The organism is Sphingopyxis sp. FD7, assembly GCF_003609835.1.
GTDB lineage: Bacteria > Pseudomonadota > Alphaproteobacteria > Sphingomonadales > Sphingomonadaceae > Sphingopyxis.
Map to the genome: position 1 here is coordinate 622,715 of NZ_AP017898.1, position 56,683 is coordinate 679,397.

Genomic DNA, 56,683 nt, shown 5'->3' on the forward strand with positions numbered 1-56,683 from the left:
GAACTGGTCGGCTTCCTGAAAGCTCATCCCGAAAAACTTGCCCGCGACCCCGTCCCAGAAGGGCGAACCGCCCGCCTCGTCGATCACCCCGCGCAGCTCGGCCAGGATACGGTCGGCGAAGCGCGCCCGGTGGCGGGCGATGAAAAGATAGCGCGAGCGCGCGAGCAGCAGCCCCAGCCCGCCGGCGCGCGCCGCCGGGTGCAGGAATAATCCGCCGACTTCGCTGGCGCCGTTCAAATCGTTGCTCAGCATCAGCACCTGCGCGTGAAAGGTGCGGCCCAGCTGTTCGCTGTGCTTGCTGTCGGTGCCGATGCGATAGGAATAAAAGGGCCAGCGCTGGCCGACCTGGCCGAAAATCTGGCAGGTGCCGCGCACCTCGCCGCTGTCGAGATCCTCGAGCACCATCAGATACAGTTCGTCGGCGGGATATTCCTTTTCCGACGCAAAGCTCGCCTCGGCGCGTTCGAGCTTGGCGCGCAGCGCTTTCTTGTCGGGGGGCAGGTTGGTGAAACCGCCACCCGTCAGTTTCGCCATTTCGTAAATGCTTTGCAGATCGCCCGGCTTGGCCGCCCGGATCACATAATTCACACAGTCCCCCGTTCCGCTATTCGCAACATGGTCAGCGCCGACAGCCGCGCGCGTTCGGCAAGGCTGCCCGTGATCAGAAATTCGTCCGATGAATGAATCGCGCCGCCGCGCGGGCCCATGGTGTCGACCACGGGGATGCCGCAGGCGGCGATGTTGTTGCCATCGCACACGCCGCCCGTCGCTTTCCAGGCAATGTCGATGCCCAGCGCGGCGCCGCATGACCGAACCAGCTCGAACAGTCGCGTCGCGGCGGGGTCGAGCGGCTTCGGCGGGCGATTGAAACCGCCGTGAATGTGGCAATGCACGTCATGTTCGCGCGATACCGCTGCGACCGCGGCGCGCAGCGCGCTTTCGGCTTCGGCCATCGCTTCGGGGGTGGAGGGGCGCATATTGACGCGCAGGATCGCGCTGTCGGGGACGACATTGTTCGGGCCGCCGCCGTCGATTTTCGCGGGATTGACCTTGAGCGACGGCGATTTGAGCTTCGCGAGCCGCAGCGCCAGATCGGCCGCCGCCAACAGGGCGTTGCGGCCGTCGTCGGGATTGCGCCCGGCGTGCGCCGACAGGCCATGGACGATCACCGAAAAATTGCCGCTGCCCGGCCGCGCGCCGGCCAGCGTGCCGTCGGGCAGCGCGGGTTCGTAGGTGAGCGCAGCGGTCTTGCCGCGCGCCAGCTCGGCGATCAGCGCCGCCGAGGCGTGACTGCCGGTCTCTTCGTCGCTGTTGATCAGCACGTCATAACCGACGCGGCTTGCCAGCGGCGCGCTTTCGAGCGCGGTCAGCGCGGCGAGGATCACCGCGATCCCGCCCTTCATGTCGGCGGTGCCGGGGCCGTTCAGCACCCCATCCTCGAGCCATTTCAGCGTCTGGAACGGATGGTCGGCGGCGAACACCGTGTCCATATGGCCGGTCAGCAGCAATTGCACCGGCGCCTCCGGGCGCACGCGAAGGTGCAGATGGTCGCCGCGCTGGACGATATTCACTTGCCCTGCGGCATCGACGCTCTCGACCGGATCGGGGGCGACGAGCCGGACCTCGCCGGGCAAGGCGGCAAAGGCGTCGGCGAGCTGACCCGCGACCGCCTTCAGCCCCGCCAGATTTCCCGTGCCGCTGTTCACCGCCGCCCAGCGTTCGACCTGCGCCAGCATCGGCGCATCGGCGGCGCGTTCGAGCGTCGCCTCTTCGGTTGTCGTCACGGATGCCATGGCGCGGCTATAGCGAGCGGCGCGCCGCTTTGGCACCCCCGCCTGCGATTTTCTCGCCGTCATGCCCCGCGTGGCTGGTTTCGGATGCGGGATCGGTTATGGCGCCCCGGAATATCGCGAATCGCAAGGCGTTAACCGAACCTTGGGGACCGGGGCCTAGGCTGGCTGCAAACTGATGAGTGAGCCGATGTCCGTCGCCTTTGTCCTTGGCATCAACATGTCCGTCGCCGGCCTGATCGCCGCGGCGTTCGCCGTGGTTGCGGCGACGAACCGGACGGCGCGCGGCGCGTGGTGGCTGGCGGCGGGGAGCGCGCTGGGCATCGTCAACGTCGGGCTTGAGTTCCTGTTGACGCGCCAGGTCGATCCGATCCCCATCGGCATCAGCATTTTCCTGGTCTTTCTGATGGCGCAGAGTTTCGCACTGATCGGCGTCGCGTCGCATTACCGCGTCGCGCCGCCATGGGTCGCGATCGCGGCGATCTGGGTGCTGACGATCCTGGCGGTGCCGGTGATATTCAGCCTGCCCTATGGATCGTCGCCGCGACTGACGCTGTATCAGCTGCCCTATTTCGCGATGCAATCGCTCTTCGCCATCGTCATCCTGCGGTCGGGGCGACGGCAGGCGCTCGACCTGTTGCTGATCGCGCTTCAGATCGTTGCGGCGCTCATCTATCTGGCGAAGCCGCTGATCGCGGCGGTTGTCGGCACCGCGAGTTCGCCGCAAGGCTATATCGCGTCGACCTATGCGGCGATTTCGCAAAGCGGCAGCGTCGTTGCACTGATGGCGATCGCGCTCGTCCTGTTGCTGGTGATGATGCGCGATACGACCGCCGAAATCGTCGCGCGATCCGAAACCGATCCGCTGTCGAGCGTGCTCAACCGGCGCGGATTCGAGCAGCACGCCGGGATGGCGCTGCTGCGCGGCGGCGAGACGGCGGTGCTGATCGCGGCCGACCTCGACGATTTCAAGACGATCAACGATAGCTTCGGCCATGCCGCGGGCGACGGCGTGATCGCGCATTTTGCCGCGATGCTGGTCGACGCCGCCCCCGCCGACGCCATCGTCGGCCGCATAGGCGGCGAGGAGTTTGCCGTGCTGCTGCCCGATGCGATGCTGTCGGACGGGCGCATCTATGCCGAAAAGGTGCGCACCGCCTTTGCCGCGGCGCGGCTGCCGGTGCTGGGAGTCGACCGCGGCTTTACCGCCTCGTTCGGCGTCGCGCAGCGCGGGGCCGAGGATTCGCTGTTCGACCTGCTGCGCCGTGCCGATACCGCGCTTTATCGTGCCAAGGCAGGCGGGCGGAACCAGGTTCGCGTCGCGCTGGGCGAGATGGTGCCGACGTCGGCGGTGGGGGTCGGGGCGGCGTGACCGCGAAATCGGGCGGATCGCTGACTCATATTTTCTTCGTCATCCCGGCGAAGGCCGGGATCTCGCCGGTGCGCAAATACGAGAGGGCGAGATCCCGGCCGTTGCCGGGATGACGGGGTAGAGAGGGATGTTCGGCGCAACCGCCCACGCCTCAGAGCATCGTGCGTTAGAACAGCGCGCGTTTAATCTGAGCCATCTTTCCGCTCGACACGAACGGAATTGAAGCGTTGCCGATTTAGCGCACGACGCTCTAAATCCGCATCATCCCCAAATCCGTTCGTGCTGAGCTTGTCGAAGCACCGTCCTTCTTCTTGCGGTGCAAAAAAGAAAGAACGGCCCTTCGACAAGCTCAGGGCAAACGGTTCATATTTAAGGCTCGCCGCTCTAAACCCCCAACAGCGGGATATCCTCCTCCCGCGGCGGGGCGGCGTCGAAGCCGGGCAGGGGAGCAAAGTCTTCGTCGCTGAGCACGACCGCCGCGAGTCCGCCAAGTTTGAAATGGCCGAGCCGTGGTTCCTCGTCCGCCCGCCAATTCTTGCCCAGGTTGAGCGCGCTGACGAAAAGGTCGCCGTGCCGTTCGAACAACAGATGCGGCGCAAGCGTCAGCGACTGGCCGTTATATTGCGCCGTCACCAGTTTTTTGCGCGCGATGGCTTCCATCAATTTCAGTCGTGTGTCGTCCATGAGTCCGGTCGTTTGGGGAGATGTCTTTTTCGTTGTGCAGTGCAACCTAACCTACGCCGTCGGGCTTGAAAAGCGCCCATTGCCAATCGAAACCAATCGCGGCATAGGGCGGCTGCCCTTTCCTCCCCGGGTCCACGGGCGCAGCCGCGCCGACCAGAGGGTGATAGCATGACCGAATATCTCGACCGCTCCGGCCTGTCCGTCGATTCGCGGCTGGCCGATTTCATCGAGCAGCGCGCGCTGCCGGGAACGGGGCTGGACGCTGCGCGCTTCTGGGCCGACTTCGCGGCCTTGCTCGGCAGATTCGCGCCAGAAAATGTGGCGCTGCTGGCGAAGCGCGAGGATTTGCAGACGCGGATCGACGCCTGGCATCAAGCGCGAGAAGGCCAGCCGCACGATCCCGCCGCCTATCAGGCCTTCCTCACCGAAATCGGCTATCTCGTTCCCGAACCCGCGCCGTTCCAGATCGGCACGGCGAACGTCGATCCCGAAATCGCGACGATGGCCGGGCCGCAACTGGTCGTGCCCGCATTGAACGCACGCTTTGCGCTCAACGCCGCCAATGCGCGCTGGGGCAGCTTGTACGATGCGCTTTACGGCACCGATGCGCTTGACGCGCCGCCCGCGAAGCCCGGTGGCTATGATGCGGAGCGCGGCGCGGCGGTGATCGCGCGCGCCAAGGCGTTCCTCGACGAAGCGGCGCCGCTGGCGTCGGGCAGCTGGGCCGACTGGCAGGGCGGCCAGCTGGCGCTCGCCGACCCGGCGCAATGGGTCGGCAGCAAGCCCGGCGGCATCCTGCTCCGCCACAACGGCCTGCATATCGAACTGGTGATCGACCCCGACAGCCCCATTGGAAGGGCCGACCCGGCGGGAATCGCCGATGTCGTGCTGGAAGCGGCGCTGACGACGATCATCGACCTGGAAGACAGCGTCGCGGCGGTCGATGGCGAGGACAAGGCGCTCGGCTATGCGAACTGGCTGGGGCTGATGCGCGGCGACCTCGCCGAAAGCTTCGAGAAGGGAGGCAGGACCGTCACGCGCGCGATGGCCGCCGACCGCCAATGGACCTCTCCGTCGGGCGAGCCGTTCACCCTCCACGGGCGCAGCGTGATGTTCGTGCGCAACGTCGGCCATCTGATGACGACGCCGATGATCCGGCTGCCCGGTGGCGCCGAAGCGCCCGAGGGGCTGTGCGACGCGGTCATCACCAGCCTCTGTTCGCTCCACGACCTCAAAGGACTTGGAACCCTGACGAACAGTCGCGCGGGCAGCATCTATATCGTCAAGCCCAAGCAGCATGGGCCCGAGGAATGCGGTTTCACCAACCGGCTGTTCGACGCGGTCGAGGATATGCTGGGGCTGGCGCGTCACACGATCAAGGTCGGGGTGATGGACGAGGAGCGCCGCACCAGCGCCAATCTTGCGGCGTGCATCCATGCGGTGAAGGACCGGATCGTTTTCATCAACACCGGCTTTCTCGATCGCACCGGTGACGAGATCCACACGTCGATGCGCGCGGGGCCGATGATCCCCAAGGGCGAGATGAAGGCGAGCGACTGGATCGCCGCCTATGAGGACCGCAACGTCCGCATCGGGCTGGCCTGCGGCCTGTCGGGCAAGGCGCAGATCGGCAAGGGCATGTGGGCGATGCCCGACCTGATGCGCGCGATGCTGGAGGCAAAGATCGGCCATCCCAAATCGGGCGCGAACACCGCCTGGGTGCCCTCGCCCACCGCCGCGACGCTGCACGCGCTGCATTATCATATGGTCGACGTGTTCGCGCGGCAGCGCGAGATTGCGGGCGAAGCGGTGCCGTCGCTGGACCGGCTGCTGGCCATTCCCGTTGCGGCGGGGCGCAACTGGAGCGAGGCGGAGATTGCCCGCGAGCTCGACAATAATTGCCAGGGCATATTGGGTTATGTCGTGCGCTGGATCGACCAGGGGGTCGGCTGTTCCAAGGTGCCCGACATCGACGATGTGGGGTTGATGGAGGATCGCGCGACGCTGCGGATCAGCAGCCAGGCGCTCGCCAACTGGCTGCTCCACGGCGTTTGCACGCCCGCGCAGGTCGATGCCGCGCTGGCGCGGATGGCGGCGAAGGTCGATGCGCAGAATGCGGGCGACCCGCTATACGAGAAGCTGACGCCGGATGGCGTCGCGTGGCAGGCGGCGCGGGCGCTGATCTTTGAAGGCGTGACGCAGCCGTCGGGCTATACCGAGCCGTTGCTGCACAAATATAGGCAGATGAAAAAGGCGGGGTGAGCGGCGGGTTGCGAAGCTCGCCTGCATCGTCATCCCGGCGAAGGCCGGGATCTCGCCCTCTCGGTTTTACGCTCCGGCGAGATCCCGGCCTTCGCCGGGATGACGGCTGAAATGATGGGGAATCCACCCCACAACAGGCACAGCGAGCGGCGTTCCTAAACCCGCGCCATAACATCCAACACGCGCGCCGCGAGCCAGTCGGCGTCGTCGCCTGCAAAGCTGTGCGACGCACTCGCCAGGCGTTCGACGGGCAAGCGCGTCAGCATCGCCGGGCAGTCGGCGGCGAAGGCCTGCGCGGTGCGGTCGCCGGTCGCGAGCAGGATCGTCGCGGGGATGGCAAGACGCCGGGCCGCCGCATCGAGGCGCGCGGCGAGGCTGTCCGGCGCGGCGGCGGGCTTCGGGCGGCGCAGCGCCGCAAGGCCGCGGCGCAGCTTGGCGAAATCGACCTCGCCACGCAGCAGGCGCAGCAGGCTTTCGGGATCGGCAAGCCGCGACAGGTAGCGCGCGCGGATCGCCGCGGCGGGGGGTAGCGCGGGTTCGTCGGCGGTCTCCGCCGCGGCCTCATAGGTCCAGGGATTGGCGAGGATCAGCGCGTCGAGCGGCAGCGGCTGGTGGAGGAGCAGCGCGCTCGCCGCGTCGCAATTGCCGAAGGCGGCGACCCGCTCGACATGCGGTGCGGCGTCGCGGAAGGCGGCGATCGCGGCGGCGATGTCGGACGCGCTGCTTTCAAAGCCGCCGTTCACCCCCTCGCTGTCGCCGATGCCGCGACGGTCGAAGCGGAACACCGGATAGCCTGCATCGGCGATGCGCGCCGCAAGCATCGCCATGCCGCGATGCGCGCCGCTGCGGATTTCATTGCCGCCCGAAACGATGAGCAGCCCGGTGGTTCCCGGCGCCTCGTCGAGCGTGGCGGCGAGCGCGGCGCCTTCGCAGGTGAAACTCAGCTGATGCCGCATGACCGGCTCCATGCCGCAATGTCGGCGGCGATCGCGTTGGCCATGGCGGCGTCCTCACCAGGCTCGGCGCGCAGCCACAGCGGCGTGCCCGCGATCCCGCCTTCGCCAAGCGGAATGCTGCGCAGCGGTTCGACGGGTTGCGCTTCGACCGCGCCAAGCTGCGAGATCATCGCGGGCGAGAGTGCATTTCCGGCGAGGAGCAGCGGCGCGGTGGCGGCTTCCGTTTGCAAGCTTTCGAGCGATGAGGTCAGTCCAGCCTCGCGGTCGGCGCTGACGCGCGCGCGCATCAGGGTGCGGAGCAGGGACGCGCCGCCGACGGGGGCGAGGCGCCACCAGGCGGTGGCTTTCGCATGGTGGTCGATGAGCGCGCCGCCACGGACCGACGCGACGATGACGGGCCCGTCGATCTCCGCGACAACGGCGGCAAGTGCGTCCTGCCACTGGTCAAGATCGACATTGGCGAGCGGGACAAGGCTCTCATTCTGGCCGGGCAGGTCGGGTAGCAGCGCCGCGAAACCGTCCGCGGCAAGCGCGCGCATCGCGAGCACCAGCGTGCGGCGGGTGCGGTTGGCTTCCTCGAACAGCGGCGGGACGAAGATGATCGTGGCGCGCGGCTGGTCGGCCGGGTCGATGCGGAGCTGATGTTCGGGGGCGTGCCCGGTCATCCACCTCACTCCGATCATCATCCCGGCGAAGGCCGGGATCTCGCCATAGCCGAAAACGCGACGGCGAGATCCCGGCCTTCGCCGGGATGACGGTGGAGGGTGGTATCGGTGTCTGTCAACCGGTCACCTTGCGCGTCACGAAGGCGAGCAAATTACCATAGGTTTCAAAGATTTCGCCGTCGATCTCGTCATCGTCGATGAGGATAGCGAGGCGGTCCTCCATCTCGGTGAGCACCGTCGCGACCGCCATCGAGTCGAACTCGGGCAGCGCGCCGAACAGCCCGCTGTCGTCGGCGAGCGCGGCCGCGCGGTCGGCGCCGAGACCGAGCACGTCGGCGAGCAGCGCGCGGAGGGCGGCATCGACGCCCGATGTTTCGGAGACGGAATCGGTCACTTGTCTTTCCTCAGCAGCGAACGGGCAAAGGCCTTCAACGCCGGTCCCCATGCCGCGACGCGCGACGGATTGAAAGCCTCGATGTGCCACAGGGGATCGTGGCGGTTCATCCAGTCGCGCTTATAGGCATCGTTGCCGGTGCCGAAATCGACCCGGCGGACGCCGTCGACTTCGATCACATGGCGGAACAGCGCGGCCGAGAGCAGGGTGCCGGGCGAGGCTTTCAGACTGTCCTCGACATGCGCGAGCTTGTGGATGAAGGCGGTGCCGCCCTCGACGGTCCAGAACTGCGCCGCGACGGGCACATGGTCGATGCGCGCGATCCCCATGCGCAAGGTGCCGCGCGCGCCCTCCATTTCGGCAAAGGCGCGGAGCAGGGCGGGGTGTCCTTCTTCGGGTTTCCAGCTCGCGGCGTAGATCTGTTCATAGGCGGCCCAGCTCCCGGGATCGAACTCGGTCAGCAGCTGAATATCGACGATGCCCTTTTTCGCCTTGCGCTGGACGGTGCTGCGCAGCGCGCCGGGGCGGCTCGCCCACCAGGCGGCATGGTCCATCTCGCCGAGGTCGAGCCAGTGGCGATCGCCCGCGGGGGTGGCTTGCACCCACCAACCGGCGGCGCGCAGCGCCGCGGCGATCCGGTCATGTTCGCCTTCGAGCACGGGATGGAGCGACAGGCGGGCGGCCTCCGCGCGCAGGCGCCTGAACAGGTCGGCGAGCGCCGCTGGCCGACCCTCGGTCCCGCTGAACAACGGTCGGATCGCGAAGCTGTACCAGTTGGTGAGGCCAGCGAGATGGCCACCCTTTTCGCGCCGTAGCGGCAGCAGCGCCGTGGCGGCGGCGCTCGAACCCCTGGCATCGACGCGGCCCTTGCCCGCAAAACCATAGGCTTCGAGCAGGTCGAACCATTCGGCGCGGTCGAAAGGCGAGGCGAAGTCTGCGGCGCGCGCCGCATCGTCATTAGCCTGATCTTCACCGTTCCCTTGCATGGTGCGCCCCTCTATCATCCCACCCCTAACAGCCGATGACCAAGCCCCAAAATCCCGTGTCGCGTCCAATTGACCATCTCGCCCGCTGCGGCGCGGCGGACGCGACTGCGCTGCTGACCGGCGAGCGGAGCACGACCTACGCCGAACTCGATGCAGGCGTGGGACGGCTTGCCGCGTGGCTGCGCGAACAGGTCGGCGATCCGGGCGAACGCGTCGCGAGCTGGAGCGCCAAGACGCGGCTCGCGTGCCTGATGCCGCTCGCCGCGGCGCGCGCGGGGCTGATCCACGTGCCGATCAACCCCTTGCTCAAAGGGCCACAGGCGCAGCATATCCTGGCCGACAGCGGGGCGAAGCTGCTCGTCACCAACGCGGCGCGCGCCGAGGCGCTGGGCGATGGGCTGTCCGCCGGCTGCGCGCTGCATGATCTGAAGGCGGCCGAGCAAGCCATTGATTCGGGGGCGGAGGCTTTGCCGCCGTCGAAGGCCGACCCCGATGACCTTGCCGCCATTCTCTATACCAGCGGTTCGACCGGGCGCCCCAAGGGGGTGATGCTGAGCCACGCGAATCTGTGGCTCGGCGCCGAAAGCGTCGCCACCTATCTGAAGCTGGCGCCAGCCGACCGCGTGCTCGGCGTGCTGCCCTTGAGCTTCGATTATGGGCAGAATCAGCTGTTGTCGAGCTGGTATGCGGGCGCCGCCGTGGCGCCGCTCGACTATCTGACCGCGCGCGACGTCGTGAAGGCGGTGGCGCGGCACGGCGTTACGACGCTCGCGGGCGTACCGCCGCTGTGGGTGCAGCTGGTCGAGGGCGACTGGCCTGCCGACACAGCCGCGTCGCTCAAGCGCCTGACCAACAGCGGCGGCGCGCTGACGCCGTCGCTGATCGACGCAATGCGCCGCACTTTCCCCGCCGCCGACATCTATCCGATGTACGGGCTGACCGAGGCCTTTCGATCGACCTGGCTGGAGCCCAAGTTCGTCGCCGACCATCCGACATCGATGGGGCGCGCGATCCCGCACGCCGAAATCCTTGTCTGCCGCGACGACGGCACGATCACCGCCGACGAGGAGCCGGGCGAGCTGGTGCATTGCGGCCCGCTCGTCGCGCATGGCTATTGGCGCGACGCCGCACGCACGGCCGAGCGGTTCCGCCCCGCGCCTGCGGCATCGCATTATGGCGGCACGGCGGTCTGGTCGGGCGATACGGTGCGGCGCGATGCGAACGGCCTCCTCTATTTCGTCGGCCGCGACGATGCGATGATCAAGACCGTCGGCAACCGCGTCAGCCCGACCGAGATCGAGGACGCCGCGATCGCATCAGGGCTGGTTTACGAAGCGGTCGCGTTCGGCATTCCCGATGCGCGGCTGGGCGCGGCGATCATATTGATCGTGCGCGGTAAGGGCGGACGCGCGGACGAGGACGGGCTTGCCGCCCATCTTCGCCAGACCCTGCCCAATTTCATGCAGCCGCAGACGATCGAATGGCGCGACGCGCTGCCGCGCAATCCCAACGGCAAGCTCGACCGTGTGGCGATCGCCGCCGATTGGGCGAAGGCGGTGGCGGCATGAAGCCGCACGGGCCGATCCCGCCCGGTTTCCGGGCCGATCCCGACGGGATGCTGCTGATCGGCGGCGACCGCGCCGAATCGCTCGCCGACGCGGCGGGCGACACGCCACTGTTCGTCTATGACAGCGCGATGCTGAGCGCGCGCGTCGCCGAATGGCGCGCGGCGATGCCCGCCGCCGTGCAGCTTCATTATGCGATGAAGGCCAATCCCTATCCGCCGCTGCTCGCCTTCATGGGCGGGCTGGTCGACGGGTTCGATGTCGCGTCGGGCGGCGAGCTCAAGGCCGCGCTGGCGAGCGGGATGGCGGCCGAGCACATCAGCTTCGCCGGGCCGGGCAAGCGCGACCGCGAGCTGGAAGCGGCGATGGTCGCGGGCGCGACGATCAATCTCGAATCGGCGGGCGAGGCGGAGCGCGCGCTGGCGATCGCCGACCACCTCGGCGCGACGCCGCGGCTTGCGGTGCGCGTCAATCCCGACTTCGACCTCAAGGGATCGGGGATGAAGATGGGCGGCGGCGCCAAGCCCTTCGGGGTCGACACAGCCGCGGTTCCGGCGCTCGTCCGCCGCCTGATCGACGCGGGCGCCGACTGGCAGGGCTTTCATATTTTCGCGGGATCGCAGGCGCTTGACGCCGCCGCCATCGCCGAAACACAGGCGCAGACGGTCGCGCTCGCGGCGCGGCTCGCCGACGCGATCGGCGCCGCGCCGCCGCTCGTCAACCTGGGCGGCGGGATGGGCGTGCCCTATTTCCCCGGCGATACGGCGGTCGATGCCGCAGCGGTGGGAGAGGCGCTCGGCGCGACGCTCGCCGCGCGCGGCGCCGTGCTGGCGGAGAGCCGCTTCGCGATGGAATTGGGGCGTTGGCTCGTGGCGGAGGCGGGCGTCTATCTGACGCGCATCGTCGACCGGAAGGTCAGCCACGGCGAAACCTTCCTCGTCACCGACGGCGGGCTGCACCACCAGCTTGCCGCGAGCGGCAATTTCGGCACCGTCATCCGTCGCAACTATCCGATCGCGGTGGCCGGCGCGTTCGGCCGCGAAGCCGTCGAGACCGTCTCGGTCGTCGGTTGCCTCTGCACCCCGCTCGACCGGCTGGGCGACCAGGTCGCGCTGCCGCGCGCCGGGGTCGGCGACCTCATCGCGATCTTTCAGGCGGGGGCCTATGGCGCCAGCGCCAGCCCGGCGGCGTTTCTGGGGCAGGGACCGGCGCGCGAGATGCTCGTATAGCCGCGAAGATGTCCCTGATCGGGACATATTTGCAAGCGTGTGAGCCAAACATATGCCAATACTAACATTATGTTCACCCTTTTCGCGCAATGGCGGAGGCTGACTCAATGGCTGTCGCCGCCGGTTTCGGACCGCGGTTCCCCCTGACGGCGTGAAAGGTTGATGATTATGGCTTCGTTCCCCTCGCTCCGCCTCCCGCGCGCCGCGCTCGTGTCGGGCATCGCCGCGACGATGCTGACCGCGTGCATGGGCGCGGGCGGCAGCGCGCCACAGCTTCCCAGCGCGAACTTCGTCGCGAACCAGGAAGGGCCGGGCGAGGAATATATCATCGGCCCGCTTGACGAATTGCAGATCTTCGTGTGGCGCAACCCCGAACTTGGGGGCAAGGTCCAGGTGCGGCCCGACGGACGCATCACCACCCCGCTGATCACCGACATGCCTGCCGTCGGCAAGACGCCGACGATGCTGCAACAGGACATCAAGCTCCAGCTCAGCCAATATATCACCGACCCGATCGTCAGCGTCATCGTCACCAGCTTCAACAGCACCTTTTCGCAGCAGGTGCGGATCGTCGGCGCGACCGAGAAGCCGGCCTCGATCCCTTTTCGCGCGAACATGACGGTGCTCGACGCGATGATTGCGGTCGGTGGGCTGGGCGAATATGCGGCCGGCAACAAGGCGCGACTCGTCCGCTTCGACAAGGGGACGGGCAAGCAGCAGGAGTTCGCGCTGCGCTTGAACGACCTCATCAAGCGCGGCGACATCAAGGCGAATGTGCGATTGCAGCCGGGCGACGTCATCATCATCCCCGAAAGCATGTTCTGACGCCGAGGCGCGCAGCCCCCAAACCATCCCAAGGATCGACTGACCGCGATGAACAGCCTTTACGACGAACTCCGGGTGGCGCTGCACAGCGTCTGGACGCGCCGGTGGCTCGTGCTGGCGGTCGCATGGGGCATCTGTATCCTCGGTTGGCTGGCGATCGCGTCGATCCCCAACCGCTATGACAGCCGCGCGCGCCTGCTCGTCGACGTCAACGAAATCCTGCCCGACGAAGCGCAGGTCGGCGGCGGCCGGGCGCAGATCGACCAGATCCGCGAGACGCTGACCAGCGCGCGCAACATGGAAAAGGTCGCGGCGACGACGGGCCTGCTGCCCGCGGGAGCGAGCGAGCGCGACGCGGCGAACGCGGTCGCGATGCTGCAAAAGAATATCAAGGTCGTGCCGCAGCAGGACAATATCTTTGAAATCACCTCCAGCATCGCCGTCGGCAGCCTGTCCGACGCCGACAATGCCAAGCTGGCGTCGGGCGTGCTCGACAGCCTGATCACCGTGTTCCGCGACGATCAGCTGCGCGGCGGGCGGATCAATGCGCGCGAGGGGCTGAAGTTCCTCGACGCCCAGATTGCCGACCGCGAAAAGGCGCTGCGCGAGGTCGAGGCGCGTCGCGCGGCGTTCGAGGCGCAGAATATCGGGCTGGTCCCCGGCGGCGCCGGATCGCCCGCGCAGCGCGTCGAGGCGGCGCGCGCCGAACTCGGCCAGATCGATTCGCAGCTGGTCGCCGCGCAGGCGCAGCTTGCGGCGGCGAACGGCCAGCTCGCTTCGACCCCCGCGACCATCCCCGGCGTCGGCGGGGTCGGCGGCGGCGTCGCGCGGCAGCAGCTGGCCGGCGCGCAGAACGAGCTGTCGGCGATGCGTTCGCGCGGGCTGACCGATGCGCATCCCGACGTCATCGCGCTCAAAAGTCAGATTGCATCGCTGAAAGCACAAGCCGACCGCGAGGGAACGGGCGGCAGCGGCGGGGTACAGAACCCGGCTTACGCCTCACTCGCGGCCATGCGCGCCGAGCGACAGGCGACGGTCAGCGCGCTCACCGCGCGCAAGAGTCAGCTCATGAACGACATCGCGCGGATCACCGCGCAGCAGATCCAGAACCCCGGCATCGCCGCCGAATATGACCGGATTAACGGCGAATATACCGCGCTCAAGGCGCAATATGACAAGCTGCTCGCGCAGCGCGAACAGGTGCGGTTGCGCGGTGAGGTGCAGACCGAAACCGACGCGATCCGCATCGAATTGCTCGATCCGCCGTCGAAACCGACGAGCCCCGCGGCGCCCAACCGGCCTTTGTTCCTGACGCTCGTGCTGCTCGCGGGCATCGGCGGCGGTGTCGGGGTTGCGTTCGGCCTGTCGCAGGTGCGCACCAGCTATGCGACCGCGGCCCGGCTCGAACGCGCGAGCGGGCTGCCGGTGATCGGATCGATCACCGAAGTCTTGACGCCCGAACGCCAGGTCGATCGCCGCAAGAAGCTCGTCTGGCTCGCCGGGGGAGGGGGCGCGCTCGTCGGCCTCTATGCGCTGCTGCTTGTCGCCGAGTTCATCCAGCGCGGCATGGTTGCGTGACGGGGGGCGATGACATGAACGACCAGCGCAAAGTCAAGCGTCCACCCTCGTTGCTCGAACGCGCCGCCGATATGTTCGGGCTCGACGCCGTCGGCAACGCGCCGACGATCGACGTATCGAGCCTGCCGCCGGAGCCGGAAAAGAAGGCGAAGACGGTCAAGGCGGAGCCCGTCGCGGAGGCACCGGTCGCCGAGGCCGCCGAACCCGTCGTCGAAACCGCACCGTCGCCGCGACCTTCGCCGCGCAAGGAGGTCGCCAGGGCGGCGCCCGCGATCGTGCCGACGCGGCAGGGGACGATCGACCGGGATCGGCTCGCGGCGCAGGGCATGATCGTGCCGGGCACGCCGGTCACGGGCATTTCCGAAGAATATCGCATCGTGAAGCGCGAGCTGATCCGGGGCATCGGTGGCACGGGCAATCGCCCGATTCTGCCGCGCGGGCACCGCGTGCTGATCGCGTCGGCGAACCCCGGCGAGGGCAAGACCTTCTCCGCGGTCAATCTGGCATTGAGCCTGGCGGTCGAGGCCGATCATGACGTGCTGCTCATCGACGCCGACATTGCCAAGCCGAGCGTGCTCGAAACACTGGGGCTGGAAAATGGTCCGGGGCTGATGGACGCGCTTGCCGATCCGCATCTGGCGGTCGGCGACTGCCTGATCCAGACCGACATTCCGGGGCTGAAGGTCATGCCCGCGGGCGCGCATCATATGCACGACACCGAATTGCTTGCCTCGGCGCGGACCGAGGCGCTGCTTGCACAGCTCGAAGCGGGGGCGCCGGGGCGCATCCTGATCCTCGATTCACCGCCGGTGCTGGCGGCGTCGCCCGCCGCGGTGCTCGCCGGGCATGTCGGGCAGACGATCATGGTCGTGCGCGCCGATACGACGCTGGAAAGCGCGCTGCGCGACGCGATCGGGCTGATGGGCGCCTGCCCGCAGATCCAGCTGCTCCTGAACGGCACCAAATTCTCGCCCGGCGGGCGCCGCTTCGGCACTTATTACGGGCAGGGGGGCGCCTGATGAACACGCGCCTTTCCTTGCGCGGCGCGGGGGCGCTGGCGGCGCTGCTGCTCGCGGGAACCGCGAGCGGCGCGCAGGCGCAATTTTCGGGCGATCCCGGCGCCAGCGACGCGCCGCCGAGTGCGCCGCAAGCCGAATCGGGCCGCGCAGCATCGCGCGCCGAGGGCCGCCGGACGCAGAAGACCGTCGACGTCAGCCCCTATCTCGAAATCGGGCAGGTGCTCACCGCCGACCTGAAAAACGGCGGCGACGTGCTCACCTACACCACCGTCGCCGCGGGAATCGATGCCGCGATCGTCACGCGCCGCGCCGAAGTCGCGGCGACGCTGCGCTATGAACATCGCTTCGGCTGGAACGGCGACCTGGGCGATTCGGGCACGATCAGTGGTTTGGCGCGCGGGCGGATCGAGGCGGCGCGCGGGCTGAACCTCGAGGCCGGGGCGCTCGCGACGCGCACGCGCGCCGACGGGCAGGGCGCCGACAGCGGGTTGTTCATCGGCGATGCCAGCAATGTCGCGGACCTTTATTCGATCTATGCCGGACCGACGTTCGCGCGGCGGATCGCCGGGCTCGACCTCGGCGCGGGCTATCGCTTCGGCTATACCAAGGTCGATGTCGACACCCCTGCGATCCTGTCGCCGGGCAGCCAGCCGCAGGATATTTTCGACAGCTCGACCAGCCATGTCGCCTGGGCGAGCGTCGGCGCGCGGCCGGGCGACCTGCCCTTTGGCTGGCAGCTGTCGGGCGGTTATGAACGCGAGGATGCGAGCCAGCTCGACCAACGGTTCGAGGGCAAATATGCGCGCGCCGACGTGACCGTGCCGGTCGGCCCGACCGTCGCCTTGCTGGGCGGTGTCGGTTACGAGGACATCGAAATCGGTCAGCGCGACCCCGTACTCGATACGAATGGCGTGCCGGTGCGCGATGCGAATGGCCGTTTCGTCACCGACAAATCGACCCCGCGCCGCCTGTCGTTCGACACCGACGGGCTGATCTGGGACGCCGGGGTGATGTGGCGACCGAGCCGTCGCACCTCGCTCACCGCCCGCGTCGGGCGGCGCTATGGCGACACCATCTATACGGGCAGCTTCGCCTATCGCGCCGATCATGCGACGACGGTGCAGGTCGGCGTCTATGACGGGCTGTCGAGCCTCGGCCGCGGGTTGTCGGGCGGGCTGGCGGCGCTGCCGACGCAGTTCGACCCGACGCGCAATCCGATCGACGGCGACATCAATCCCTGTGTGTTCGGCGGGCAGGGCGGCGGCTGTTTGAACAACCAGCTCGGCAACGCCACCGCGGCGCAATATCGCAGTCGCGGGGTGCAGGCGACGATGGCGTCGCGCTATGGCCGCTGGGCCTATGGCGTCGGCATCGGTTACGACCGGCGCAGGCTCCTCGTGCCGCAGCTGTCGCCGATCGCCGACCTCGACGGGATCACCGACGAAAGCTGGTATCTGTTCGTCTCGGCGGGGCGCCAGCTCGACGCCGATTCCGATCTCAGCCTGTCGGGCTATGTCAATTATTTCGACAATGGCGCGCCGGGCGCGAGCGACGTCCAGTCGGCGGGGCTGTCGGCGGCCTATTCGCGGCGTTTCTGGCGCGGTCTGACGGGGACCGCGGCGGCCAGCCTCAACGCCTTCGATCAGGACGGCTTCAACAGCCAGCTCATAGGTTCGGCTTTGGTGGGACTGCGTTACAACTTCTGACGGGTTTGATCCCGCTTGGGCAACAGGATTACAAGCGATGTACGATCAGTTCTATGGTTTCACCGGCCGTCCGTTCCAGCTGACGCCCGATCCGCATTTCTACTTTGAAAGCGGGACGCACCGCAAGGCGATGTCCTATCTGGGTTATGGCCTCGCGCAGGGTGAAGGCTTCATCGTCATCACCGGCGACGTGGGCGCGGGCAAGACGACGCTCGTCGGCCATCTGATGAACACGATCGACCCCAATCGGCTGACCGCGGTCAAGCTGGTGTCGACGCAGGTCGAGGGCGACGATCTGCTCCGCCTGGTCGCCGAACAATTCGGGATCGAATGGGAAGGCGAGAGCAAGGCCGAGCTGCTGCGGTCGATGGAGCAATATCTGCGCGAACAGGCGCGCGCGGGCCGCCGCACTCTTCTGATCGTCGACGAGGGGCAGAATCTTGCCATCTCGGCGCTCGAAGAATTGCGGATGCTGTCGAACTTCCAGCTTGGCGGCCATTCGCTCCTGCAAATCTTCCTGCTCGGCCAGCCCGAGTTCCGCCAGACCTTGTTCCATTCGCCGACGCTCGAACAGCTACGCCAGCGGGTGATCGCGACGCACCACCTCGACCCGATGGAACCCGAGGAGGTCGAACCCTATATCCTCCACCGGCTCGGCAAGGTCGGCTGGACGGGCAACCCCAGCTTCAGCCCCGACGCTTTCGAGGCAATCTTCGATTACAGCGAGGGCGTGCCGCGCAAGCTCAATGTGCTGGTCAGCCGCCTGCTGCTCTATGGCGCGGTCGAGCAGATGAACCGCATTACAGCGCAGAATGTCCGATCGGTCGTTGCAGAGATCGAGGCCGATCGCGGCATCGACGCCGCCACGCTCGCGCCGCTGCCGGTCGAGGAGGTCGTCGCGGCCGCCGCCACCGCTGCGGCGCCGACCCCGGCGCCCTTCGCGCCGCGCGCGGCCAACGAAGCCGCTCCCGAATGGCCGCGCCGTTCGGACGAACCTGCTGCGGAGACGCCCGCGCCTTTCGCCGCGCCTGCCGAACCGGCGCGCGTCGTGGCGCTGGCGCCGCAGGCGGCGAGCGCGGCCGATGAAGCGGCGAGCGCACCTGCGGCTCCGGCGGTCGATCCCGACCATCTCGCGGCGCTGGAAAAGCAGATCGCCTCGCTCGAGGCGCGGCTCGTCGAACAGGACGAAGCGCTGCGCCGCGTGCTGGACCTGCTCATCGAATGGGTTGAGCGCGATCCCGAAAACGCACCCAATCCGGCGAAGTCACAGACCTGGGCGGCGTGATGGCCCTCGGGAGGGCGGGATTATGTCGTGTATCCCCGCGAAGGCGGATATCCATCGCCCGGCAGCGCGAGATCGCGCCAGTCGGTGATGGGCCCCCGCCTTCGCGGGGGAACATATCTTTTTGCTCGCAGGGAATCCGGCCTTAAGGCGTCGGCGAAGGTGAGGAAAAATGCAAAACGGCCTGTCGGTCGATGTCGAGGACTGGTTTCAGGTCGGCGCCTTTGAGCGCACGATCGACCGCGCCGACTGGCCGACGCTCGAATGCCGGGTCGAGGCGAATTGCGACGCGGTGCTGGAGATTTTCGCCGAGGCGGGCGCGAAAGCCACCTTCTTCACCCTCGGCTGGGTCGCCGAACGCTATCCCGCGCTGATCCGGCGGATCGTCGCGGCGGGGCACGAGCTGGCCAGCCACGGCTATGACCACAAGCGCGTATTCAACATGACCGCCGACGAATTTGCCGCCGACCTTCTGAAAACGCGCGCGATCCTCGAAGATGTCGGCGGTGTGGCCGTGCGCGGCTATCGCGCGCCGAGCTTTTCGGTCGACGCGCGCACCCCTTGGGCGCACAGGATGCTCGCCGAACAGGGCTATGCCTATTCGTCGAGCGTGGCGCCGGTGGTCCACGATCATTATGGCTGGCCGCAAAGCCCGCGCCATGCGTGGCGGCCGGTGGCGGGCAGCGAGCTGGTCGAATGGCCGGTGACGACCGCGCGCTTCGCCGGGCGCACGCTGGCGGCGGGCGGCGGCGGTTTCATGCGCCTTCTGCCCTATGGCTTCACGCGCTGGGCGATCGCGCGGATGAATGCGGAGGGGCATCCGGCGATCCTCTATTTCCACCCGTGGGAGATCGACCCCGGCCAGCCGCGCGTCGCCGATGCGTCGATCCGGTCGAAAATCCGTCATTACAGCGGCTTGTCGGCGATGGCCGGGAAGCTGAAGAAGCTGCTCGCCGATTTCGACTGGACGCGCGCCGATACCCTGCTGCCTGCGCAGCAAGCGCGCGCAGAACCGTGGCGAGCTGCGGCGTGAATGCGCCCGCTGATCCGACGATGAAGGCGTTTGCGGGCGCGCCGCTGTCCGACGCGGCCGAATGGGACGCCTATGTCGCGGCGCACGATGGTGCGACACCCTTTCACAGCCGCGCCTGGTGCGAAGCGATCGCCCGCGCGACGGGGCACCGCTGCCATCTCGTCACCGCGCGCGATGCGGGCGGCGTGCTCACCGGCCTGTTGCCGCTCCACCATATCCGCTCGCCGCTGTTCGGGCAGGCGCTGGTCGGCAGCGGCTTTGCCGTCGGCGGCGGCATATTGGCCGACGATCCGGCGGTTGCCGCCGCGCTGGCAGAAGGCGCGTCGAACATGGCGCGGGCGCTCGGCGTGCCGTCGGTCGAACTGCGCGGCGGCCCGCTGCCCGAAGGCGAGGGCTGGGCGCGCGAGCAGGGCGTGTACGCGGGCTTCGCGCGCGATCTCGCCGGTGACGATGACGCCGAACTGCTCGCCATCCCGCGCAAACAGCGCGCCGAGGTGCGCAAGGCGCTGGGCAGCGAACTGACGGTAACCACGGGGCGCGACACCGCCGAACGGCGCGATCATTACCGCATCTATGCGACGAGCGTGCGCAATCTCGGCACGCCGGTCTTTCCGAAAAGCCTGTTCGACGCGGTGCTCGATGCCTTTGGCGAGGCTGCCGATATTTTGACCGTGCGCGACGGCGTTCGGCCGGTGGCAAGCGTGCTCAGCCTTTACTGGCGGGGCACGGTGATGCCTTATTGGGGCGGCGGGCTGGCCGAGGCGCGGCGGTTGCGCGCGAACGAGCTTATGTATTTCGCGCTGATGCGCCACGCGCGAACGCGCGGCTGCACGCGCTTCGACTTCGGCCGGTCGAAGCTTGGCACGGGACCGTTCGCCTACAAGAAAAACTGGGGTTTCGAGCCGCAGCCGCTCGTCTATGCGCGCTGGCTCGCGCCGGGGCAGCGTGCGCGCGACACCAATCCCGGCAGCGCGAGATACCGGTTGCAGGTCGATCTGTGGAAGCGGCTGCCGCTGTGGGCGGCGAACCGCATCGGGCCGCTGATCGCGCGCGGATTGGGGTGATCCGGATGGTTTCAGACCCATCGTCATTGCGAGCGAAGCGAAGCAATCTCCAGAGGGCGGCCTTGCGCAAGGCTGAGGGCTGGAGATTGCTTCGCCTGCGGCTCGCAATGACAGGGTAGCGGTTCCATGCCCGAAATCCTGTTCCTCGTTCACCGCGCGCCGTGGCCGCCCGATCGCGGCGATCGCATCCGCAGCTGGCATATGTTCGAGGCGCTGGCGAAGCTGGCGCCGGTGCATGTCGCGGCGCTGGCTGACAATGCCGACGACGCGGACGTCGCGCGGAGGAAGCTGGCGCCGCTTTGCAAAAGCCTGGCGATCGAAGGGCGCAATGTGGCGCGTCCGATCGCATTGGCAAAGGCGGTGCTGCGCGGCGAGCCGGTGTCGAACCACCTGTTCCGCAACGCCGCGCTGGCGCGCCATGTCGACGCGCTGATCGGGCAGGGCCAGGTCAGCCATATCGTCGCCTTTTCGGGGCAGATGGCGCAATATCTGCCCGCCCGGTTCGACGGGCCGGTGCTGATGGATTTCGTCGATGTCGATTCGGCGAAATTCGCCGCCTATGCCGAGCAGGACCGGCGCCAGCCGCTCCATTGGGTGCACCGGCGCGAAGCGCGCGTGCTCGGCGCCTATGAAGCGGCAGTCGCGGCGCGCGTCTCCGCCAGCCTGTTTGTCAGCGAGGCCGAGGCGGCGCTGTTCCGGCAACGGAGCGGGCTGGGTGAAGACAAGGTGCTCGCGGTCGAAAACGGCATCGACACCGATCGTTTCGACCCGGCACTGCCGTTCGATCCGGTGGGTCGTGGCGAGGGGCCGCTGGCGGTGTTCACGGGGCAAATGGACTATCGCCCCAATATCGACGCGGTGCGCTGGTTCGCCGCCGACATCCTGCCGCTGGTTCGGCGGCGGCATCCGGCGGCGCGCTTTGCGGTCGTCGGGCGCGCGCCGACCGACGAGGTGAGGGCGCTTGCACAGTTGCCGGGCGTGACGGTGACGGGGGAGGTGCCCGACGTGCGGCCGTGGCTCGCCGCCGCCGACGCGGTGGTCGCGCCGCTGCTGCTCGCGCGCGGGGTGCAGAACAAGCTGCTCGAAGCGATGGCGATGGCGCGGCCGGTCGTCGCCAGCGCGGCGGCGGCGGCGGGGATCGACGCCACGCCGGGCGAACATCTGCTGGTTGCCGACGATGCCGAGGCGATGGCTCAGGCGGTCGGCGCCCTGTTCGACGACCGCGCCGCGGCGGCCGCCATGGGCCGGGCGGCGCGCGCGCGGATGACCGCACGCTATGGCTGGGACGCGCGCATGGCGTCGCTCGGCGCATTGCTGGGGCTTTCCGCATGACGCGCTGGCAGCGCCATCTGGCTGCGCTGGCGCTGTTGTCGGCGGCGATCGTCGCGCTCTTCTGGCGCGATGCGGCCGACATGGCGGGCATCTGGTGGAACAGTTCGACCTTTACCCATTGCCTGCTGATGCTGCCGATGATCGGCTGGCTGGTGTCGCAGCGCAGCCAATTGTTGCGGCCGCTGACTCCGGCCTATTGGTGGCCGGCGCTCGTCTGGATGGCGGGCGCAGGGTGCGTCTGGATCGTCGGCGAAGCGGCGGGGGTGGCGCTGTTCCGCCAGCTCGGCCTCGTGCTGATGCTGCAAGGCGCGGTGGGCGTCGCGCTCGGCGAAAAGCTGGTGCGCGGGCTGCTCTTTCCGCTCGCCTATGCGCTGCTGCTCGTGCCGTTCGGTGAGGAACTGGTGCCGCTGCTCCAGACCTTTACCGCGCATATCAGCGTCGCGCTGCTTCGCCTGTCGGGCTTCGCCGCCGAGATGCAGGGCGTGTTCATCACCACGCGCGCGGGCTTTTTCGAGGTGGCCGAGGAATGTTCGGGGGTCAATTTCCTGATCGCGATGCTCGCCTATGCGGTGTTCGCGGCGCATCTTTGCTTTAAAAGCTGGGCGCGGCGGATCGTGTTTGTCGTGGCGGCGCTCGCGGCGACGGTCCTCGCCAACGCGCTGCGCGCTTATGGGACGATGCTCGCGGCCGACATCTGGGGGATCGAGGCGGCGGGGGGGATCGACCATATATTCTATGGCTGGATCTTCTTCGGGCTCGTCATCCTGATCGTGATGCTGGTGGCGCGGCGCTGGTTCGACCGGCCCGCGAACGACGTGGCGGTCGATGTGTCGGGGCTGAATGGTCCGAGCCGTTTTGCCGGGGCGGGCCGCGCGGTGCTGCCCGTCGCCATGCTCTTGCCGCTGCTGTTCGCCGGATGGGGGCTGCTCGTCGCCGGGCGCAGCGCGCCGCTGCCGCCGACGATGGCGGTCGAGGCGCCGCCGGGCTGGCGCGACGTGCGCGTGGACGGAACGCCCTGGACGCCGCGCTTCGACGGCGCCGACCAGCGGCTTTTGCGGCACTTTGCGAACGAGCGGGGGCAGGTCGTCACCGTCGCGATCGGCGGTTATGAACGCCAGGCCGAGGGGCGCGAGGTCGTCGCCTTCGGGCAAGGCGCGGTCGATCCCGACAGCCGATGGGCGTGGAGCGCCGCGCTTCCCGCCGTCGATGGCGGCAAGACCGAACGGTTGCTGCACCCCGGCCCGGTGCTGCGCGACGCCGCGACCTGGTATGTCGTCGGCGGTGCGGTGACGGGCAGCGCGCGGACGGCCAAACTCGCGGAACTGCAAGCGCGCCTTACCGGCGGCGACCCGCGCGCGCTCTCGCTGATCGTCTCAAGCGAGGAGCAGCGGGGCGGCCGCGATGCGATCAGCGCCTTCGTTTCCGCGTCGGGTGGAGCCAGGGCGATGGCTGACCGCGCGCTCAAAACCCGCTAAGCGACAAAGTCATGTGCGGCATTGCGGGCATCTATCATCTGGAAACCGCGAAGCCGGTCGACCCTGCGCGGCTGCGCGCGATGCTCCACCCGATGCAGCATCGCGGCCCCGACGGATCGGGCGTGTGGACCGCGCCGGGCGTCGGGCTGGGGCACCTGCGCCTGTCGATCATCGACATTGCGGGCAGCCCGCAGCCGATGGCGAGCGACGACGAGGCGGTGACGCTCACCTATAACGGTGAAATCTATAATTTCCGCGAGCTGCGCGCCGAGCTGGAGGAGCGCGGGCACCGTTTCCGCACCAGCGGCGATACCGAGGTCATCATCGCGGCGTGGCGGCAATGGGGGCCCGAATGCCTGTCGCGGCTCAATGGCATGTTCGCCTTTGCGATCCACGACCATGCGCGCGGCTGCCTGTTCCTCGCGCGCGACCGGCTGGGGGTGAAGCCACTTCACTATGTCCGCCTGGCCGACGGATCGGTGGCGTTCGCGTCGGAACTGAAGGGGCTGCTGCGCCACCCGCTGCTGCGGCAGGAGGCGAATTTCACCGCGGTCGAGGATTTCCTCGCGCTCGGCTATGTCCCCGACGACAATTGCATCGTCGCGGGGGCCCGGAAGCTGCCCGCCGGCCATTATCTGTTGCTCGAACGCGGCAAGGGCGTGCCCGCCCCGACCTGTTGGTGGGCGCCCGATTTTTCGCGGCGGATCAAGGCGAGCGAGGGCGAGGCGGCCGAGCATCTGGTCCATCTGATGCGCGCCGCGGTGACCGACCGGATGGTCGCCGACGTGCCGCTCGGCGCCTTTCTGTCGGGCGGGGTCGATTCGAGCGCGGTCGTCGCGCTGATGGCCGAGGCGAGCGCGAAGGCGGTCAAGACCTGCACGATCGGGTTCGATCAGGCGGCGCTCGACGAAACGGCCTATGCGCAGCAAATCGCCGAGCGCTTTGCCACCGATCACCGGACGCGCACCGTGGCGGCGGGCGATTTCGCGCTGATCGACAAAATCGCCGACATGTTCGACGAACCCTTTGCCGACGCGAGCGCGCTGCCGACGTACCGGGTGTGCGAGCTGGCGCGCGAAGAGGTGACGGTTGCGCTGTCGGGCGACGGCGCCGACGAGGCGTTCGCGGGATACCGGCGGCTGGTGTTCCAGCATCAGGAGGAAAAGCTGCGCGGGCTGATCCCTGCTTTCCTGCGCCGCGGCGCGCTCGGCCCCTTGTCGCATGTCTGGCCGCAGATGGACTGGGCGCCGCGTCCGCTGCGCGCGCGCGCGACGCTCGCCAGCCTTTCGAAAAGCGGGGCGGAGGGCTATGCCGAGGCGGTCGGGGTGACGGGACCGGCGCAGCGCGCGCGGCTGTTCAACGACGCCGCGCTCCGCGGGCTCGGCGATCATGTCGCCGAGGCGCGATACTGGAAGGCGATGGCGGAGGCGCCCGCGCGCGAACCGCTCGACCGCGCGCAATATGCCGACCTTCGGATCTGGCTGCCCGGCGACATTCTGACCAAGACCGACCGGATGAGCATGGCGGTCAGCCTGGAGGCGCGCGAGCCGTTGCTCGATTACCGGCTGGTCGAATTCGCCGCGAGCCTGCCCGCGGCGATGCGCGTCAGAGGCGGGACGGGCAAGGCGATATTGAAGCGGGCGATGGAAGCCTATCTGCCGCACGACATCCTCTATCGCCCCAAAATGGGGTTCGTGACGCCGGTGTCGCACTGGTTCCGCGGCGCGCTGGCGCCGCAGGCGAAGGCATTGACGACGTCATCGACACTCGCACGCGCGGGCTGGTTCGACATGGCCGAGATCGAACGCATCGTCGCGGCGCACCAGTCGGGGCGCCGCGACCATGGGCGGCTGATCTGGCAGTTTTTCATGCTGGAAAAGTCGCTGGCGAAACTGTTCGGGATTTGATGGCGATGCGTCTGCCTTGGGGTGTGGGGCTCCCATCGAATCATTTCAAAGGTCAGGAAAGGTCAGCCTTGTGCGGCGGCCGGTTTGTCGCGCGCGGCGGACATGTGCGCCCGGCTCCTGCCCGCATCGATAAGTCGGGCAGCGACGGCCTTTATCCACATATATAAAGAGCTGAGACGAAAGCTGGCACAGCCGGGCCATGTAGGACAGCGTTTTTTTCTGGGGGGTGGATGTCCACTTTGCGGTGGTGAGCGGACATTGATGGTCCTCCCCCGCAGGGGGAAGGGGGATCACCCGCAGGGTGGTGGAGGGGTACGGGAGGTCATACGCAGCGCTCGACACCGCGTACCCCTCCACCACCTTCGGTGGTCCCCCTCCCCGTTTCGGGGAGGAGCGCCGCGTCCACAACCGGGCGTCAGCCGCCATCCCGTTTCGGCTTCGTTTGACAAGCCCCCCGATCGAATCGCCACCCCATTTTAACGCTTCGCTGCTAATCTCTCGCCGATGACGGTCCATCCTGCCTTTCCGGTCAGCAGCATCGACGCCGCGCCGCTGATGGTGCGCGTGGTCGATCCGCTGGCGCTGTCGGAGGAGCTGGCGGCGGCGTGGGACGGGCTGGCGGGCGAGGCGAGCGAGCCCAACCCCTTCGCCGAGCGCTGGTGCCTGCAATCGGCGCTGCACCTGCTCGATCCCGAGCGGAAGGCGCGGCTGGTGATGGTGCAGGGTGGCGCCGATGGGCCGCTGATCGGCATCATTCCGCTCGCACCGGCGGTGCGATACGGCCGATTGCCGCTGCACCATGCAACGGAATGGATGCACCCCAATCATTTTCACGGCGCGCCGCTGGTGCGCGCCGGTTTCGAAGCCCTGTTCTGGTCGATCCTGCTCGGCTGGTGCGATGCAGCCCCCTGGGCGCGCACGCTGCTCCACGTGCCGCGCTTGACCGAGCATGGGCCGCTCCACCGCGCACTGATCGACGTCGCGCGGCAGCGCGGCGGCGAGGCTGTGGCCGTCCACCGCGAGGAGCGCGCGCTGCTCGAAAGCGACCTGTCGCCCGCCGCTTATTGGGAGGCCGCGGTGCGCGCGAAGAAGCGCAAGGAACTCAGGCGGCAGGCGAACCGGCTGGCCGAACAGGGCCCGGTTGCATTTCGCCGCTGGCGGGCGGGCGATCCGGCGGGGCCGTGGATCGACGCCTTTCTCGCGCTGGAGGCGCGCGGCTGGAAGGGGCGCGCGGGGTCGGCGCTGGCGAGCCAGGGCGATACCGAAGCCTGGTTTCGCGCCATCGTGCCTGCCGCGGCGGCGGCGGGGCGGCTCGACATGCGCGCGCTCGATCTGGATGGGCGGCCGCTCGCGATGCTCGTCAACTTCCTGTGTCCGCCCGGCGGCTTTTCCTTCAAGACGGCGTTCGATGAGGATCATGCGCGCTTTTCGCCCGGCGTGCTGCTGCAACAGGCGAACCTCGACCTGCTCGGCGACCCGCGCATTATGTGGGTCGACAGCTGCGCCGCGCCCGGTCATCCGATGATCGACAGCGTCTGGCGCGAACGCCGCGCGCTCGTCTGGATCAATGTTCCGCTATCGGGTGCAGCCGACCGCTGGCGCTTTACATGGCTGACGCGCGCCGAGCGGGCGTGGCGGCGCTGGAAGGGTGCGCCTGCGCAATCCGATGAGGTAGAAAGCCCGACATGAGTGTGCATCAGACGATCGACCGCCCCGTCTTTCCCACCGAAACGCTGGCGCGCATGGCCGAGCTTTACCCGGCTGAGGCAGGGCTGCTCCACCATCATCTGCCCGACCATCCCTTGCTGTCGATCGAGGCGCTGGCGCGGCTGGGCGAAAGCTTGCCGGCAAGCGCGGTCGAATATAATCCCGGCGACCTGCCCGTCGGCATCCGGCCCGAGGATATTCCGGCGAACGGCCTGTCGATCGGTCATGACGTGACCCCCTGATTTTCCTCCAACAGTGATTAGAGTCCGGTCTTGAAGGAAGGACGGACAGATGAAGCGTTTGAGGTTTTCGGAAGAGCAGATCATCGGGGTGTTGAAGGAAGCGGAGGCGGGCGCGAAGACCGGCGAGCTGGCGCGGCGACACGGGGTGTCGGAAGCAACGATCTACAACTGGAAGGCCAAGTATGGCGGCCTTGAGGTGTCGGAGGCGAAGCGGCTACGCTCGCTCGAGGACGAGAACGCGAAGCTGAAGCGGTTGCTTGCGGACTCGATGCTGGACAATGCGGCGCTGAAGGATCTTCTCACAAAAAAATGGTGACGCCCGCCGTTCAGCGGGAAGCGGTCGCCCATCTCCAGGCTTGCCATGGGATGAGCGAGCGGCGGGCGTGCCGTGTCACAGGCGCCGATCGGAAGAGCATGCGCTACCGGTCGCAGCGTGGCGACGATGCCGAGGTTCGGGAGAAGCTGCGCGAGTTGGCGCAGCAGCGTCGCCGGTTCGGTTATCGGCGCCTGCATATCCTGCTGCGCCGGGAGGGCGTGATGATCAACAGGAAGAAGACCCAGCGCCTGTATCGAGAGGAGGGGCTGATGGTCCGACGAAGACGCAACCGGCGCCGGGCGATCGGTGCGCGGGCGCCCGCACCGGTGCTCGCGCTGCCGAACCAGCGGTGGAGCCTCGACTTTGTGCATGATCAGATGGCGTCAGGTCGGCGGTTCCGGGTGCTCAACATCGTGGACGATGTCACGCGGGAGTGCCTGCGCGCGGTGCCCGACACGTCGATCTCCGGGCGCCGGGTCGTGCGCGAGCTCAGCGATCTGATCGAGGAGCGCGGCAGACCGGGGATGATCGTCAGCGACAATGGGACCGAGCTGACATCGAACGCGGTGCTCGCATGGTGCGGTGAGGTCGGGGTCGAGTGGCATTATATCGCGCCGGGCAAGCCGATGCAGAACGGCTATGTCGAGAGCTTCAATGGCCGGATGCGCGATGAGCTTCTGAACGAGACGCTGTTCCTCGACCTCGATCATGCCCGCACAGTGATCGCGGCCTGGGCCGAAGATTACAACCAGGCGCGGCCACACTCGGCCCTTGGATATGAGACACCGGCGGCGTTCGCCGCCGAACTGCATAAGCAATGGCCTGTGCAGCTACGCCCTTCGGGCTCCGCTGCACAGGCCATTGCTTACACTGCGCTCATGCGCAACAAAGCTGCTGGGCTCTAATCCCCGCTGGTGGAAACCAGGGGGTCACGTCAGTCAGACGATCCGCACGATCGACACCAACGGCAGCTGGGCGGTGCTCAAGAATATCGAGACGATCCCCGAATATCGCGTGCTTCTGATGGACCTGCTGGGCGAACTGAAGCCCGTTGTCGAGCCGCGCACGGGGGCGATGCTGACGCCGCAGGGTTTCATCTTCATTTCGTCGCCGCGGTCGATCACGCCGTTCCACTTCGACCCCGAACATAATATCCTGCTCCAGCTTCGCGGCACGAAGGTGATGAACGTCTGGCCCGCGGGCGACGAACGCTTTGCGCACCGTATCGAACATGAACGCTATCATATCGGCGGCCACCGCAACCTGCCGTGGGACGAGGCGTTTCGCGGCGGCGAGCAGCAGGTGCCGCTCGGCCCCGGCGACGCCGTCCTCATGCCCGTGATGGCGCCGCATTTTGTTGCCAATGGCGATGCGCCGTCGATCTCGCTGTCGATCACCTGGCGCAGCGAATGGAGCTATCGCGAGGCCGAGGCGCACGCCGCCAACGCGCTGCTGCGCCGCATCGGCCTCGACCCCGCGATGCCGCCGCGTTGGCCGAGCTATGCCTGGGCGAAAACGGTGGGCTGGCGGATCGCAAGGAAGCTTCGGCTGGTTTCGTGATATTTTGGTTCACGCGGAGACGCGGAGAGATTGTGCCGGCCGCGAAGCGGCTTTTCTCTTCAATGTTGCGATACGGCGCACCGCAGATGGAGAAAGGGGCCTGTCGGCCCGGACCAATTCCTCCGCGCCTCCGCGTCTCCGCGTGAACCAAAAAGCCGCGTCCGTGGTCTTTCAAGCCACGCGAACGGCGCGCATGACAGATTGCTTTCAATTGGCGCCGATTGCGGTTATGGGCGCGCATCCCGATATTTCGAGCCCATAGAGGATAGATGGCGAAAGAAGAACTTCTGGAAATGCGCGGCCAGGTGGTCGAACTGCTGCCCAACGCGATGTTTCGCGTCAAACTGGAAAACGACCACGAGATTCTGGGCCACACGGCGGGCAAGATGCGCAAGAACCGCATCCGTGTGCTCGTCGGCGACGAAGTGCTCGTCGAACTCACCCCCTATGACCTGACCAAGGGTCGGATCACCTATCGCTTCAAGTGAGCGGGGCGGCGACCATGCCCGCCCTCGTGCTTGCCTCGACCTCGCCGCGGCGGCGCGAATTGCTCGCGCGGATCGGCATCGTGCCCGCGCGTATTGCGGCCCCCGAAGCCGACGAGACGCCGCTGAAGGGCGAACGGCCGCAGGACTATGTCGTCCGGCTTGCGCGCGCCAAGGCGCTGGCGGTGGAGCGGGCGCCGGATGAGGTCGTGCTTGCGGGCGACACCACCGTTGCGGTCGGGCGCCGTATCCTGGAAAAACCGGCCGACGAGGCCGATTGGCGGCGGATGCTCGACCTGCTGTCGGGCCGTCGTCATCGCGTCTGGTCGGGGGTGTGCGTCGTCGGCACCGATGGCAGACCGCGCGTGCGCGCGGTCGATACGATCGTCGCCTTCAAGCCGCTGTCGACCGCCGAGATCGATGCCTATGTCGCATCGGGCGAAGGCATGGGCAAGGCGGGCGGCTATGCGATCCAGGGCCGCGCCGAGGCCTTTGTCCGCTTCCTGTCGGGCAGCCACTCCAACGTCGTCGGCCTGCCGCTGTTCGAGACGCGCAGCCTGCTCACCAGCGCGGGAATCCCGCTTGGCTGAGTGGCTTTACGAGGCGGGGATCGGCGAGGCGCGCGCGGCGCTGGTCGTCGATGGCGCGATCGTCGAGGCGCGCATCGAGCGCGAGGAGGAAGGGCCGCGCGTCGGTGCCGTCGTCGCCGCGAAGCTGGTTGAGGCGGGGCGCGGCGGCAAGGGCGCGCTGGTCGCGCTCGATTGGCCCGGCGAGCCACTGGCGACGCTCGGCGGCCTGCCGCCCGGCATCTCGACCGGCGCGCGCCTTGTCGTCGAAATCACCCGCATGGCGCTTTGCGAGCGCGGCCGCGACAAGCCTGCGCGCGCGCGGATGGCCGAGGCGGGCGCGCCGCTTGGCGACGGACCCGATCTCGCCGCGCGGATTGCCGCGAGCGGCGTACCGGTAGCGGTGCTGCATCCGACGGGCGCCGACCGGCTCGAAGAAGCCGGCTGGGGGGAGGTGATCGACAATGTGCGCACCGGTCACTGGCTCTTTCCGGGCGGCGCGCTGTGGGTCGACGCGACCCCGGCGATGGTGCTGATCGACGTCGATGGCGAGGGTGACGGGTTGGCGCTCGCCAAGGCGGGCGCCGCCGCGGCGGCGGCCGTCATCCGCTGCTGCGATATCGGCGGGTCGATCGGCATCGACTTTCCTTCGCTACCCGATCGCGCGGGGCGGCAGGCGGTCGACGCTGCGATCGACGCAGCGCTGCTGCCGCCCTTTGAGCGCACCGCGGTCAACGGTTTCGGCTTCATGCAGATCGTCCGGCGCCGCAAGCGCCCGTCGCTGATCGAACAGGTGCGGCTCGACCCCGTGCGGACCGACGCCGCGCTGCTGCTGCGGAAGGCGGAACGTGCGGTCGGGGCGGGCGTCTTGACGCTGACCGCGCGGCAAGCGGTGATCGACCATATTGCAGCGCGTCCGCACTGGACCGCGATGTTGCAGGAACGCAGGGGGCGTCCGGTCCGGCTGGTCGCCGATGCCGCTGCCCAGGGAGCAGGCCATGCCCAGTAAGAATCCGCGTTGCCCGCTGTGCGGCAAACCGCGCGATCCCGATTTCAAACCCTTTTGCAGCCGCGGTTGCCGCGATCGCGACCTGCTCAACTGGTTCGGCGAGGATTATCGCGTGCCGACGACGCAGGCGCCCGACGGCACCGCCGATGACGACCGTTTCGACGAAGGATAATTCGCCAACAAAGATGCTGGACAGGAGGCAAAGCCCTGCCTATAGCCGCCGCTCGCCAGCGCGGCCGACCGGCCGCAAGCGCTTCGCCTGGGTAGCTCAGTTGGTAGAGCATGCGACTGAAAATCGCAGTGTCGGCGGTTCGATCCCGTCCCCAGGCACCACCCTCCCTGTATCGAAAACATGTTCCGTCGGCGACCGACAGGTGACGCGATCCGTAACGTAAACTGTTGCTTTTCTGTCACTAATTGGAAGAAAAGCCGAGGGGCTGGACGCGCGCGCGTTGACGCGAAGCCGGGGTGCGCTAGACCGGGCGTCGACCGCCGGGCATCTCCCGACAAGCCTTTGGCTGCGCCGCGGCGGTTCTGGAGAGAGAGACCCGAACCATGACTTTGCGCAACATTCTGTTGGGCGCCACAATGCTGTGCGCCGCGACCTCCCCCGCCTTCGCTTTTGCTCAGGATACCGTCCCGGCGACGCCCGCCGCAACCGACGCCGACGCGGAGGCATATGACGACAGCGAATATGGCAACGACATCATCGTCACCGCCACCGGCCGCGCGCAACGTTCGCAGGATATTCCGATCGCGGTCAATGTGGTCGGCGGCGAGCAGCTTGAAAATGCCGGCATCAGCGATATTCGCGGGCTTCGCCAGATCGCGCCCAGCTTCCAGACGACGACCGGTCAGTCGACGGCCACCGGCGTCGTGCTGCGCATCCGCGGCATCGGCACCGCGGGCGACAACCCCGGCTTTGAACCGTCGGTGGGCGTCTTTGTCGACGGCGTTTTCCGCGCGCGCGCGGGCCTTGCCCTTGCCGACCTGCCGCCGATCGACCGCGTCGAGGTGCTGCGCGGGCCGCAGGGAACGCTGTTCGGCCGTAACACCTCGGCGGGCGCGCTCAATATCGTGACGCAGAAGCCGAGCTTCAATCTCGGCGGCTATGCCGAGGCGAGCTATGGCAATCTGGACGAGATCGAGCTGAAGGCCGGCGTCACCGGGCCGGTGTCGGAAACGCTCGCGGTGCGGCTCGACGGCGGTTATCACAAGCGCGACGGCTATATCAAAGACGTCAACAGCGACCGCCGTTTCAACGATCTCGACCGCTGGTCGGTGCGCGGACAGGCCTTGTTTGAAAAGGACGATGTCTCGTTCCGCCTGATCGCCGATTATGCCCGGACCGACGAGCAATGCTGCGGCGCGCTCAACACCAATTCGGGCTTTGCGCAGCCGGGTACGCCGGCCTTTGCCGCGAGCGCGGTCATCCAGGGGCTCGCCGCCGCCAACGGCCTGACGGGCATCGTGACGCCCTTCAATCCCAAGGATCGCGAAGTCGCCTATTCGCCCGCTCGCGACCTCACCGAAAAGATGCGCGAATGGGGCGTGTCGGGCCAGTTCGACTGGGATCTGGGCGGCGTCGAGCTGACCTCGATCACCGCATGGCGCGACTGGAAAGCGACGCGCGGCATGGACGTCGACTTCTCCGGCATCGACCGCGCCTATCGCGAGAATATGCCGATCGGGATGCGCGATTTCACGCAGGAAATCCGCCTGAAGGGCACGGCGTTCGACGATCATGTCGACTGGCTGATCGGCGGCTTCTATCTCAACGAAAAGCTGAATTATACCGAACGCACCCGCTTTGGCACGCAGGGCGCGCAATATGTCGATGCCTTCATCAATGCGCTGACCGATTCGGCGGTGCCCGGACCGACGGGCTTTCAGATTTTCCAGTCGATCCCCAACGCGCCGCTCGTCGGTCAGGTGCTGCTGGCGTCGAACCCGCAGCTCGCGGCGGCGGCGGCGCAGGCGGGCGTGCTCGACACCTTCCTGACCCCGCTTCCCGGACCGCAGGCGGGGCAGGGGCAGATCGGCGATCGTTATCGGGTCGACACCGAAGCCTTTGCGCTCTTCACGCACAATATCATCGACTTCAACGACAATGTCTCGCTGACCCTTGGTCTGCGCTACAATCATGAATCGAAGAAGCTGAACGCCGATCTTCAGTCGAACCTGCCGGGCTGCGCGACCTTGCAGAGCACGCGCTACGGCCTCTATCGCCAGGCGTTGCAGGGCCTGCCGTCGGGGCTGGGCAACGCGATCTTCAACCTCGTCTGCAACCCGGTGGTCAACCCCGAGTTCAACGGCGTCTATCGCGACAAGCGCAGCGAAAGCAAGCTGACGGGCACCGCGAAGCTGTCGGTCAAGCTCGACGAGCGCGTGATGGTCTATGGCGGCTATGATCGCGGTTATAAATCGGGCGGCTACAACCTCGACCGCGGGTCGTTCGACACCGCCTTCCTCGGCGGCAACGGCGCGCAGGCGTCGGACCTCGAGTTCGGGAACGAGGATGTCGATTCGTTCGAGTTCGGCGTGAAGACCGATTTCAGCACGGCGTTCCAGTTCAACGCCAACGCCTTTTACACCGAACTCAAGGGCTATCAGAATCTGGCGTTCGAGGGGAACAACTTCGTCGTCCAGAACTTCGACAAAGTGGTGGCGAAGGGCCTCGAGCTGGAATCGGTCATCCGCCCGGCGTCCAGGCTGAACATCGTGCTCGGCTATTCCTATGTCGATACCGAGGTGAAGGATCCGGTCGCCGGGCCGGACAACGGCCTGCCGCTCACCAACTCGCCCAAGCATGTCGTCACGGGCGCGGTCACCTGGACCCCGCAGATCAGCAGCAATGTCGGCGGCCTCGTGCATCTCGACTGGCGCATGAACAGCGACGCGAACACGATCAACGATCCGGTCGCGGTGCCGTTCACCACCAATGACGGCTATACGATCGTCAATGCGCGCGCGGGGCTGAACTTTGGGCCCGACCAGAATTATGCGGTCGAGTTCTACGTCGAGAATCTGTTCAACAAATACTATAACATCACGGCGTTCCCGATCCCCGAACAAAGCGCGAGCTTCGCCGTCTATCCGGCGCCGCCGCGCCTCTATGGGGTGAAGCTGCGCGCCAGGTTCTGATTGATGCGCTGATCCCCCGGATCAACGAAAGGGCCGGGCCATCCTGTGATGGCCCGGCCCTTTCTTGATGCAGGAAGCCAGAAAAAGCCCGGCCTCTCCAATGGGAGGCCGGGCCTTTCTATACTTGGCGCCAGGTCAGAACTTGAACCCGGCGGCAATGCCGTAGCGGCGCGGGTCGAGCGTGAACACGTTGGTGAACAGGCCCGACGACTGGTCGGTCACATAGAGGCCGGTGACCGGCTGGCTGTCGAAGATGTTCGACACGAACGCTTTGACAAACCATTTCTTGTCTGCGCCGTTCAGCTGGATCTGCGCGTTAACCTGCGCATAGCCGTTGATCTCGTTGACGCGGCCGTTGAAGATATTGCCATAGCTGTCGCCGGTATAGGTGACGTCGAGGCGCGGCGTCAGCGACATGTCGTTGGCGAAGTTGTGCGTATATTGGACGCCCGCGCTGAACTTCACATTCGGCGCCTGCGGCAGCTTGTTGCCGCGGATGTTGACCGGGACGCCGGCGTTTTCGATCGCGATGCCGCCAAACAGCGCGCCGACCGTTGCGGCATTGGCCTGAAGCACCGAACAGATACCAAAGGCGCCCGGCGAATTGATGCCGCTGTTCGGGCCGAAGCCCGCCGGACCCTGAAGGCCAAGGCTGGCGTTGATCGCGCTGACATAACCGGCCGTGCCCGCCGCATTGCCCGCCGTCGTCGGAACGACCGCGCAGTTCGACCCGTTGGTGATGTCCTTGATGATGACCGCATCCGACCGGCCGCCCGACGGATCGCGCGGATTGCCGAGGAACTTGTCGCTCGACACTTCGGTGTTGAGGTAGCTCGCGCCGATGTTGACGACAAAGTCGGGGGTCGGCGTGATGACCGCTTCGGCCTCGAGGCCCCAGATATTCGCATCGACATTGTCGTTGACCGAGGTGCGCGCGACGATGCGGGTGAGCTGCAGATCCTTATACTGATAATAGAAGCCCGTGACGTTGAGCTGCAACGCGCCAAAGCGGTTCTTCGACCCGATTTCGAACGCATTGACGATTTCGGGCGAAAAGGCTTCATCGACCGCGAACACCGGCTGGAGCGGCGGGTTGATGCCGCCCGACTTATAGCCGCGCGAATAGCTGGCATAGATGAGATTGTCGGGCGTGATCTTCCAGTCTAGCACCGCGCGGCCGGTGATCTCGTCGAAACCGACCTTGCGGACCTGGAAGAGCTGGTTGCCCGCAAGCCCCGGATCGGCATCGAACGAGCCGACGAACGGCGAATCGAAGGCATTGCCGGTCTGGCCGAAGGGAACCAGGAAGCTGGCGAGCGTCGAGCGCGCCTGCACCCGTTTCTTGTCATTATTGTAGCGCAGCCCGACGGTCAGCTTGATCGCGTCGTTGAACTCATAATAGCCTTCGCCGAAGAAGCCGTAGGATTTGACTTTCAGATCGTCCGTATTGTTGCGGAAAAAGGGCGTCGCGAGGAAGGACGGGGGAATCGTGCCCCCCGATCCCAGCGCCGTGAAGGTGCCGAGAATGCCCGTCAGATAGTCGATGCCGAACGAGTTCACATAATAGCTGTTTTCGGTGAGATGCGATTCGCCGTAAATCCCGCCGAGCAGGAAGTTGAACGGGCCGTCAAAGTCGGAACTGATAATCATTTCGCCCGACCAGGCGTTGCTCTTCTGGTTCGACCGGTCGAAATCCTGCGGCGTCATCGTGCAGGTCGAACGGCCGCCATAGGAACCAAGCCCCGATTCCTCGGCAAGCGACGTGCAAAGCACGCCGTTCGGTCCGTTGGGAATCAACGCCTGCGCGATCGGCGCAAAGAAGGATGCCGGCAAGCCCGGAACCAGCCCCGCCCCCGCGGCCGCGAGCGTGTTGAGCGCCGGCGCGAAGAAGCTGCGATCCTGGATCGACAGGTTGTAGTCCTGGCTGCTGTCGACGCGCGCTTCCTGATAGACGCCGGCGAGCGACACGTTGATCGCCCCGAAGCTATGTTCGAGCCGTCCCTGCACTTGCAGTTCGTCGGAAAAATAGGTCGGCGTATAGTCGGTGTTGACGACGCGCGGATCGGCGATTGGCTGGAAGGTCGACAGCGCGTCGGGGCCATAGAGGCTGCCCAGCGCGAACGCCGTCGGAATGCCCCGGATGGCAAGGAACTCGCGGCTGGTCAGAACGCCCACGAAGGTCGAATTGGCATTGGTCACACCCGGATCGCGGCGGTTGTTCAGGCAGCCCAGCACGCCGGTCGGGTCGCGCTGGCAATACTGCTTCTGGATGCGCAGGCGATTGTCGTCCTCGCGGAAATAATAACCCATCAGGTCGAGCGTCGTGTCGGGGGTTGGCTGCCAGCGGATCGACCCGCGGACGGCATACATGTCGCGGTCGTCGATACGGCTGTCGTCGAACAGGTTCTTGGTGAAGCCGTCGCGGTTGAGATAGAAGCCCGCAATGCGTACGCCGAGCGTCTCGCCCAGCGGCACATTGACCATGCCCTTGGCCTTGATGCTGTCATAATTGCCATATTCAAACTCGCCCGACGCGCCGAAGGCGCCGAGATCGGGCTTGGCGGTGACGACGTTGACCACGCCCGAGGTCGCGTTGCGACCGAACAGCGTGCCCTGCGGACCGCGCAGCACCTCGATACGTTCAAGGTCGAAAAATTCGGTTTCAAAAAGGCGCGTGCCGATCAGCGGCGATTCATTCTGGTGGATCGCGGTCGCGCTGTCGCAGCTGACGCCGACGCAAAGGTCGCCGATGCCGCGGATGGTAAAGCTCGATGAGGTGAAGTTTGTCTTGGTGAAAGTGACGTTCGGGAGCGTCAGTTGCAGATCGGATGGATTTTCAATCTGCTGCGCTTCCAGCGATTCGGCCGAAAAGGCGCTGACCGCGATCGGCACGTCCTGCAAGCGTTCCGACTGGCGCTGCGCGGTCACGACGATTTCGCCGCCGAACGCATCACGCGCCACTTCTTCTTCCGCGTCCTGCGCAAAGGCCGGTGTCGCCACCGTCATCGCAAGGATCGACGTTCCGATCAGTGCCTTGAACTTCATCTACAACCTCCCTTTTTCGTCCCCGCAAGACGCGGGACCGCCCAACTTCAGATTGTGGTAAGGGGAGGGGAAACGACAAGACGCGGCAATGGGCGGCCGACCATCGCGACCATATGCCCTGGTGATTCCCACCTGCCAGCTGTGCTGGTCATCATCCTCTCCCACCGGCGTCGGGGAAAACGCGCGGCCTCTCCGGAATACGACCCGCTGAAGCGAGTTCTGTATCGCTTAAGGGTGCGCCGAGTTGACGAAAGCGTCAAGTGGCTTGTTCGGCTCCGAAAAGGACGCGAAACCGCGCCTGTCGGGACTCGCAAAAAGTCAAGATTCCGCAACGTCAACTTGATCGCCGCCGACAATTTCTTGTTGCACAGGCCTTGCGCATCGGCCGCGGCGCGCCGAAATGTGCGACATGATAGCAACAGTGAAAGCGGGGCGATGAGCGATTTGGGGCAGGAGTTGGGACCGGACGGCAAGGTGGTCGTGCCGGATCATGTCGCGGACGCGGTGCGCACGCTCATCGAATGGGCGGGCGATGATCCCGCGCGCGAAGGCCTGCGCGATACGCCGCGCCGCGTCGCGCGCGCGTGGAAGGAATATTGTTCGGGTTATGGCGAAGACCCCTCGATCCATTTGTCGCGCACCTTTGAAGAGGTCGGCGGCTATGACGAGGTCGTGCTGCTGCGCGACATTCCCTTTCAGTCGCATTGCGAACATCATATGGCGCCGATCACCGGCAAGGCGTCGATCGCCTATCTGCCCAAGGACCGCGTCGTCGGCATCTCCAAGCTCGCGCGCGTGCTCAATGGTTATGCGCGGCGGCTCCAGGTGCAGGAGCGGCTGACCGCCGAAGTCGCGCAGTGCATCTGGGACAATCTGCAACCACATGGGGTCGCGGTGGTGATCGACGCCCAGCATGGCTGCATGACCGGACGCGGCGTGCGCACACCCGGCGTCGGTATGGTGACCAGCCGCCTGCTCGGCTGTTTCCTCGACGACCAGCGAAGCCGCAAGGAAGTGCTGGGCCTGATGGGCTATTGACGAGCGGACGGGTTCAGCGCCGCCACATTCTGAGCAACTGATACTGCACAGCCTGGAGTCGCGTGAAGTTTGCGGGCTCCATCTTGCCACCTTCCAGCGCCGCGATCTCGTTGAGCTCGTGCATCAGGTTCCGTTGCTGGACGTCGGGGATCAGGCTCTGGATGAAGGTGATGGCGACCAGTCGCTCGCCGCGCGTCACCGGCTCGACCTCGTGCAGCGTGTGCGAGGGGTAGACGATTGCGACGCCGGGCGCCTCCTTGAAGTGCAGATCGGCATTGCCGAGCTGCACATGGAGCGCGCCGCCGTCATAATCGGCGGGGTCGTTCAGGAAGACCGTGCAACTGACGTCGGTGCGAAGCTGGCCGTCGGGCAGCGGGATGTAGGCGGCATCGGGGTGCAGCCCGTAATGCATGCCGGGGGTGTAGCGTGTCAGCAGCGGGGGCGCGATGCGCGCGGGAAAGGAAAACTCCATGAAGTCCGCATTCCTGACCATCGCGTCGAGCAGGATCTTCGACGAGCGTTCGTAGGCGGCGGCATCGTGCAGCTGCAGGTTGTTCTTCACCTTGGAATGCGGGTTGCTGATCTTGCCGTCGACAAAGGTGCCGCTTGCGGCGATGTCGCGCAGTGAGCGCACCGCATTGTCGTCGAGCAGCTGGACTAGTTTGAACATTTCGGTCTTCCTATCGGCCGTGGATCGGCAGCTCGGCGAGGGTGTTATAGCGCGCCGTCGTCGCTTCAACCCAGGCAATCGCTTCGCCGATCGCGCGGGCGTGGCGGGCGGCGGCTTCCGCCTGAAGCTGGCGGCGCAGGTCGGGGCTGTAGCCGTGTTCGGGGGCTTTGGAGTATTGACGCATGATCGGACCGGCAAGCGCAGTATCGATCCGTCCGGAATCGACCGACAGGCCGAAATGTGCCGCCTGAACCGCGAGTGCGGCAGCGGGATCGCTCAGGAAAGCCTCGAAATCCATCCATTGATGGCGCGGGTCGGCTGGCGGCAGCGTGCGCTGCGCGCTCGCCATCTCGCAAAGCCAGCTCATCGCGATTCGCGTGACGGGTGCGAGCTGCCATAGGGCAAAGGGAAAGTCGGGGAGCTGTCCGGCGAGCCGCGCCATACGCGCGGGGGCCTGTGCCAGCGTTTCCGCGGTCGAGGCTTCGCCCGCCAGGATCGTTTCAAGATAACGAGGCAGGGGGACGTGGAGGAACAGCGCGCGTCCGCCACCGGCCGTCAGATCGTCGGCGATCGCGGTGATGACGCTCGACGCCTTGACGATTGCTTGCTGACCGGGGCGGAAGCCGCGGCCCAGCCAGCCGCAAACCTGGCGCAGCCGCTCGCGATAAAGCGTCGGCGACCACAAGGATTCGGGGCGCCCGATGCGTTCGGCGACTTGCGCCAGACTGCGCAGCAGCATCGGTTCGCGCAGCGGCAGCACGTCGGCGAGCTCGGCAATCAGGCGCGACACGAGCGTCGAACCGACATGACCGATGTGGAAGATGAAATGCGGATGCGGCGCCGTGGCGCCAAGGTCCGGAAGCGCTGTCCACGGCACCCATTCGCGCCCGATCCGGTCGGTCAGCAGGCGCTGGTCGAGAAAGCTGGCGCTGCGATAATCGCCTTCGCCGAGTTGCGCGACGAGCATGCGATCATTTGCAAGGTCGGCCATATGCGGAAGCAGACCTGCATCGGCAGCAAAACGGTCGGAGAGCGAGACGGCGGCCATCCTTGCCAGCCATAGGAAAGCGCGTGTCGGTTGGCCAGCCTTGACGTCGGTGTAACGGCGCAGGTCGTCAGGTCAGGCAAAAACCGCGTCTGCCGACAACAGAGAGGCGCGGCCTTGCGGCCACGCCCCTCCCCCCCTTAACCGGGAAAGCGGACTCTTCAGCGCGAGGCGAGCCGCATCGGGTCGGCCTTTGCGGCCCACTGGATGCTTTCGCTGCCGCCCATCGCGCGGATGAAGCAGGCCTGACCCTGTGCCTTGAGCTGGTTGCACAGCCTCGCGGCGTCGGCGCGCGACGCGAGGCCATTGACGGTCAGGCGATAGAAGGTGCGCCCCTTGACCGTCGCGGCGTGGCTGGAGGCGGGGAAGCTGCCGAGGACACCATTGCGTCTTTTGAGCGTGCTCCATTTTTCCTTGGCGATCGCCAGGCTGTCATAGGCGCCGAGTTGCACCGCCCAGCCGTCGGGCTTTTGGGCGTCGAAACCCATCGCCTTGGGCACCATGACGGTGGCGAGTTCGAGCGCCTGTTTCTGCGCCGGGCGGATATGGCCTTCGCCCCCGACGCGCGGCGCGCGGCGATAGGGGGTGGTGTCGGCAAGGATGACCTCGGCGGCGGGCGCCGGTCGCGGCAATTCGGTGACCGGCACGACGCCGTCGGCGGTGCGTTCGGGCATCGGCAGTTCGACGCTGCGAATGCTGCCGCCGGCATCAGCGAGCGCGGGCGGCGGCGGGACGTAGGCGGCGACCGGCGCGGGGTCGGCGCTCGCCAGCCGGCTGGGCGCATCGCCGGCCGGTTCGGCGGCGGCCATCTGGGTGTCGGCGAAGTTACCGAGCGCGAGGCGCACGGGCATCCCGGCGTCGGGCTGCGCGCTGGTGCCGATCAGGCTGGCGACGCGCACCTGCGCGTTCGGCTGCTCGGCGAGCTTCGACCATTCGGCCATCCGCCCTTCGAGCTTGGCGAGCGAGAGATCCTGCGACGCGACTATCCGCGCCTGTGCCCAGCGGCCCGACAGTGCGAGCGCAAGCGCAAGATTCTGCCGCGTCCGCGCGTCGGCGCCTTCGGCCCGTGCGGCTTGCCCCAGCACGTAGAGCGAGCCTTCGCTGTCCCCCGCGAGCGCGAGCGCGAGACCAAGATCCGAGGCGGGCACGGCATCGCGGTGGCGCGTGAGCAGCGTGACGGCTTCGCCGTTGCGGCCCTGCGCGATTTCGGCGAGCGCGCGCGCGAGGATCGTGTTGCTGTCGCCCGCGCCGAGTTCCATCGCCTCGGCAAGCGCCGTCGATGCCGATGCGAAGCGGCCGTCGCCAAGATAGGCCTGGCCCAGCAGTGCGCGATATCCCGCGTCGCGCGGACTTGCCGCGACCGCGGCTTCAGCCAGCGCGACGGCTTTGCCCGGCTTGCCGACTTCCAGGGCTTCGCGCGCCTTGTCGGCCGATTTGGCGGCGACCGCGGGCGTTCCGGCGGCGCGCGACGGCGCGTCGGCGATCTTGCCCACGCCGCTGCACCCCGTCGCCACACCGAGCACGAAGCCCGAAACGGCGAGGTTCATCAGCATCTTGCGGTTCATCTCGGATCCCCCTGTATGTCGTTCAGCGCTGCCCGCGTGCCGGGCGCGCCGCGGGCAGGCGGCTCGCCATCGCCTCGATTTCGGGCAATGACGCCAGATAATCGTCAAGCAGGTCGGTGAGGATGAGCTGCGACGACCGGTTCGTGATCGCGCTGGCGAGGCGCAGCCGCAGATGACGCTCGGCATCGAGGCGGAGCGTGAACGCCGCTTTCTCTCGCGCGCGCACCGCGCGCGGGGCCTTGTCCTTCTTCGGCGCCGGTTCGGGACGCGCCTCGACCTTGCGCGCGACGGCGGCAACGCGCTCGATCAGCGATTCCTGCTGGCGCACCACTTCGGGCACGTCGGACGCTTCAGCGACGACGTCCTCGGCGCCCGGATCGACGTCGAGCCTTCCGGCGACAAGGTCATGGCCTTCGCTTTCGTCGACGGCATGTTCGGCCTCGACATTATGCGCCAGCACCGATCCGGTCAGCAGCGGCTTGAGGTCGACCATCCGTGCGGGTTCGCTCGACTGGTCGGGATCGACATCATAACCCATGTCGTTCCAGCCGAGGTCGTCATAGCCCATGCTGCCGATCGGCGCGGGACCGCTGCCGAGCGGCTGGCGGCGCATGGCCGGCCGCGCGCCGCCCTTGCGGGCCAAAAGTCCGGCGCTCAACGATGCGAGGGGTTTTGGTTCGCCCATGATTCCCGTTCCTCCCGTCACTGGCCAGCGATGCGGCGGCCGAAACCACCGCCCATCGGGCGAACCGCGCCGTAATTGCCCTGTTGAGGCATCGGCGCGGCGAAAACGGTACGGCGGAAATTCTTTTCAAGCCGGTCGTTCATATAGGTCCACAGCTGACGTATCTCGTCGGCCGAGCGTCCACCCGGATCGACTTCCATAACCGTGCGGCCGTCGATCATCGACGCGGCATAGTCGGTGCGATGGTGCAGCGTGACGGGGGCGACGGTGCCATGCTGCGACAGGGCAACGGCGGCTTCGCTGGTGATCTTGGCTTTCGGGGTGGCGGCGTTGACGACGAACACCAGCGGCTTGCCGGCACGTTCGCACAGGTCGACGGTGGCGCCCACGGCGCGCAGGTCGTGCGGGCTGGGACGCGTCGGCACGACGATCAGTTCGGCAACCGAAATCACGCTCTGGATCGCCATGGTGATCGCGGGCGGGGTGTCGATGACGGCGAGCTTGAAGCCCTGCTGGCGCAGGATTTCAAGGTCGGAGGCAAGCCGTGCAACGGTGGTCTGCGCAAAGGCGGGAAGGTCGGTTTCGCGCTCGTTCCACCAGTCGGCGAGCGATCCCTGCGGGTCGATGTCGATGAGGACGACGGGACCGGCCCCGGCAAGCTGCGCCTGCACCGCGAGGTGCCCCGACAGCGTCGTCTTGCCCGACCCGCCTTTCTGTGAAGCCAATGCCAATACGCGCACTGCGTTACCCCCTCGGAAAGCCATCAAATCGGCGAAGGAATGCCATGCAGGGCGCTAAAATTGGGTTAACGATGATAAAATCAGGGTGAACAAGCGGTTCGCCATCGTGGTAAACAGTCGCTTAAGCCGAACCTGTCCCGATATGGTTCGGATTCGGCCCACCCCTATTTGCCGCTAACACCGTGTTAGCCATTTGGCGCTATGACGATTGCCGGGGACTGCGGCCGCCCCGTTGCGGCGCAAGTCATTGGAGAATAACATGCCTTCGTTCCGCACCATTGCCCTGCTGACGCTGCCGCTGCTGGCGCTGTCGACGCTTTCGGTCCCCGCGCGCGCCGACGTCAAGGCCGGGGTCGATGCGTGGCAGGCGGGCGATTATCGGACCGCGGTTGCCGAATGGCGTCCGCTGGCGATCGCGGGTGATGCCGACGCCCAGTTCAACCTGGGGCAGGCCTACAAGCTCGGCCGGGGCGTTCCCGCCGATCTGGCGCAGGCGGAGGCCTGGTATCGCCGCGCCGCCAAACAGGGACATTTGCAGGCCGAAGACAATCTCGGCCTCGTGCTCTTCACCGCGAACCGGCGTGAGGAAGCGATGCCTTTCATCGCCAGGTCCGCGGCGCGCGGCGAACCGCGCGCGCAATATGTCCTCGGCACCGCGCATTTCAACGGCGACCTGGCGGAGCGCGACTGGCCGCGCGCCTATGCGCTGACCAAGCGCGCAAGCGATGCCGGGCTTGCGATCGCGTCGGCGCGGCTCGCCCAGCTCGACAATCTGATCCCGCTCGACCAGCGCCAGCGCGGCCTCGCGATGATCCCCGAAATCGAACGCAGCGAACAGCGCGAACGGCTCGCCGCGGTGAACGCCGCCGCGCCGCCCGCGCCCAAACCCGCGTCGGCTTCGCCGATCAGGAGTGCGAGCCTGCCACCCTCGGCGCCGGGGACGAGCTATACGCCGCCGCCAGTCATTTCTGCGGCGAAACCGGCGGTCGGCAAGCCTGCCACGACGTCCTCGCCGGTCGCGAGCGCTGCCGCGGCCGCCGCGGTCGAAGCGACCGCCGCCGCAGCGGCCGCGACCGGACAGCCGGGCACGACCTATGCGCCGCCGCCCGAAAGCAGCGTGCCGACGCCCGCCGCGCCAGCGCCCGCCACGGCCGCCGCCGCACCGGCCAAATCCGCTCCCGCGCCGGTCCGCGTCCACACGGCGGCGGCAAGCCCGTGGCGCGCGCAACTCGGCGCCTTCGGTGTCGAGGCCAATGCCCGCGGCCTGTGGACAGCACTGGCAAAGAAGAATCCCGCCTTTGCCGGGCGCCAGCAGCATCTGGTCAAGAGTGGCAAGCTCACCCGCCTGCAGGCCGGTGGTTTCGCAACCAGGGGCGAAGCCGAAAGCTTCTGCGCCGCGCTGCGCAAGGACGGTCAGGCCTGTCTGGTGGTCGATCAATAGGCGCCGGATCGGCGACGCGCCGGTCACTCTTCGTCGGCGAATTGTCCATAATGGTCGGGCATCTTGAATCGCACCGTTTCGACGCATCCCGTCGCGCCCTGCGCTGACGGCGCGACGCGCCCGCTGCGCAGTATCTGGATCGCCTGCTGCCCGAAATCCGCCGACGGCTGCGCGTCGAGCACCTTCACATTGCCGACCTCGCCCCATGGCGCCGCGTCGAACGACAGGATCGCCCATCCCTCGATCGCGCGCTGGCGATAGGCGGGGGGATAGCTGCTGTTCGGCCGGGTCGCCCAGTCAAGTTTTGCCGGACAGCGCGCATCGGCGGGGCGCATCTGGCCCTCGTCGGGTTTGTCGGGCGCCGTCAGGCGGCCTGCCGCGCGCCAATAGGGATAGAGGCAGCCGGTGCGCGCCCCACCGGCAAAGCGCGAGGCGCGCACCGCCTCGACCGCCGCGGCGTCGAGGTCGGCGTTGCCCGTGCCGTGCGCGACGCGCGCGTTGACCGGGCGCCCGTCGGCATCGGTGTCAAAGGCGACGAGCGACCAGTCGCGCGCGCCCGGCGTCGCTGCGACTTTGGAAAAGTCGGGATAGGCGCGCAGCAGCACGGCGGGGCGCGGTCTGTCGCGACAATTGCCGATCGCGCCCAGCCGATCCCAGCCTGTCTTGGGGAGTTTCGGCCCGGCGGGAAAGATCGAATAGGCCGCAAGGTCGGCGATCGGCGCCTGTTCCAGCGAGGCGAACTGCGGCGTGTAGCGCACCGTGCAGTCCGCGCGTTTCGCGCCCGCGGGAAAGCGGCTGGCCGCGAGCGCCGGGCCGATGTCCTGCGCGAAGGGGACAAAGGCGTCGCCCTCGCGCGTGATCGAGTGCGGCCGCCCGGCATCGTCGATGGCAAAGCGATAGGCGACGCTTCGTACCCGTTGCGGATCGGTCGTTGCCAGGGCGATGTCGGGGCGTTGCATGACCGCCGCCGCCACCGCCTGTCCGTCGCAGCGGATCTCGCCGGGCCGCCATGCCAGATATTGTTGCGACAGGGCCGGGACATTGACGACGGGCGCGGGCACGGAGGCAAGAAGCAAGGCGGCGGTCAGCATCGTCCGATCTCCCTTGAAGGGTGGCCAGACTAGCGGGAGCGGCGCCGCTTACAAGGTTGAAAAGCAAGGCGATTGCACATTATCGCGCTCCCGACCGTTCCGCGTCCAGTCGCTTGGCGAGCGCCTTGCGCGAGCGGTCGGCGTAGGCGCGGCAGGCGCCGGGGCTTTCGCTGTAACGCCCGTCGCCCGCATTGTCGGGATGCGCCGCGATCAATATGTCGCACGCGATCGCATCCATCTTGCGATAACTTTCCTCGAAACCGGCGACGAACGGTTTGCCCGCGTCGGAGGTGAAGCGATAGCCGTCGGCCGAAACGGGGTTGAGGCTTGCGGCAAAGACGACCGCCTTGCAGCTGCCACCGTCGCACGCCTGCCAGGTCCAGCTCATGCTGCCCATCGTGTGTCCCGGTGTCGCGACGGCGGTGATCGCGGTGTTGCCCAGCCGCAGCATTTCGCCGTCCGTCATCGTGCGGACCTTCGCTACCGCGGGCCAGCTTCCGCCATAGCCGAGCTGCGGATCGTCGTCGGCGTGTTTGCCCATGCGCAGCCCCTCGGCGCCGCGCGCGCTTGCCACCACCGTCGCGCCGGTGTCGCGCGCGAGCGCCGCAAGGCCGCCCGCATGGTCGAAATGGGGTTCGGTGCTCAGAATATATTTGATGTCTGTGGGGTCGAAACCGAGCCTCCGGACATTGGCGAGGATCGCGGGCGCCGCCTGCGGCAGCGCGCCGTCGACCAGCACCAATCCGTCGCCCGTGTCGATCAGCGCGACGCTCAATCCACCAAAGCCGACGAGATAGGAGTTGCCGAAGATTTTTTTGGGTTCCACAGGCGCCAGCCATTGGGCCGAGCGCGACGTCTCGATCGGCTGCGTCAGCGGATCGATGGTCGGAACCGGCGCCCCGCCTACAGCGGCGAGCCACGCGAACAGGCTGATTGCTTCGATCATCTTCGTCTCCCTTCGCTGCCGAAAATGGCCCGTCGCTCGCGGCGCGGCAAAGCATCATTTCTCGACAAAGCCATGATAATAATTGATGACAGGCCATGGACCGCGCACAGCTCCCCCTCAACGCTCTTCGTGCTTTCGAGGCGGCGGCGCGGCACCTCAATTTCACGCGCGCGGGGATCGAGCTGTGCGTCAGCCAGGGAGCGGTGAGCCATCAGGTCGCCGAGCTTGAACGGCGCCTCGGCGCGCGATTGTTCCATCGCCTGCCGCGCGGGCTGGCGCTGACGGACGAAGGCCATGCGCTCGTCCCCGTGGTGTCGGACGCGTTCGACCGCGTGGCGGCGACGCTTGATCAATATGCCGACGGGCGGTTTCGCGAGGCGCTGAAAGTCGGCGTGGTCGGAACCTTTGCGACTGGCTGGCTGCTGCCGCGGCTCGATGATTTTGCACGCGCGCATCCGTCGATCGACCTGCGCATCGCGACGAACAACAACCGTGTCGACCTGGCGGGCGAGGGGCTCGATTATGCGATCCGCTTTGGCGACGGGGCGTGGCACGGCACCCACGCCGAACCCTTGCTCGCCGCGCCGATGACGCCGATCTGCGCGCCGGTCGTCGCCGCGCGGCTGGCGACGCCCGCCGACCTCACCTCCGAACGATTGCTGCGATCCTATCGCGCCGACGAATGGGCGCTCTGGTTCGGCGCCGCGGGCGTGCCCGTCCCCTTCCTGCGCGGTCCTGTCTTCGACAGCTCGGCGCTGATGGCGGCGGCTGCGGCGGCGGGGCAGGGGGTGGCGCTCGCGCCGCCGTCGATGTTCACGCGCGAACTTGCCGCCGAGCTGCTCGTGCAGCCCTTTGCGCTTGCAGTCGATATGGGGCGTTACTGGCTGACGCGCCTGATGTCGCGCGCCGAGAGCGAGGCGATGCTTCGCTTTCGCGGATGGCTGCTTGCCGAGGTGGCGGCCGCGAGCGCATAAAGCGCCGCGCGCCATGACAAAAGGGCCGCGCTTCCGTTTCGGAAACGCGGCCCTTTCAAAAGGCTTTTCAGGAAGCTCAGGCTTCCCGGGCGTCGTCCGCGACTTCGTCGCTGGCCTCGGCGGCCAGTTCCGATGGCGGGGTCGCCGCTTCAAACTCGTCTTCGCTGTCGGGTTCGAGCGCCGCGGCGGCGGCTTCGGCCTGTTCTTCCTCGAACATGGCGGCGATGACGTCGATGCCCTGGCTCTGCATTTCGGCTTCGTCAGGCGAACGCGCGACGTTGACGCCGACGGTCACGACGACTTCGGGGTGCAGCTTGACCTTGACGTCGACAAGGCCGAGCGACTTGATCGGGCGTTCAAGCTCGATCATCGCCTTGGTGACGCCATCGACGCCGTCTTCGGCCAGCGCATCGACGATGTCGCGGACCGAAACCGAACCATAAAGCTGGCCGGTGTTCGACGCCTGGCGGATCAGGACGATCTGCTTGCCTTCGATGTCCTTGGCGCGGGCTTCGGCATCGGCGCGGCGCTCGGCATTGTCGGCCTCGATCTTCGCGCGGTTGGCTTCGAACAGCTTGCGGTTTGCCTCGTTCGCGCGCAGCGCCTTGTTGTTCGGCAGCAGATAGTTGCGGGCAAAGCCGTTCTTGACGGTGACGACGTCGCCGATACCGCCCAGTTTCTCGATACGTTCGAGCAGGATGATTTCCATGACGCTGCCCTCCTTACTTCACAATATAGGGGAGCAGGCCGATGTGGCGGGCGCGCTTGATCGCCTTGGCCAGCTCGCGCTGCTTCTTGGTGGACACCGCGGTGATCCGCGACGGGACGATCTTGCCGCGTTCCGACAAATATCCCTGGAGCAGACGGACGTCCTTGTAATCGATGACGGGTGCGTCCTTCGCGCTGAAGGGGCAGGTCTTGCGGCGGCGGAAAAAGGGTCGTGCCATGTTGCTGTTCCTTATTCTTCGCCGTCGCGGTCACGGCCACGGCCGCCGCGGCGTTCCTGCTTGCGCATCATCACCGACGGACCCTTTTCGAGTTCGTCGACCTTGATCGTCATCCAGCGAATGATGTCTTCGTTGATCGCCGCCTGACGCTCGATCTCCGCGATCGCTTCGCCCGACACTTCGGCCGACAGCATCACATAATGACCCTTGCGGTTCTTCTGGATCTTGTAGGCGAGCTGCTTGAGGCCCCAGGTCTCGGTCTTGTGGACCGTGCCCTTATATTCGCCGATGACATTGGTGACGGTTTCCGCCAGCGCATCGACCTGAGCCTGGCTCAGATCCTGACGCGCGATAAAGACATGCTCGTAAAACGGCATGATGCGCTTCCTTCGATTTGGCCGATCGCTGGTTTTGCGCCAATCGCAAAACCCCTCCGGCTGTCGTCCGGCCTTGCGTATTTGTGCAAGACAAACGGGGCGACAGGCACAAGGCCTCGCCCCGAATGCGAGCGCCTATATAGATTTCGGTGAAAGAAGCAAGAGCTCAAGAGCTGGAGAGAATTGGGATTCGCGCAGAGGACGCAGAGATCGCGGAGGGGAAGATATCGGATTCACGCGGAGACGCGGAGGCGCGGAGAGAAAGTGTTTGCCGCGAAGCGGTCTTTCCCTTCGACCTCGCCTCGCAAATTGACGGTGCAATAAGAAGGGGCCTTTCGGCCCGATCATCTCCGCGTCTCCGCGTCTCCGCGTGAACAAAAAATCCCTGCGTCCTCTGCGCCTCTGCGCGCAATAGTCTCAGCCAAGCTTTGCCAGCAATTCCTTCCCAAACTCGGTGAGCGTGTCGTCGCGAGCGCCGAGGATCAGGATGCGGTCGCCGGGCCGCGCTTCGTCGAGGATCGCGGCGCCGCAATGGGCGCGCGTCGTCAGATGCACGGCGTCGGCGGCGCCCGCGACGATGCCGGCAACCAGCGCCTCGCTGCCGATGCTGCGGTCGACGGTGCCGCCAAAATAGACGGGATCGCAGACGTAGAGCCTGTCGCCGTGGCGCATCCCCGATGCGAAGCTGGCCGCCAGTTCCTTGCCCATCTGGCGCAAGGGACCATAGCCGTGCGGCTGGAAAAACAGCAGCGCGCGGCCGGGCAGTTCGGCGACGGCGGCCAGCGTCGCGGCGACCTTGTCGGGATTATGCGCGAAATCGTCGATCACCGTGACGCCGCCCGCTTGCCCCAGCACTTCGTAGCGCCGCGCGAGGCCCGCGAAATCGGCGAGCGCCGCGACCGAAGCCGCGACGGGAATGTTGAGCGCGCGCGCTGCCGCAATCGCAGCAAGCGCGTTCGCGGCGTTATGGCGGCCGGGCATCTTCAGGCGCACGAGATGGCGGTCGGCGGCGAAATGCACCGTGAAGCGGCAACCGTCCGCCAGCGGCTCGAAATCGCTGCCACGGATCGCCGCATTGTCGCCGAAGCCGAAGCGCAGGACATTGTCGGCGGCGAGCAGCGGCGCCGATTCGGGGTCGTCGGCGTTAATGACCGCGATACGCGCCTTTGCGGCGAAATCGCCGAACAGGCGGTGCAGTTCGTCGAGACTCTTGTGGTCGAGGCTGATGTTGGTGACGACCGCGACGTCGGGCTGATACAGCGCGATCGACCCGTCGCTTTCATCGACTTCGCTGACATAAATGGCGTCTTCGCCGACGAGTGCGCTGGCGAAGGGCATGTCGGGACCGGCGAAATTGCGCATCACCGCGCCGTTCATCACCGTCGGCCGACGACCCGCGCGGTCGAGGATCCAGCCGATCATCCCGGTGACGGTCGACTTGCCGCTGGTGCCGCCGACGCCGACGCCCCGGTCCGCGGCGTTGAACAGCGCGGCGTTGAGGTCGGCGCGCGTCATGCGGGGAAGGCCGAGCGTATTGGCGGCGGCGACGTCGGGCACACTGTCCTCGACCGCCGCCGACGCGACGAGAATCTGGCCGCCCGCAACGCCGCTGCCATCCTGCGGAAAAAGGGCGATGCCGCGGCTTTCGATCCAGTCGAACTTGGCGGACGAGCGCCCCTGATCGCGGCTGCGGTCCGACCCCGAAACCGCCGCGCCGCGCGCCGCGACGATCATCGCCAGCGGCAACATGCCCGACCCGCCGATGCCGCAGAAGAAATAGGATTTGTTTTCGGCCATCGCGGCGCGATATGGCGTCTTATGAGCAATGGCAACACTCCCTCTCCCGCCGGGAGAGGGTTGCGCAGACTTGGTGCGAAGCGCCTGGTCGTAGCCGGGTGAGGGGATCAGGGGTGGCGTGGAAATTGGACGGCGGACACCCTCATCCAACTTCGCCTGGCCAGCAAGCTGGCAAGGCTGCGTATCCTTCTCCCATGGGGAGAAGGTTTTAATGCGCATCGGCATCGTCGCCCCCTCGACCCCGATCCTGCCCGACGATGCCGAAGCCGTGCGCGCGATCGCGGCGCTCGGCTACCCCGATGTCGAGCTGGTGTTCGATCCGCAATGTTTTTCCACCCACGGCCATTTCGCGGGCGAGGACGGGCATCGTTTTGCGGCGCTCGTCGAGATGGCGAACCACCCGGACATCGACGCGGTCTGGTTCGCGCGCGGCGGCTATGGCGCGTGCCGGATTGCCGGGGATGCGGTGGCGGCGATGACCGATGCCGCGCGGGGCAAGGCGTTTCTCGGCTATTCGGATCAGGGCAATCTGCTCGCCTGCCTCTATCGCGACGGCTTCGACCATGTCGCGCACGGGCCGATGGTCGCCGACATCCGGCGCGAGGGCGGCGAGGCGGCGGTGACGCGCGCGCTCGACTGGCTGGTGGCGCGCGATCCCGCGGCGTGCGAGCCGGGGCTGGAGCATGGCGCGCGCCATGTGGCGTTCAATCTGATGACGCTGTCGATGTTGCTCGGCACCCCGCTCGAGCCCGACCTGTCGGGGCATGTCCTGCTGGTTGAGGAGGTCAGCGAATATCTCTATGCTTTCGACCGCGCGCTGTTTCATGTGACAAGCTATCTCGCGCCGCGCGGACTTGCCGGGCTGCGGCTGGGGCGGGTCAGCGACATTCCCGAAAACGACCGGCCGTTCGGCATGGAGGCCGAGGAGATTGCGCAGGGCTGGTGCGCGCGCGCGGGCATTCCGTGGCTCGGCCGCGCCGACATCGGGCATGATGCGGCGAACAAGGTCGTGCCCTTCGGCTTGCATCGCGCGAGGTGAGCGAATAGGCGCTCTGCCTTTCCGTCATCCCGGCGAAAGCTGGGATCGCTGGATCGGAATGCCAACGGTCCCAGCTTTCGCCGGGACGACGAAATGAAACGAGGACAGGGTCATGCGCGCATTCATCTTTCCGGGTCAGGGCAGCCAGTCGGTCGGCATGGGCAAGGCGCTTGCCGACGCGTCGCCGACGGCGCGCGAGGTGTTTCAGGAAGTCGACGACGCGCTGGGGCAAAAGCTGTTCCAGCTGATGAGCGAAGGCCCTGAGGATCAGCTTACCCTCACCGAAAACGCCCAGCCCGCGATCATGGCGAATGCGATCGCGACGCTGCGCGTGCTCGAAAAGGAGGGCGGCGTGACGCTGGCAGGCAAGGCCGATTATGTCGCCGGGCACAGCCTGGGCGAATATAGCGCGCTGTGCGCTGCGGGGGCGTTCGATCTTGCAACCACCGCGCGCCTGCTCAAGACGCGCGGGCAGGCGATGCAGGCGGCGGTGCCCGTCGGCGTCGGCGCGATGGCGGCGCTGCTCGGCGCCGATATCGAGACGGCGCAGAAGCTTGCCGATGCCGCCGCCGAGGGCGAGGTCTGCACCGTCGCGAACGATAACGACCCGTCGCAGGTGGTGATCTCGGGCCACAAGGGCGCGGTCGAGCGCGCGGTGGCGATGGTCAAGGACTTCGGGATCAAGCGCGGACTGCTGCTTCCCGTTTCGGCGCCCTTCCACTGTCCGCTGATGCAGCCCGCCGCCGACGCGATGGCCGAGGCGCTCGGCGCGAACCCGCCCGCCGCTCCGCTGGTGCCGGTCGTTGCCAATGTCACCGCGAGCCCGGTGAGCGACGCCGACGCGATCCGCGATCTGCTTGTGCAACAGGTCACCGGCCGCGTCCGCTGGCGCGAGAGCATTGGCGCGATGGAGGACATCGGCGTGACGCAGTTCGTCGAGTTCGGCGGAAAAATATTGTCGCCGATGGTGAAACGCAGCGCAAGGGCTGAGGTCGAAACGGTCAGCGTCATTTCGATGGATGACATCGAAGCGTTGCTGAAAGCTTTTTAAAAGATTCGCGCAGAGGTGCAGTGAAGGTTCACGCGGAGACGCGGAGACGCGGAGGGACTGTGCGGGACATAGATGTCGTGAGCGGCGATGTGCTGGATTTATCGCTCCGTTTGCACCGAGAGTTGGGTCCAGGTTTGCTCGAAAGTGTCTATGAGACTGTCCTTGCAGGCAAATTGATCGGTCTTGGATATAAGGTCGATCGGCAGTTGCCGATCGACATCCATTTTGAAGGAATGCGTTTCGATGCCGCATTCCGGCTCGATTTGCTTGTCGATGGCCGGTTGCTCGTGGAGATCAAATCGGTCGAAAGACTGAATCCTGCCCACGGCAAGCAATTATTGACCTACTTGCGTCTCACCGGCCAATCGGTCGGACTGCTCATCAATTTCGGCGGAGCAACGCTCAAAGAAGGCGTCCGCCGCATCGTCAACGATCATAAACCCTCCGCGTCTCCGCGTCTCCGCGTGAACCGGTAATTCCCAGGAGAAGATAGATGTTCGATCTTACCGGCATGACCGCCCTTGTTACCGGCGCCAGCGGAGGCATCGGTTCGGCGATTGCGCAGGCGCTTAGTGTGCAGGGCGCGCGGCTGGCGGTTTCGGGTTCCAATGCCGAGAAGCTGGGTGTTTTCCGCGATACGCTGGGCGGCGACCATGTCGCTTTGCCGTGCAACCTTGGCGATGCGGCTGCGGTCGATGCGCTCGTTCCGGCAGCGGTCGAGGCGCTGGGCGGCAAGCTCGACATCCTCGTCAACAACGCCGGGGTGACGCGCGACAATCTGATCCTGCGGATGAAGGACGAGGAATGGTCGGACGTCATCCGCATCAATCTCGAGGCCAATTTCCGCCTCGCGCGCGCCGCGGCGAAGCCGATGATGAAGGCGCGCTTTGGCCGCATCATCTCGATCACCAGCGTCGTCGGCGCGACGGGCAATCCGGGGCAGGCCAATTATGCCGCGTCGAAGGCGGGCGTCACCGGCATGACCAAGGCGCTGGCGCAGGAACTGGCGAGCCGGGGCGTAACGGTGAACTGCGTCGCGCCCGGCTTTATCGCCACGGCAATGACCGACGATTTGCCCGACGCGCAGAAGGAAGCGCTCAACCAGCGCATCCCCGCCGGGCGGATGGGCGAGGGCAGCGACATTGCCGCCGCGGTCGTCTATCTCGCGTCGAAGGAAGCTGCCTATGTCACCGGACAGACTTTGCATGTAAACGGCGGCATGGCGATGCTGTCCTGACGGCAGCGGCCGATCGCGAAGGGGAGTGCCGATGACGAAATATGGGATCGTGGGCGCCGCGCTTGTTTTGGCGGCGCTGCCAAATGCCGTATCGGCGCAGGAAGGCGAAAAGTTCGACTGTGTCGTCGCGTCGGTGCCCGCCGGAACAAAGGAGATGCTGGGCGCGGCGATGGCGGGCGCCGGCGACGAGGCCTCGCGCGATGCGATGTTCAAGGAACTGGCGACGATCACCGACGGCTGCGTTGCGCGCCACGGTATCACCGACGAACAGAAGGGGCATTATTTCGACTACAGCCTGGCGCGCATTTCGCGCGAATGGCTGGCGGTCGACATTGCGAGACTCGACCTTGCCCCCGGCGTCGTCGACCGCGCGCTCGATTTCGGACCGGAGGGGACGAATCCCGACCTGTCGTCGGAGATGAGCGAGGAGCAGATCATGAAGATCGTCCAGGGCTATATCGACGCCGGCGTCGACATCGAAAAGGTCGATGGCGCGGTCTGGGAAAAGGTTGGCGCCTATGCGGCGGCGACCTCGATCTACTGGAACAAGCGCAAACTGTTGCCGTTCTGATCGGGCATAGCGCCTGAGGTTTATTGATCGTCATCCCGGCGAAGGCCGCGATCTCGCCGTGTCTCTATGACGCACCGGCGAGATCCCGGCCTTCGCCGGAATGACGGATAGGCTAGAGCATGCTGTATTTAGACGGAAGCGTATCCGGCGTTTCGGAGGTAGTTGGCGCACTCGGAGGGTGAGACGATGTCGAGGATGTCGCCGACGCGGCGCCATGTGGCGTCGTGATCGCGTTGCTGAGCGTCGCGCATCCAGTGTTTGACCTTTGAGAAGAGCTGCTCGATGGGATTAAGATCGGGGCTGTAGGGCGGTAGGAAGATCAGGTGCGCCCCGCGCGCCCGAACGGCGGATCGAGCGGCCTTGCCTTTGTGTGAGCCGAGATTGTCGAGGATGATGATATCGCCTGGTGCCAGTGTCGGAGCGAGGAATTGCTCGACATAGGCGGCAAAGAGCGCGCCGTTGATCGGGCCGTCAATGACGCAGGGAGCATCGACCCGGTCATGGCGCAGCGCTGCGATGAAGGTCAGCGTTTTCCAGTGGCCATGCGGCACCTTGGATGGGAGCCTTTGTCCCTTCGGTCCCCATCCACGCAGCGGCGCCATGTTGGTCTTGATCCATGTCTCGTCGATGAAGACAAGGCGCCTGGGATCGATCTTGTCCTGATGGGCTTTCCAGCGTTGCCGCTTGCGGGCGACGTCAGGCCGGTCCTGCTCGGCGGGCACGACCGTTTTTTTTGAAGCTCAGCCCTTCGCCGTGGAGAAACACCCAGACAGCCCGGCGATCCGTCTTAATCCCCCGTGCCGCAAGCTCGGCCGCGAGCTGGCGCGTCGTAAACGGCGCCGAGCGGACCCGTTCGCGAAGCCAATCCGCCACCTCCCCGCTCAGCGTCCGCTTCTTGTGGCCGTTCATCTTCCCCGGCTTGAGCCCTCCCGTCTCGCGCCGAAGCTTGCGCCACTTCGACAAACAGGATGGGCTGATCGACAGCGCCTCGGCAATCGACCGATCCGTCTCGCCAACATCCGAGCGCATCAGCGCCCGCTCCCTCAAATCCTCCGAATAGGGTCGCGTCATCCGTGCTCTCCTCCCGCACGGACCTTGAATCACATCACAACAATCTAGGGAATCCCGATTCCGTCAAACAACAGCATGCTCTAGAAACTCGCGCGCGCCGTCAAACGGATGTCGCGGCCCGCGAGCGGGACATAATCCTTGGTGAAGCTGGCGTGGCGCCGCGCCTCGACGTCGAAGATATTGTTCGCGGCAAGGCTGAGCGTGAGGTTGCGGCTGTCGGGCAGCGGGCGCCAGCTGATCGACGCATTGACCAGTGTAAAGCCCTTGGTCGGCGTCTCGAACGGCGCGATGCGCGTCTGGTCGTCGGTCCATTCGACCTCGGCGCGCGCGTCGATCCGCTCGCCCTGCGCCTCCAGCCCGCCGAGTATGCGCAGCGGCGGAATGCGCGGCGCGTGCTGGTCGAGCCCGCCCTTGATCTTCGCCCGCGTCATGTCGGCGGTCGCATCGGCGACGATGTTGAAGCCGCCGACCTGCGCGAGCCGCGCGCTCGCCTCGGCCTCGAAACCCCAGACGCGCGCATCGCGCTGGAAATACTGAAAAACGGGAAGTTCATCCTCTTCCTCGCCCGTCGCATTGGCGTAGATGAAGTCGTCGAACCAGTTGGAATAGGCAGCCAGGCTGAGGTTGAAGCCGTCGGTGCGGAGCTTGAACGACGCCTCCGCCCCCCAGCTCGCCTCGCGCTTCAGATCCGGGTCGCCGACCTCGAAGGATTGGGTTGCGATATGCGGGCCGTTCGAGAAGAGTTCCTCGGCCGACGGCGCGCGCACCGCGCGCGCGACCGAGACGCCGAACTTCACACCCTCGGCCAGCTCGTAATTGGCGCCGAGCGCGCCCGAGAAGGTGTCGAAATCGCGTTCGATGCCCAGCGACGGTGCGCGGACGCTGGTGCTTTCAAAGCGCGCCGCGGCTTCGATACCCAGTGGACCCGTCTGCCATTCCTGCAAGGTGAACAGCGCGAACTGGTCGGTCAGGTTGCGCGGAACAAAGGCTTCGGCGCCGATCGCGTTGAAGTCGCGGTGGCTGTATTGCACGCCGCTCGCGCCGCGCCAGCCGCCGCGGTCGTTCTGCGCCAGCTCGATCCGGCCCTCGACCCCCTGGTTGGTGAAGACGGTGCCGACCTCGTCGCCCTCGAACTCGGTATGTTCATAATCGGCGTAGCCCGCGCGGATGCGCAGCTTGTCGAAAAAGCCGTCGCCCATT

At 66.7% G+C, this 56,683-nt stretch carries 52 protein-coding genes and 1 tRNA gene (2 of these 53 cut by a window edge); 32 read left to right on the forward strand and 21 right to left on the reverse strand.

Going from position 1 to position 56,683, the window contains the following annotated elements; all coding sequences use genetic code 11:
- Together SPYCA_RS02920 and SPYCA_RS02925 are read right to left on the reverse strand one after the other, a co-directional pair.
- On the reverse strand, nt 1–588 hold the 5' portion of the coding sequence (locus tag SPYCA_RS02920; protein WP_120218867.1) for an arginine N-succinyltransferase. It extends 414 nt beyond the left edge of the window; only the first 588 of its 1,002 coding nucleotides appear in the window; it begins with the start codon at nt 586–588; its stop codon lies off the left edge, out of view.
- A complete protein-coding gene (locus SPYCA_RS02925) occupies nt 585–1,793 on the reverse strand; it encodes a hydrolase (protein WP_120218868.1) in 1,209 nt (402 codons plus the stop codon). Before SPYCA_RS02925 ends, SPYCA_RS02920 begins: the two co-directional genes overlap by 4 nt.
- Nucleotides 1,794–1,980: 187 nt before the next feature.
- Between SPYCA_RS02925 and SPYCA_RS02930 the strand changes: the two genes are divergently transcribed.
- A complete protein-coding gene (locus SPYCA_RS02930) occupies nt 1,981–3,162 on the forward strand; it encodes a GGDEF domain-containing protein (protein ID WP_120218869.1) in 1,182 nt (393 codons plus the stop codon).
- Nucleotides 3,163–3,546: 384 nt separating this feature from the next.
- Here SPYCA_RS02930 and SPYCA_RS02935 read toward each other — a convergent pair whose 3' ends face one another.
- Nucleotides 3,547–3,846, reverse strand: a complete 300-nt coding sequence (locus SPYCA_RS02935; protein ID WP_120218870.1) for a hypothetical protein — start codon at nt 3,844–3,846, stop codon at nt 3,547–3,549.
- A 168-nt stretch (nt 3,847–4,014) separates the two neighbouring features.
- Between SPYCA_RS02935 and SPYCA_RS02940 the strand changes: the two genes are divergently transcribed.
- Nucleotides 4,015–6,108: a malate synthase G gene (locus SPYCA_RS02940; protein WP_120218871.1), complete on the forward strand. Its 2,094-nt coding sequence runs from the start codon at nt 4,015–4,017 to the stop codon at nt 6,106–6,108.
- Nucleotides 6,109–6,263: 155 nt separating this feature from the next.
- On the opposite strand, the gene SPYCA_RS02950 is transcribed toward SPYCA_RS02940, so the two are convergent.
- From SPYCA_RS02950 to SPYCA_RS02965, 4 genes are all read right to left on the reverse strand, one after another.
- Entirely contained in the window at nt 6,264–7,064 is an 801-nt protein-coding gene (locus tag SPYCA_RS02950) for a hydrolase 1, exosortase A system-associated (RefSeq protein ID WP_120218872.1), read from the reverse strand.
- Complete coding sequence (locus SPYCA_RS02955) at nt 7,049–7,729, reverse strand: hypothetical protein (RefSeq protein ID WP_120218873.1); 681 nt, start codon at nt 7,727–7,729, stop codon at nt 7,049–7,051. Before SPYCA_RS02955 ends, SPYCA_RS02950 begins: the two co-directional genes overlap by 16 nt.
- 115 nt (nt 7,730–7,844) lie before the next feature.
- The gene (locus SPYCA_RS02960) at nt 7,845–8,123 is read right to left on the reverse strand and encodes a phosphopantetheine-binding protein (protein WP_120218874.1); all 279 of its coding nucleotides are present in this window, start codon (nt 8,121–8,123) and stop codon (nt 7,845–7,847) included.
- Entirely contained in the window at nt 8,120–9,109 is a 990-nt protein-coding gene (locus SPYCA_RS02965) for a GNAT family N-acetyltransferase (RefSeq protein WP_120218875.1), read from the reverse strand. The genes SPYCA_RS02960 and SPYCA_RS02965 overlap by 4 nt, the downstream gene beginning before the upstream one ends.
- Before the next feature lie 35 nt (nt 9,110–9,144).
- On the opposite strand from SPYCA_RS02965, the gene SPYCA_RS02970 reads away from it, so the two are divergent.
- From SPYCA_RS02970 to SPYCA_RS03075, 22 genes are all read left to right on the forward strand, one after another.
- Nucleotides 9,145–10,677 carry an acyl-CoA ligase (AMP-forming), exosortase A system-associated gene (locus tag SPYCA_RS02970; RefSeq protein WP_120218876.1) on the forward strand — a complete coding sequence of 511 codons (1,533 nt, stop codon included), beginning with the start codon at nt 9,145–9,147 and terminating at the stop codon, nt 10,675–10,677.
- The gene (locus tag SPYCA_RS02975) at nt 10,674–11,903 is read left to right on the forward strand and encodes a pyridoxal-dependent decarboxylase, exosortase A system-associated (RefSeq protein WP_120222117.1); all 1,230 of its coding nucleotides are present in this window, start codon (nt 10,674–10,676) and stop codon (nt 11,901–11,903) included. Before SPYCA_RS02970 ends, SPYCA_RS02975 begins: the two co-directional genes overlap by 4 nt.
- Nucleotides 11,904–12,134: 231 nt before the next feature.
- The gene (locus SPYCA_RS02980) at nt 12,135–12,728 is read left to right on the forward strand and encodes an XrtA/PEP-CTERM system exopolysaccharide export protein (protein WP_232003633.1); all 594 of its coding nucleotides are present in this window, start codon (nt 12,135–12,137) and stop codon (nt 12,726–12,728) included.
- Nucleotides 12,729–12,776: 48 nt separating this feature from the next.
- Nucleotides 12,777–14,306, forward strand: coding sequence for an XrtA system polysaccharide chain length determinant (locus SPYCA_RS02985; RefSeq protein ID WP_120218878.1), 1,530 nt, complete (start codon nt 12,777–12,779; stop codon nt 14,304–14,306).
- A gap of 14 nt (nt 14,307–14,320) precedes the next feature.
- Nucleotides 14,321–15,325, forward strand: a complete 1,005-nt coding sequence (locus tag SPYCA_RS02990) for a P-loop NTPase (protein WP_120218879.1) — start codon at nt 14,321–14,323, stop codon at nt 15,323–15,325.
- Nucleotides 15,325–17,031, forward strand: a complete 1,707-nt coding sequence (locus SPYCA_RS02995) for a hypothetical protein (protein WP_120218880.1) — start codon at nt 15,325–15,327, stop codon at nt 17,029–17,031. The genes SPYCA_RS02990 and SPYCA_RS02995 overlap by 1 nt, the downstream gene beginning before the upstream one ends.
- A gap of 37 nt (nt 17,032–17,068) precedes the next feature.
- Nucleotides 17,069–18,316: an XrtA/PEP-CTERM system-associated ATPase gene (locus SPYCA_RS03000; RefSeq protein WP_120218881.1), complete on the forward strand. Its 1,248-nt coding sequence runs from the start codon at nt 17,069–17,071 to the stop codon at nt 18,314–18,316.
- Between the two features lie 169 nt (nt 18,317–18,485).
- A complete protein-coding gene (locus SPYCA_RS03005; RefSeq protein ID WP_120218882.1) occupies nt 18,486–19,346 on the forward strand; it encodes an XrtA system polysaccharide deacetylase in 861 nt (286 codons plus the stop codon).
- A gap of 20 nt (nt 19,347–19,366) precedes the next feature.
- A complete protein-coding gene (locus SPYCA_RS03010; protein ID WP_120222118.1) occupies nt 19,367–20,410 on the forward strand; it encodes a FemAB family XrtA/PEP-CTERM system-associated protein in 1,044 nt (347 codons plus the stop codon).
- A gap of 126 nt (nt 20,411–20,536) precedes the next feature.
- The gene (locus SPYCA_RS03015) at nt 20,537–21,742 is read left to right on the forward strand and encodes a TIGR03087 family PEP-CTERM/XrtA system glycosyltransferase (protein ID WP_120218883.1); all 1,206 of its coding nucleotides are present in this window, start codon (nt 20,537–20,539) and stop codon (nt 21,740–21,742) included.
- Nucleotides 21,739–23,217 (forward strand): exosortase A, encoded by a 1,479-nt coding sequence (xrtA, locus tag SPYCA_RS03020; RefSeq protein WP_120218884.1) that lies wholly within the window; start codon nt 21,739–21,741, stop codon nt 23,215–23,217. Before SPYCA_RS03015 ends, xrtA begins: the two co-directional genes overlap by 4 nt.
- Before the next feature lie 11 nt (nt 23,218–23,228).
- On the forward strand, nt 23,229–25,124 hold the full coding sequence (locus SPYCA_RS03025) for an XrtA/PEP-CTERM system amidotransferase (protein WP_120218885.1): 1,896 nt from the start codon (nt 23,229–23,231) through the stop codon (nt 25,122–25,124).
- Nucleotides 25,125–25,628: 504 nt separating this feature from the next.
- On the forward strand, nt 25,629–26,813 hold the full coding sequence (locus tag SPYCA_RS03030; RefSeq protein ID WP_120218886.1) for a GNAT family N-acetyltransferase: 1,185 nt from the start codon (nt 25,629–25,631) through the stop codon (nt 26,811–26,813).
- Nucleotides 26,810–27,073: a hypothetical protein gene (locus SPYCA_RS03035; protein ID WP_443029493.1), complete on the forward strand. Its 264-nt coding sequence runs from the start codon at nt 26,810–26,812 to the stop codon at nt 27,071–27,073. The genes SPYCA_RS03030 and SPYCA_RS03035 overlap by 4 nt, the downstream gene beginning before the upstream one ends.
- Nucleotides 27,074–27,122: 49 nt before the next feature.
- Nucleotides 27,123–28,294 (forward strand): IS3-like element ISSpma3 family transposase gene (locus SPYCA_RS03040; RefSeq protein WP_120218809.1). Its coding sequence is split into 2 segments (ribosomal slippage): nt 27,123–27,375 and nt 27,375–28,294, totalling 1,173 coding nucleotides; the frame shifts between segments, so codons are not numbered across the junction.
- A gap of 73 nt (nt 28,295–28,367) precedes the next feature.
- Nucleotides 28,368–28,949 carry a cupin-like domain-containing protein gene (locus tag SPYCA_RS03045; RefSeq protein WP_232003483.1) on the forward strand — a complete coding sequence of 194 codons (582 nt, stop codon included), beginning with the start codon at nt 28,368–28,370 and terminating at the stop codon, nt 28,947–28,949.
- A gap of 269 nt (nt 28,950–29,218) precedes the next feature.
- Complete coding sequence (gene infA / locus SPYCA_RS03050; protein ID WP_010162480.1) at nt 29,219–29,437, forward strand: translation initiation factor IF-1; 219 nt, start codon at nt 29,219–29,221, stop codon at nt 29,435–29,437.
- A 14-nt stretch (nt 29,438–29,451) separates the two neighbouring features.
- Nucleotides 29,452–30,024, forward strand: a complete 573-nt coding sequence (locus SPYCA_RS03055; RefSeq protein ID WP_120222119.1) for a Maf family protein — start codon at nt 29,452–29,454, stop codon at nt 30,022–30,024.
- Nucleotides 30,017–31,009 carry a ribonuclease gene (locus SPYCA_RS03060; protein ID WP_120218887.1) on the forward strand — a complete coding sequence of 331 codons (993 nt, stop codon included), beginning with the start codon at nt 30,017–30,019 and terminating at the stop codon, nt 31,007–31,009. The genes SPYCA_RS03055 and SPYCA_RS03060 overlap by 8 nt, the downstream gene beginning before the upstream one ends.
- Entirely contained in the window at nt 30,999–31,181 is a 183-nt protein-coding gene (locus SPYCA_RS03065; RefSeq protein ID WP_120218888.1) for a DNA gyrase inhibitor YacG, read from the forward strand. Before SPYCA_RS03060 ends, SPYCA_RS03065 begins: the two co-directional genes overlap by 11 nt.
- Nucleotides 31,182–31,266: 85 nt before the next feature.
- Nucleotides 31,267–31,342: transfer RNA gene (locus SPYCA_RS03070), tRNA-Phe, on the forward strand.
- Nucleotides 31,343–31,564: 222 nt separating this feature from the next.
- On the forward strand, nt 31,565–34,153 hold the full coding sequence (locus tag SPYCA_RS03075; RefSeq protein ID WP_120218889.1) for a TonB-dependent receptor: 2,589 nt from the start codon (nt 31,565–31,567) through the stop codon (nt 34,151–34,153).
- 135 nt (nt 34,154–34,288) lie between these two features.
- Here SPYCA_RS03075 and SPYCA_RS03080 read toward each other — a convergent pair whose 3' ends face one another.
- Complete coding sequence (locus SPYCA_RS03080; protein WP_120218890.1) at nt 34,289–37,198, reverse strand: TonB-dependent receptor; 2,910 nt, start codon at nt 37,196–37,198, stop codon at nt 34,289–34,291.
- A 435-nt stretch (nt 37,199–37,633) separates the two neighbouring features.
- Here SPYCA_RS03080 and folE point away from each other — a divergent pair, with 435 nt between their 5' ends.
- Complete coding sequence (gene folE, locus SPYCA_RS03085) at nt 37,634–38,236, forward strand: GTP cyclohydrolase I FolE (RefSeq protein WP_120218891.1); 603 nt, start codon at nt 37,634–37,636, stop codon at nt 38,234–38,236.
- Nucleotides 38,237–38,249: 13 nt separating this feature from the next.
- On the opposite strand, the gene SPYCA_RS03090 is transcribed toward folE, so the two are convergent.
- The 5 genes from SPYCA_RS03090 to SPYCA_RS03110 all read right to left on the reverse strand — a co-directional run bounded on the left by SPYCA_RS03090 (nt 38,250) and on the right by SPYCA_RS03110 (nt 42,941).
- Nucleotides 38,250–38,906 carry a Fe2+-dependent dioxygenase gene (locus SPYCA_RS03090; protein ID WP_120218892.1) on the reverse strand — a complete coding sequence of 219 codons (657 nt, stop codon included), beginning with the start codon at nt 38,904–38,906 and terminating at the stop codon, nt 38,250–38,252.
- A gap of 10 nt (nt 38,907–38,916) precedes the next feature.
- Nucleotides 38,917–39,954, reverse strand: a complete 1,038-nt coding sequence (locus SPYCA_RS03095) for a hypothetical protein (RefSeq protein WP_120218893.1) — start codon at nt 39,952–39,954, stop codon at nt 38,917–38,919.
- 158 nt (nt 39,955–40,112) lie between these two features.
- Nucleotides 40,113–41,516 (reverse strand): SPOR domain-containing protein, encoded by a 1,404-nt coding sequence (locus SPYCA_RS03100; protein WP_120218894.1) that lies wholly within the window; start codon nt 41,514–41,516, stop codon nt 40,113–40,115.
- Nucleotides 41,517–41,538: 22 nt separating this feature from the next.
- Nucleotides 41,539–42,201 carry a hypothetical protein gene (locus SPYCA_RS03105; protein ID WP_120218895.1) on the reverse strand — a complete coding sequence of 221 codons (663 nt, stop codon included), beginning with the start codon at nt 42,199–42,201 and terminating at the stop codon, nt 41,539–41,541.
- 17 nt (nt 42,202–42,218) lie between these two features.
- Complete coding sequence (locus tag SPYCA_RS03110) at nt 42,219–42,941, reverse strand: ParA family protein (protein ID WP_120218896.1); 723 nt, start codon at nt 42,939–42,941, stop codon at nt 42,219–42,221.
- 259 nt (nt 42,942–43,200) lie between these two features.
- Here SPYCA_RS03110 and SPYCA_RS03115 point away from each other — a divergent pair, with 259 nt between their 5' ends.
- Nucleotides 43,201–44,382: an SPOR domain-containing protein gene (locus SPYCA_RS03115; RefSeq protein ID WP_120218897.1), complete on the forward strand. Its 1,182-nt coding sequence runs from the start codon at nt 43,201–43,203 to the stop codon at nt 44,380–44,382.
- A gap of 23 nt (nt 44,383–44,405) precedes the next feature.
- Here SPYCA_RS03115 and SPYCA_RS03120 read toward each other — a convergent pair whose 3' ends face one another.
- Nucleotides 44,406–45,473 carry a TonB family protein gene (locus tag SPYCA_RS03120; protein WP_120218898.1) on the reverse strand — a complete coding sequence of 356 codons (1,068 nt, stop codon included), beginning with the start codon at nt 45,471–45,473 and terminating at the stop codon, nt 44,406–44,408.
- A gap of 79 nt (nt 45,474–45,552) precedes the next feature.
- The gene (gene bla / locus SPYCA_RS03125) at nt 45,553–46,419 is read right to left on the reverse strand and encodes a subclass B3 metallo-beta-lactamase (RefSeq protein ID WP_120218899.1); all 867 of its coding nucleotides are present in this window, start codon (nt 46,417–46,419) and stop codon (nt 45,553–45,555) included.
- Between the two features lie 95 nt (nt 46,420–46,514).
- Between bla and SPYCA_RS03130 the strand changes: the two genes are divergently transcribed.
- The gene (locus SPYCA_RS03130; RefSeq protein WP_120218900.1) at nt 46,515–47,393 is read left to right on the forward strand and encodes a LysR family transcriptional regulator; all 879 of its coding nucleotides are present in this window, start codon (nt 46,515–46,517) and stop codon (nt 47,391–47,393) included.
- Between the two features lie 76 nt (nt 47,394–47,469).
- Here SPYCA_RS03130 and rplI read toward each other — a convergent pair whose 3' ends face one another.
- From rplI to SPYCA_RS03150, 4 genes are all read right to left on the reverse strand, one after another.
- Complete coding sequence (rplI, locus tag SPYCA_RS03135; protein WP_120218901.1) at nt 47,470–48,102, reverse strand: 50S ribosomal protein L9; 633 nt, start codon at nt 48,100–48,102, stop codon at nt 47,470–47,472.
- Nucleotides 48,103–48,115: 13 nt separating this feature from the next.
- Nucleotides 48,116–48,340, reverse strand: coding sequence for a 30S ribosomal protein S18 (gene rpsR, locus SPYCA_RS03140; RefSeq protein ID WP_003040094.1), 225 nt, complete (start codon nt 48,338–48,340; stop codon nt 48,116–48,118).
- 11 nt (nt 48,341–48,351) lie between these two features.
- Nucleotides 48,352–48,717 (reverse strand): 30S ribosomal protein S6, encoded by a 366-nt coding sequence (gene rpsF / locus SPYCA_RS03145; protein WP_120218902.1) that lies wholly within the window; start codon nt 48,715–48,717, stop codon nt 48,352–48,354.
- Between the two features lie 417 nt (nt 48,718–49,134).
- Entirely contained in the window at nt 49,135–50,514 is a 1,380-nt protein-coding gene (locus tag SPYCA_RS03150) for a Mur ligase family protein (protein WP_120218903.1), read from the reverse strand.
- Between the two features lie 211 nt (nt 50,515–50,725).
- Here SPYCA_RS03150 and SPYCA_RS03155 point away from each other — a divergent pair, with 211 nt between their 5' ends.
- From SPYCA_RS03155 to SPYCA_RS03175, 5 genes are all read left to right on the forward strand, one after another.
- Nucleotides 50,726–51,553, forward strand: coding sequence for an LD-carboxypeptidase (locus tag SPYCA_RS03155; RefSeq protein WP_120218904.1), 828 nt, complete (start codon nt 50,726–50,728; stop codon nt 51,551–51,553).
- 112 nt (nt 51,554–51,665) lie between these two features.
- Nucleotides 51,666–52,604, forward strand: coding sequence for an ACP S-malonyltransferase (gene fabD, locus SPYCA_RS03160; RefSeq protein ID WP_120218905.1), 939 nt, complete (start codon nt 51,666–51,668; stop codon nt 52,602–52,604).
- Between the two features lie 59 nt (nt 52,605–52,663).
- Nucleotides 52,664–53,080, forward strand: a complete 417-nt coding sequence (locus SPYCA_RS03165) for a GxxExxY protein (protein WP_120218906.1) — start codon at nt 52,664–52,666, stop codon at nt 53,078–53,080.
- 17 nt (nt 53,081–53,097) lie between these two features.
- Nucleotides 53,098–53,841 carry a 3-oxoacyl-[acyl-carrier-protein] reductase gene (gene fabG / locus SPYCA_RS03170; RefSeq protein ID WP_120218907.1) on the forward strand — a complete coding sequence of 248 codons (744 nt, stop codon included), beginning with the start codon at nt 53,098–53,100 and terminating at the stop codon, nt 53,839–53,841.
- Nucleotides 53,842–53,872: 31 nt separating this feature from the next.
- Nucleotides 53,873–54,412 (forward strand): hypothetical protein, encoded by a 540-nt coding sequence (locus SPYCA_RS03175; protein WP_120218908.1) that lies wholly within the window; start codon nt 53,873–53,875, stop codon nt 54,410–54,412.
- Nucleotides 54,413–54,540: 128 nt separating this feature from the next.
- Here SPYCA_RS03175 and SPYCA_RS03180 read toward each other — a convergent pair.
- Together SPYCA_RS03180 and SPYCA_RS03185 are read right to left on the reverse strand one after the other, a co-directional pair.
- A protein-coding gene (locus tag SPYCA_RS03180) for an IS630 family transposase (RefSeq protein ID WP_120218909.1) occupies nt 54,541–55,483 on the reverse strand; the annotation gives its coding sequence in 2 pieces (ribosomal slippage) (nt 54,541–55,146 and nt 55,148–55,483; 942 coding nt in all).
- A gap of 80 nt (nt 55,484–55,563) precedes the next feature.
- A protein-coding gene (locus tag SPYCA_RS03185; protein WP_120218910.1) for a TonB-dependent receptor crosses the window boundary here: on the reverse strand, nt 55,564–56,683 show its 3' portion. Its footprint extends 1,010 nt past the window's final position; the window shows 1,120 of its 2,130 coding nt (coding positions 1,011–2,130); the start codon falls outside the window, past its right edge; the stop codon is at nt 55,564–55,566.

Bases quoted from the DNA above. Each gene is read 5' to 3' on its own strand.
- SPYCA_RS03005 (WP_120218882.1), top strand. From the start codon at position 18,486: ATGCAAAACGGCCTGTCGGTCGATGTCGAGGACTGGTTTCAGGTCGGC.
- SPYCA_RS03055 (WP_120222119.1), top strand. From the start codon at position 29,452: ATGCCCGCCCTCGTGCTTGCCTCGACCTCGCCGCGGCGGCGCGAATTG.
- SPYCA_RS03035 (WP_443029493.1), top strand. From the start codon at position 26,810: ATGAGTGTGCATCAGACGATCGACCGCCCCGTCTTTCCCACCGAAACG.
- fabD (WP_120218905.1), top strand. From the start codon at position 51,666: ATGCGCGCATTCATCTTTCCGGGTCAGGGCAGCCAGTCGGTCGGCATG.
- SPYCA_RS02940 (WP_120218871.1), top strand. From the start codon at position 4,015: ATGACCGAATATCTCGACCGCTCCGGCCTGTCCGTCGATTCGCGGCTG.
- SPYCA_RS02965 (WP_120218875.1), bottom strand. From the start codon at position 9,109: ATGCAAGGGAACGGTGAAGATCAGGCTAATGACGATGCGGCGCGCGCC.
- SPYCA_RS02930 (WP_120218869.1), top strand. From the start codon at position 1,981: ATGTCCGTCGCCTTTGTCCTTGGCATCAACATGTCCGTCGCCGGCCTG.
- SPYCA_RS02980 (WP_232003633.1), top strand. From the start codon at position 12,135: ATGCTGACCGCGTGCATGGGCGCGGGCGGCAGCGCGCCACAGCTTCCC.
- SPYCA_RS03105 (WP_120218895.1), bottom strand. From the start codon at position 42,201: ATGGGCGAACCAAAACCCCTCGCATCGTTGAGCGCCGGACTTTTGGCC.
- SPYCA_RS03065 (WP_120218888.1), top strand. From the start codon at position 30,999: ATGCCCAGTAAGAATCCGCGTTGCCCGCTGTGCGGCAAACCGCGCGAT.
- SPYCA_RS03075 (WP_120218889.1), top strand. From the start codon at position 31,565: ATGACTTTGCGCAACATTCTGTTGGGCGCCACAATGCTGTGCGCCGCG.
- SPYCA_RS03030 (WP_120218886.1), top strand. From the start codon at position 25,629: ATGACGGTCCATCCTGCCTTTCCGGTCAGCAGCATCGACGCCGCGCCG.
- rpsF (WP_120218902.1), bottom strand. From the start codon at position 48,717: ATGCCGTTTTACGAGCATGTCTTTATCGCGCGTCAGGATCTGAGCCAG.
- SPYCA_RS03090 (WP_120218892.1), bottom strand. From the start codon at position 38,906: ATGTTCAAACTAGTCCAGCTGCTCGACGACAATGCGGTGCGCTCACTG.
- SPYCA_RS03000 (WP_120218881.1), top strand. From the start codon at position 17,069: ATGTACGATCAGTTCTATGGTTTCACCGGCCGTCCGTTCCAGCTGACG.
- SPYCA_RS03015 (WP_120218883.1), top strand. From the start codon at position 20,537: ATGCCCGAAATCCTGTTCCTCGTTCACCGCGCGCCGTGGCCGCCCGAT.
- SPYCA_RS02935 (WP_120218870.1), bottom strand. From the start codon at position 3,846: ATGGACGACACACGACTGAAATTGATGGAAGCCATCGCGCGCAAAAAA.
- folE (WP_120218891.1), top strand. From the start codon at position 37,634: ATGAGCGATTTGGGGCAGGAGTTGGGACCGGACGGCAAGGTGGTCGTG.
- SPYCA_RS02925 (WP_120218868.1), bottom strand. From the start codon at position 1,793: ATGGCATCCGTGACGACAACCGAAGAGGCGACGCTCGAACGCGCCGCC.
- SPYCA_RS02985 (WP_120218878.1), top strand. From the start codon at position 12,777: ATGAACAGCCTTTACGACGAACTCCGGGTGGCGCTGCACAGCGTCTGG.
- SPYCA_RS03010 (WP_120222118.1), top strand. From the start codon at position 19,367: ATGAAGGCGTTTGCGGGCGCGCCGCTGTCCGACGCGGCCGAATGGGAC.
- rpsR (WP_003040094.1), bottom strand. From the start codon at position 48,340: ATGGCACGACCCTTTTTCCGCCGCCGCAAGACCTGCCCCTTCAGCGCG.
- SPYCA_RS03120 (WP_120218898.1), bottom strand. From the start codon at position 45,473: ATGCTGACCGCCGCCTTGCTTCTTGCCTCCGTGCCCGCGCCCGTCGTC.
- SPYCA_RS03150 (WP_120218903.1), bottom strand. From the start codon at position 50,514: ATGGCCGAAAACAAATCCTATTTCTTCTGCGGCATCGGCGGGTCGGGC.
- SPYCA_RS02990 (WP_120218879.1), top strand. From the start codon at position 14,321: ATGAACGACCAGCGCAAAGTCAAGCGTCCACCCTCGTTGCTCGAACGC.
- rplI (WP_120218901.1), bottom strand. From the start codon at position 48,102: ATGGAAATCATCCTGCTCGAACGTATCGAGAAACTGGGCGGTATCGGC.
- SPYCA_RS03025 (WP_120218885.1), top strand. From the start codon at position 23,229: ATGTGCGGCATTGCGGGCATCTATCATCTGGAAACCGCGAAGCCGGTC.
- SPYCA_RS03080 (WP_120218890.1), bottom strand. From the start codon at position 37,198: ATGAAGTTCAAGGCACTGATCGGAACGTCGATCCTTGCGATGACGGTG.
- SPYCA_RS02970 (WP_120218876.1), top strand. From the start codon at position 9,145: ATGACCAAGCCCCAAAATCCCGTGTCGCGTCCAATTGACCATCTCGCC.
- SPYCA_RS02995 (WP_120218880.1), top strand. From the start codon at position 15,325: ATGAACACGCGCCTTTCCTTGCGCGGCGCGGGGGCGCTGGCGGCGCTG.
- xrtA (WP_120218884.1), top strand. From the start codon at position 21,739: ATGACGCGCTGGCAGCGCCATCTGGCTGCGCTGGCGCTGTTGTCGGCG.
- SPYCA_RS03175 (WP_120218908.1), top strand. From the start codon at position 53,873: ATGACGAAATATGGGATCGTGGGCGCCGCGCTTGTTTTGGCGGCGCTG.
- SPYCA_RS03095 (WP_120218893.1), bottom strand. From the start codon at position 39,954: ATGGCCGCCGTCTCGCTCTCCGACCGTTTTGCTGCCGATGCAGGTCTG.
- SPYCA_RS03115 (WP_120218897.1), top strand. From the start codon at position 43,201: ATGCCTTCGTTCCGCACCATTGCCCTGCTGACGCTGCCGCTGCTGGCG.
- SPYCA_RS02950 (WP_120218872.1), bottom strand. From the start codon at position 7,064: ATGCGGCATCAGCTGAGTTTCACCTGCGAAGGCGCCGCGCTCGCCGCC.
- SPYCA_RS03155 (WP_120218904.1), top strand. From the start codon at position 50,726: ATGCGCATCGGCATCGTCGCCCCCTCGACCCCGATCCTGCCCGACGAT.
- SPYCA_RS03100 (WP_120218894.1), bottom strand. From the start codon at position 41,516: ATGAACCGCAAGATGCTGATGAACCTCGCCGTTTCGGGCTTCGTGCTC.
- SPYCA_RS02975 (WP_120222117.1), top strand. From the start codon at position 10,674: ATGAAGCCGCACGGGCCGATCCCGCCCGGTTTCCGGGCCGATCCCGAC.
- SPYCA_RS02955 (WP_120218873.1), bottom strand. From the start codon at position 7,729: ATGACCGGGCACGCCCCCGAACATCAGCTCCGCATCGACCCGGCCGAC.
- fabG (WP_120218907.1), top strand. From the start codon at position 53,098: ATGTTCGATCTTACCGGCATGACCGCCCTTGTTACCGGCGCCAGCGGA.
- infA (WP_010162480.1), top strand. From the start codon at position 29,219: ATGGCGAAAGAAGAACTTCTGGAAATGCGCGGCCAGGTGGTCGAACTG.
- bla (WP_120218899.1), bottom strand. From the start codon at position 46,419: ATGATCGAAGCAATCAGCCTGTTCGCGTGGCTCGCCGCTGTAGGCGGG.
- SPYCA_RS03130 (WP_120218900.1), top strand. From the start codon at position 46,515: ATGGACCGCGCACAGCTCCCCCTCAACGCTCTTCGTGCTTTCGAGGCG.